This window comes from Bradyrhizobium sp. Arg237L (assembly GCF_029990105.1).
GTDB lineage: Bacteria > Pseudomonadota > Alphaproteobacteria > Rhizobiales > Xanthobacteraceae > Bradyrhizobium.
On sequence record NZ_JAQMIL010000081.1, the window covers coordinates 1 to 47,012 of the forward strand.

General features: G+C 61.6%; 40 protein-coding genes. 21 read left to right on the top strand and 19 right to left on the bottom strand.

Annotated features, from left to right (window positions below; all coding sequences use genetic code 11):
- Positions 1-506: 506 nt before the first annotated feature.
- From OZ411_RS35445 to OZ411_RS35455, 3 genes are all read right to left on the bottom strand, one after another.
- Positions 507-1,931, bottom strand: coding sequence for a hypothetical protein (locus OZ411_RS35445; RefSeq protein WP_282531648.1), 1,425 nt, complete (start codon positions 1,929-1,931; stop codon positions 507-509).
- 478 nt (positions 1,932-2,409) lie between these two features.
- On the bottom strand, positions 2,410-3,453 hold the full coding sequence (locus OZ411_RS35450; RefSeq protein WP_282531649.1) for a TIGR01620 family protein: 1,044 nt from the start codon (positions 3,451-3,453) through the stop codon (positions 2,410-2,412).
- Positions 3,450-4,913, bottom strand: a complete 1,464-nt coding sequence (locus OZ411_RS35455; RefSeq protein ID WP_282531650.1) for a YcjX family protein — start codon at positions 4,911-4,913, stop codon at positions 3,450-3,452. The genes OZ411_RS35450 and OZ411_RS35455 overlap by 4 nt, the downstream gene beginning before the upstream one ends.
- A 215-nt stretch (positions 4,914-5,128) precedes the next feature.
- Here OZ411_RS35455 and OZ411_RS35460 point away from each other — a divergent pair, with 215 nt between their 5' ends.
- The 3 genes from OZ411_RS35460 to OZ411_RS35470 all read left to right on the top strand — a co-directional run bounded on the left by OZ411_RS35460 (position 5,129) and on the right by OZ411_RS35470 (position 7,855).
- The gene (locus tag OZ411_RS35460; protein WP_130582441.1) at positions 5,129-5,824 is read left to right on the top strand and encodes a hemolysin III family protein; all 696 of its coding nucleotides are present in this window, start codon (positions 5,129-5,131) and stop codon (positions 5,822-5,824) included.
- A gap of 31 nt (positions 5,825-5,855) precedes the next feature.
- Positions 5,856-6,650, top strand: a complete 795-nt coding sequence (locus OZ411_RS35465; protein WP_282531651.1) for an SDR family oxidoreductase — start codon at positions 5,856-5,858, stop codon at positions 6,648-6,650.
- 251 nt (positions 6,651-6,901) lie between these two features.
- Positions 6,902-7,855: an alpha/beta hydrolase gene (locus OZ411_RS35470; RefSeq protein ID WP_282531652.1), complete on the top strand. Its 954-nt coding sequence runs from the start codon at positions 6,902-6,904 to the stop codon at positions 7,853-7,855.
- Positions 7,856-7,931: 76 nt separating this feature from the next.
- On the opposite strand, the gene OZ411_RS35475 is transcribed toward OZ411_RS35470, so the two are convergent.
- A complete protein-coding gene (locus tag OZ411_RS35475) occupies positions 7,932-8,585 on the bottom strand; it encodes a helix-turn-helix domain-containing protein (protein ID WP_282531653.1) in 654 nt (217 codons plus the stop codon).
- A 311-nt stretch (positions 8,586-8,896) separates the two neighbouring features.
- Here OZ411_RS35475 and OZ411_RS35480 point away from each other — a divergent pair, with 311 nt between their 5' ends.
- The 4 genes from OZ411_RS35480 to OZ411_RS35495 all read left to right on the top strand — a co-directional run bounded on the left by OZ411_RS35480 (position 8,897) and on the right by OZ411_RS35495 (position 12,657).
- Positions 8,897-9,991: an NmrA family NAD(P)-binding protein gene (locus OZ411_RS35480; protein WP_282531654.1), complete on the top strand. Its 1,095-nt coding sequence runs from the start codon at positions 8,897-8,899 to the stop codon at positions 9,989-9,991.
- Between the two features lie 9 nt (positions 9,992-10,000).
- A complete protein-coding gene (locus OZ411_RS35485) occupies positions 10,001-10,438 on the top strand; it encodes a MarR family winged helix-turn-helix transcriptional regulator (protein ID WP_282531655.1) in 438 nt (145 codons plus the stop codon).
- A gap of 69 nt (positions 10,439-10,507) precedes the next feature.
- Positions 10,508-11,128, top strand: coding sequence for a permease (locus tag OZ411_RS35490; protein ID WP_282531656.1), 621 nt, complete (start codon positions 10,508-10,510; stop codon positions 11,126-11,128).
- Positions 11,129-11,469: 341 nt separating this feature from the next.
- Complete coding sequence (locus OZ411_RS35495) at positions 11,470-12,657, top strand: alpha/beta fold hydrolase (RefSeq protein WP_282531657.1); 1,188 nt, start codon at positions 11,470-11,472, stop codon at positions 12,655-12,657.
- Here the strand turns inward: OZ411_RS35495 and OZ411_RS35500 are convergent.
- The 6 genes from OZ411_RS35500 to OZ411_RS35525 form a co-directional block, all read right to left on the bottom strand.
- Positions 12,654-12,944, bottom strand: coding sequence for a DUF3325 domain-containing protein (locus OZ411_RS35500; RefSeq protein WP_282531658.1), 291 nt, complete (start codon positions 12,942-12,944; stop codon positions 12,654-12,656). The two genes, OZ411_RS35495 and OZ411_RS35500, sit on opposite strands and share 4 nt — an antisense overlap.
- The gene (locus OZ411_RS35505) at positions 12,941-14,518 is read right to left on the bottom strand and encodes a PepSY-associated TM helix domain-containing protein (protein WP_282531683.1); all 1,578 of its coding nucleotides are present in this window, start codon (positions 14,516-14,518) and stop codon (positions 12,941-12,943) included. Before OZ411_RS35505 ends, OZ411_RS35500 begins: the two co-directional genes overlap by 4 nt.
- A gap of 65 nt (positions 14,519-14,583) precedes the next feature.
- Positions 14,584-14,865, bottom strand: a complete 282-nt coding sequence (locus tag OZ411_RS35510; RefSeq protein ID WP_282531659.1) for a DUF3649 domain-containing protein — start codon at positions 14,863-14,865, stop codon at positions 14,584-14,586.
- Positions 14,862-15,590, bottom strand: coding sequence for a cobalt ABC transporter substrate-binding protein (locus OZ411_RS35515; protein ID WP_282531660.1), 729 nt, complete (start codon positions 15,588-15,590; stop codon positions 14,862-14,864). The genes OZ411_RS35510 and OZ411_RS35515 overlap by 4 nt, the downstream gene beginning before the upstream one ends.
- Positions 15,591-15,600: 10 nt before the next feature.
- A complete protein-coding gene (locus OZ411_RS35520; protein WP_282531661.1) occupies positions 15,601-17,907 on the bottom strand; it encodes a TonB-dependent siderophore receptor in 2,307 nt (768 codons plus the stop codon).
- Between the two features lie 411 nt (positions 17,908-18,318).
- Positions 18,319-20,670, bottom strand: a complete 2,352-nt coding sequence (locus OZ411_RS35525; protein WP_282531662.1) for a phospholipase C, phosphocholine-specific — start codon at positions 20,668-20,670, stop codon at positions 18,319-18,321.
- Positions 20,671-21,043: 373 nt separating this feature from the next.
- Here OZ411_RS35525 and OZ411_RS35530 point away from each other — a divergent pair, with 373 nt between their 5' ends.
- Positions 21,044-21,886, top strand: a complete 843-nt coding sequence (locus OZ411_RS35530; protein ID WP_282531663.1) for a MurR/RpiR family transcriptional regulator — start codon at positions 21,044-21,046, stop codon at positions 21,884-21,886.
- Positions 21,887-22,101: 215 nt separating this feature from the next.
- Here OZ411_RS35530 and OZ411_RS35535 read toward each other — a convergent pair whose 3' ends face one another.
- Both OZ411_RS35535 and OZ411_RS35540 read right to left on the bottom strand, forming a co-directional pair.
- Positions 22,102-22,491, bottom strand: a complete 390-nt coding sequence (locus OZ411_RS35535) for a cupin domain-containing protein (protein ID WP_165421134.1) — start codon at positions 22,489-22,491, stop codon at positions 22,102-22,104.
- A gap of 228 nt (positions 22,492-22,719) precedes the next feature.
- Positions 22,720-23,208 carry a MarR family winged helix-turn-helix transcriptional regulator gene (locus tag OZ411_RS35540; protein ID WP_282531664.1) on the bottom strand — a complete coding sequence of 163 codons (489 nt, stop codon included), beginning with the start codon at positions 23,206-23,208 and terminating at the stop codon, positions 22,720-22,722.
- 63 nt (positions 23,209-23,271) lie between these two features.
- Here OZ411_RS35540 and OZ411_RS35545 point away from each other — a divergent pair, with 63 nt between their 5' ends.
- From OZ411_RS35545 to OZ411_RS35580, 8 genes are all read left to right on the top strand, one after another.
- Complete coding sequence (locus OZ411_RS35545) at positions 23,272-24,063, top strand: SDR family oxidoreductase (RefSeq protein ID WP_282531665.1); 792 nt, start codon at positions 23,272-23,274, stop codon at positions 24,061-24,063.
- Between the two features lie 394 nt (positions 24,064-24,457).
- Positions 24,458-25,759 carry an ABC transporter substrate-binding protein gene (locus OZ411_RS35550; RefSeq protein ID WP_282531666.1) on the top strand — a complete coding sequence of 434 codons (1,302 nt, stop codon included), beginning with the start codon at positions 24,458-24,460 and terminating at the stop codon, positions 25,757-25,759.
- Positions 25,760-25,813: 54 nt separating this feature from the next.
- Positions 25,814-26,713 (top strand): branched-chain amino acid ABC transporter permease, encoded by a 900-nt coding sequence (locus OZ411_RS35555; RefSeq protein ID WP_130579285.1) that lies wholly within the window; start codon positions 25,814-25,816, stop codon positions 26,711-26,713.
- Positions 26,713-27,669 carry a branched-chain amino acid ABC transporter permease gene (locus OZ411_RS35560; RefSeq protein ID WP_282531667.1) on the top strand — a complete coding sequence of 319 codons (957 nt, stop codon included), beginning with the start codon at positions 26,713-26,715 and terminating at the stop codon, positions 27,667-27,669. The genes OZ411_RS35555 and OZ411_RS35560 overlap by 1 nt, the downstream gene beginning before the upstream one ends.
- Positions 27,669-28,412, top strand: a complete 744-nt coding sequence (locus OZ411_RS35565) for an ABC transporter ATP-binding protein (RefSeq protein ID WP_282531668.1) — start codon at positions 27,669-27,671, stop codon at positions 28,410-28,412. Before OZ411_RS35560 ends, OZ411_RS35565 begins: the two co-directional genes overlap by 1 nt.
- On the top strand, positions 28,409-29,089 hold the full coding sequence (locus OZ411_RS35570; protein WP_282531669.1) for an ATP-binding cassette domain-containing protein: 681 nt from the start codon (positions 28,409-28,411) through the stop codon (positions 29,087-29,089). The genes OZ411_RS35565 and OZ411_RS35570 overlap by 4 nt, the downstream gene beginning before the upstream one ends.
- Before the next feature lie 59 nt (positions 29,090-29,148).
- Positions 29,149-30,111 (top strand): dihydrodipicolinate synthase family protein, encoded by a 963-nt coding sequence (locus OZ411_RS35575; protein WP_282531670.1) that lies wholly within the window; start codon positions 29,149-29,151, stop codon positions 30,109-30,111.
- Positions 30,112-30,686: 575 nt separating this feature from the next.
- Positions 30,687-32,723: an alkyl sulfatase dimerization domain-containing protein gene (locus OZ411_RS35580; RefSeq protein ID WP_282531671.1), complete on the top strand. Its 2,037-nt coding sequence runs from the start codon at positions 30,687-30,689 to the stop codon at positions 32,721-32,723.
- Between the two features lie 145 nt (positions 32,724-32,868).
- Here the strand turns inward: OZ411_RS35580 and OZ411_RS35585 are convergent, their stop codons facing one another.
- Entirely contained in the window at positions 32,869-33,387 is a 519-nt protein-coding gene (locus OZ411_RS35585) for a hypothetical protein (protein WP_282531672.1), read from the bottom strand.
- A 197-nt stretch (positions 33,388-33,584) separates the two neighbouring features.
- Here OZ411_RS35585 and OZ411_RS35590 point away from each other — a divergent pair, with 197 nt between their 5' ends.
- The gene (locus OZ411_RS35590) at positions 33,585-33,926 is read left to right on the top strand and encodes a hypothetical protein (protein ID WP_282531673.1); all 342 of its coding nucleotides are present in this window, start codon (positions 33,585-33,587) and stop codon (positions 33,924-33,926) included.
- 69 nt (positions 33,927-33,995) lie between these two features.
- Here OZ411_RS35590 and mdlC read toward each other — a convergent pair whose 3' ends face one another.
- The 4 genes from mdlC to OZ411_RS35610 all read right to left on the bottom strand — a co-directional run bounded on the left by mdlC (position 33,996) and on the right by OZ411_RS35610 (position 38,933).
- Complete coding sequence (mdlC, locus tag OZ411_RS35595; RefSeq protein WP_282531674.1) at positions 33,996-35,624, bottom strand: benzoylformate decarboxylase; 1,629 nt, start codon at positions 35,622-35,624, stop codon at positions 33,996-33,998.
- A gap of 150 nt (positions 35,625-35,774) precedes the next feature.
- The gene (locus tag OZ411_RS35600; RefSeq protein WP_282531675.1) at positions 35,775-36,629 is read right to left on the bottom strand and encodes a MaoC family dehydratase N-terminal domain-containing protein; all 855 of its coding nucleotides are present in this window, start codon (positions 36,627-36,629) and stop codon (positions 35,775-35,777) included.
- Positions 36,626-37,756, bottom strand: coding sequence for a CaiB/BaiF CoA-transferase family protein (locus OZ411_RS35605; protein WP_282531676.1), 1,131 nt, complete (start codon positions 37,754-37,756; stop codon positions 36,626-36,628). The genes OZ411_RS35600 and OZ411_RS35605 overlap by 4 nt, the downstream gene beginning before the upstream one ends.
- A 10-nt stretch (positions 37,757-37,766) precedes the next feature.
- The gene (locus OZ411_RS35610; RefSeq protein WP_282531677.1) at positions 37,767-38,933 is read right to left on the bottom strand and encodes an acyl-CoA dehydrogenase family protein; all 1,167 of its coding nucleotides are present in this window, start codon (positions 38,931-38,933) and stop codon (positions 37,767-37,769) included.
- Positions 38,934-39,063: 130 nt separating this feature from the next.
- On the opposite strand from OZ411_RS35610, the gene OZ411_RS35615 reads away from it, so the two are divergent.
- Positions 39,064-39,984, top strand: a complete 921-nt coding sequence (locus OZ411_RS35615) for a LysR substrate-binding domain-containing protein (RefSeq protein ID WP_282531678.1) — start codon at positions 39,064-39,066, stop codon at positions 39,982-39,984.
- A gap of 185 nt (positions 39,985-40,169) precedes the next feature.
- Here the strand turns inward: OZ411_RS35615 and OZ411_RS35620 are convergent, their stop codons facing one another.
- Both OZ411_RS35620 and OZ411_RS35625 read right to left on the bottom strand, forming a co-directional pair.
- On the bottom strand, positions 40,170-41,444 hold the full coding sequence (locus OZ411_RS35620; RefSeq protein WP_282531679.1) for a cytochrome P450: 1,275 nt from the start codon (positions 41,442-41,444) through the stop codon (positions 40,170-40,172).
- A 20-nt stretch (positions 41,445-41,464) separates the two neighbouring features.
- A complete protein-coding gene (locus OZ411_RS35625) occupies positions 41,465-42,736 on the bottom strand; it encodes a cytochrome P450 (RefSeq protein ID WP_282531680.1) in 1,272 nt (423 codons plus the stop codon).
- 216 nt (positions 42,737-42,952) lie between these two features.
- On the opposite strand from OZ411_RS35625, the gene OZ411_RS35630 reads away from it, so the two are divergent.
- The 3 genes from OZ411_RS35630 (at position 42,953) to OZ411_RS35640 (ending at position 46,732) form a co-directional block, all read left to right on the top strand.
- A complete protein-coding gene (locus tag OZ411_RS35630; protein WP_282531681.1) occupies positions 42,953-44,125 on the top strand; it encodes an isovaleryl-CoA dehydrogenase in 1,173 nt (390 codons plus the stop codon).
- A 354-nt stretch (positions 44,126-44,479) separates the two neighbouring features.
- A complete protein-coding gene (locus OZ411_RS35635; RefSeq protein WP_282531684.1) occupies positions 44,480-45,631 on the top strand; it encodes a DUF898 family protein in 1,152 nt (383 codons plus the stop codon).
- Positions 45,632-45,634: 3 nt separating this feature from the next.
- Complete coding sequence (locus tag OZ411_RS35640) at positions 45,635-46,732, top strand: M48 family metallopeptidase (protein ID WP_282531682.1); 1,098 nt, start codon at positions 45,635-45,637, stop codon at positions 46,730-46,732.
- Positions 46,733-47,012 lie beyond the last annotated feature (280 nt).

Here is a 47,012-nt window from a genome sequence, read left to right on the forward strand (position 1 = left end):
CAAAGCTTCGCAGCCATGATCCATCTGACCGCTGCCGTGATAAACTCCCGATGAATCCCAACAGACCCTAGGCGACCAGTGACCGCGCAGCCGACCTATCTGCACATAAACCCTTCCGCGCGCCCAGCAAAAACATCAGCGGTGTCTTTTACGAAGCCCGGCCAGCTTCACGCTGACCGGGCTGCCAAATCGGAAAACTTTTCCGATCTTCGCTCGATTAGGCAACGAGCCGAAGCTGATCCGGTTCGACGGCCTTCGGTGCAGGCTTGCCGATGATCCGCCGTAGCTCCGCCGCGACGCCGTCGAGCACCGCGCGATTCACTTTCATCCGCTTGCTATGACTTACTCGCGGCGTGATCGCGGGCGCGATCGACGTCCAGAGAATTCTCAATCCCTCGCGGGTCGGAACGCCGCAGATGTGGAAATGTCCGCTTTCGAGATTGGGCGTTGAACCGTGGCGCGCCTCCGCGCTCGGCTAGAGGCGCGAGCCGTCTTAATTCGGGACACTATTCTGGCTTGGCGGGCTCGGCACAGTTATCCGCAAGCCACCTACCTAATGCGCGGCCCTCATGGCGCGGCAAAAGAAATGAAACCCACCCAAGGCCGAGATGTCGCAGGCGCATTACAACTCCATCGACTTCTGCATGTGGAGATTGCACGGTGCGCCAAGCCGGATCGACAATCAGAAGTTCCTGCGCGCCGCCGCTTTGGTCAGGCTCTGGACGAACCTGCTGGTTTAGTGCAGCGCGAAATTGTCCGAGCCCGGCAATTGCGGCATCCATTTCATCCGCACTTAGTGCCGACTCCCCGACGACCTTGCCATCGTTCAGCAATTGCAGCTTGACGTGGTTTCTGTCGTCAGCGAGCGTCAAAGTTAGGTTTTGTACAGTCACCGGTCTTGGTCCCTTTTTCTCGCCGCTCAAGTCGAGCTTCGCCCTCGTTCTGAACGCTGTTGCAATGTTTAGGACCGAGAACGACAGGTTGTTGCCCCGTTTTGCAATCGCAGCAGCCGGTTGACCATCGTCATCACGGAGGATGGCAATGCTCTCAGGTAGTCCATCCGGGACATCCTCGCCGAAGAAAATGTCAACCGGCTTCCCAAGCAAATCGGAAGCCTTGGCGCGAAATTCGTTGGGCGCACCATCAATTCGAACTGTTCTGTAGCCGCGCTCTTCACGGACCAAAACTAATCCGCCCGGTGTTTGGCGGCGGTAGATGACCATGCCCTCAAGGTCTGAAAGCTCCGTCACGGACAAGCCGTAACCCCCGGCTTCCGCAGTCCCGTGAGGGACAACTGCGCCTGGCAGAACCTTGTCCAAGATTGGATCAGAAACTGCGTGCGCGTACCCACACATGTAGGCGCCTTCGGGAATGAGGACGTAGGGCACTGCCCATCCTCCAACATCACGTTCCGTTCGTTGTAGAAACATCCGGAGCATCGAAACTGTGGCGGTGGACATGACGTCCGGAAGCTCGCTCGGCGCTCTGCTGCCAAACATGAAATGCTCGAAAGACTTTGGAACCGGGTCGATTTCAGTCGCGTGGCGAATGTGTTGAAATTGTTCGAACGCGCTCTTCTCGCCTATGTATGTTGCGGGCGCCTCCTGAGCGCTGCCGTTGGATATCTTGAAAAGCCGCGCAGTGCCCTCTTCCAAGAACATATAAAGGAAATCGATCTCCGGATTTTCGGCTTGTGCCTCACACAAGACGCTGATTGTACTCTGGCCGCTTGGCATGGCCGCAGCTTGTTCTATCAGCTCGGCGCCATTGTGCGCGTCGCCTGAAAAGGCAACAAGTGACCGCCGATCCTTCGCCGGAAGGCACTTTATTTGATATTCTCGATCTCGCAGTTGGATGGTGCCGCCCGTTATCAGGGTGTCCGATACAATCCACCCCTTTCCGGCGGTCACGCCTGCTACAATGAGTGTCACCTATCGTGTCCCCATGGAAAGCATTCTAAAGACACAACCATCCCTACGCTTTTTCGCCAGAACGTCCATCAGGTCCGCGCGACCTGCTCCGGCTTTCTGGTGACGTGCTCGGGGGCTTCTTCGCGATCCACGCGACATCAAGGCCGATGTCGGAGATGCGCGTCGGGCTCCTATCCCGGCTCAAACGCAACAAGCCAATGACCAAGGGATCGGGCCGCTTTTTGCGGATGGCCCGTCCCGGAAAATACAGTATCGGTTTACAGTATCGCCCGGAGGCCGAAAGCGGAAAGAAGCTATCTTCTCAATGCCTTCGGCCATTTCCCCCTTTTTCCCTTGTGGGGGAAGGTGGCGCGCATGCAATGCGCGCCGGATGAGGGGATTCTCTCCACGGGCGATGATGCTTGTGAAGCGAACCCCTCACCCAAGCGAGTTTGTTGCTGGCGCCGGTGTCGCCCTCTCCCACAAGGGGCGAGGCACATTAACTGGCGCCTCGCTCTTCCTCGTCGCGCTTGCGCAATAAGTCCTTTGCAAGATCAGTCAGCGCGGGACGCGGCAGTGCCGTGAACGGCAGCGGCCGGATTACCTCGATCGCCGCCAGCCCCAGGCGGGCGGTGAGGAGGCCGTTGAGGACGCCTTCGCCGAGGCGCTGCGAGAGCTTGGCGGCGATGCCGTGGCCGAGCATCTGCTGGATCAGGCTGTCGCTGGCGGCCATGCCGCCGGTGATCGCCAGATGCGCGATGACATGGCGCATCAGGCTGAACATGCCGAGCGCGCCGGGCCGGCCGCCATAGAGGTAGGCCAATTGCCGGATCATGCGCAGCGCCGCCACGAACACGAACAGCACGTCGATCGCCGCGCGCGGGCTCACCGCGGTGACGACCGAGACCCGCTGCGCCGCTGACGACACCATGCGACGCGCCTCCTCATCGAGCGGCGTCATCAATTCGCGCTCGGCGAGCTTGATCATGTCGGCGCCGTCGATGATGTCGTCGGCATGACCCTGCAGCGTGGCGCGGGCGCGGGCGAGTTGCGGGTTCTCGTGTGCGAGCTTGAGCAGGTCGTTCACGATCACGCGGCTCGCGGCGCGGTCGTCGCTGAGCAGCACGTCAGCGGCACGCGAATGGAGCTTCTCGATCGTCGCCAGCCGCGCCAATCCAAAGGCCTCGCGGCCGATGACGACGAACAGCGCGACCGTCGCGACCACGGCCAATGCGAGGCCGACGAAGCCGAGCCCTTGGTTGCGCGCAAACAGGTCCTCGATCAGGTTGATGACGCCGAGGCCTGCGCCGAGCAGCATCAATCCACCGGCCGCCGCCCAGAACAGCGTGCCCCAGCGGAAGCCGCGGCGCGCCGGTACACGCGGCGCATCGACCGGCACCGGCAGCAGCGCCGGATCGGGCTCCGGCGTGATCTGGATGGTGCCGCGGGCGGGCCGGCCCTTCTCGTCGGCGTCGATCACGATCACGGAGGGGTCGTCGAGCTTGAAGGTCGCCGGCCGCCGGTGGGACGTTTTCTCGCTCATTGCAGTCGGTCTCCGATCAGGAACTGGAGCGCGCGGTCAAGACGGATATGGGGCAGGGCGGGTTCCTCGTCACCCTCCCGCACCAGCTTCGGCGGCCGAAATCGCAGGAAGCGGTAATCGGCCTTGTCGGCGGTCGCGCTGGACAGGCCGCGGAAGGTGCCCCTGAACAGTTCCTCGGGATCGGCCGGCAGGTCGCCCGGAAACGTCGCCACTTCAGTCTCGCCGTCGAAGGTCTCGCCATCGGCGGTTTCGCCCGGCGCCGGCGTGCCGAGGATCGACGGCAGCTTTTCCCGGCCGCGCGCCACCTGCGCTTCGCGGGTCGCGCGCACCGCGGCGAGCGCCACCACGTCGATCGCGGCCCCGGCAAATTCGGCGCGGGCGGCGGCCTTCGCCACCGTCCGCCGCAGGATCGCTTCCAGCCGGTCATGGCTCTGGTGATGCAGATGATCGGCCTTGGTCGCTGCAAACAGGATACGGTCGATCCGCGGCCGGAACAGCGCACTCAGGATCGTGCTGCGGCCGATGCGGAAGCAATCCAGGATGCCGGCGAGCGCGGCTTCGAGATCGTGCAGCGCCTCTGGCCCCGCATTGAAGGCGGCGAGCGCATCGACCAGCACGATCTGGCGATCGAGCCGCGCGAAATGATCGCGGAAGAACGGGCGGACCACGACGTCCTTGTAGGCCTCATAGCGCCGCCGCATCATCGCCCATAGCGAGCCGTCGGGCGCGGTGCCGTCAATGGGAACTTCCAGCGGCGCAAAGGTCAGCGCCGGTGAGCCGGCGAGGCCGCCCGGCATCAGGAAGCGGCCGGGCGGCAACAGGCTCATGGCAAAGCGTTCGTCGCGGCAGGCGCGCAAATAGTCGGTGAAGAGCTTTGCTCCTTTCAGCGCCGCCTGCTCGTCCTCGCGGCCTTCGCCATCGAGCGTCTTCAGATGCTCATGCCAGGGCGCGGCGAGTTCGGCGCGAAGCGGCTCGCGCGAAAGCGCAAGGCTCTCCGCCGACCATTGCTCGAAACTCTTGCTGAGCAGCGGCAGGTCGAGCAGCCACTCGCCGGGATAGTCGACGATATCGAGGGTGAGCGTGCGGTCCGCGCCATTTTGCCGCTGGTAGTCAATGACGAGGCGGAGTTCGCTGATGTCGGTGGTCGAGTTCGGCCAGCGCCGTTCCTCGACGAGGGTGCGGACATGGTTCTCGTAGTCGAAGCGCGGCACCGCATCGTCCGGCTGCGGCTCCAGACGCGCCCGGGCGATCCGTCCCGAGGCATAGGCCTCGAACACCGGGAAGCGGCCGCCGCGGGTCAATCCATGGATCAGCGCCGTGATGAACACCGTCTTGCCGGCGCGCGACAGTCCGGTGACGCCGAGCCGAACGGTCGGGTTGAAGAAGCTATCGCCATAATCCCAGAGCGCCCGCGCCGACAGACGCGCTTCCTCGACGATATCGGTGAGATTGAGGGCCATGCAGGCGAGGAGCAACCCGGGCGGGAGGAGGGCAATGGGCGAACAATTATCCGCAAAATGGCAATTGATGGGCCAAAATCAAGCACTTCGTCAGGCAGGTCAGGGCGGCGCCGTTCATCGCCGGTTCAAAAAACAGCCACGACGATGGGATAGTAGATCGGCTAACCTCCCAACGCCGATGTCCCCTCGCTTCTACCGATGCGCGCCAACTGGTCATGACGATATTCCGACTGAAACAACTCGCCTCCAATTCGTTCCATGCGGCCGGTGCCGTGATCTGGAACTACGACCGCGCCGAACTGATTGCCGACGGCATCGTCCATGTCGTCGGCATCTGTTTCGGCCTGATCGCCGCCACCGTGCTGATCGTGCTGACGGCTATCTACGCCACGCCGGGCGACGTCGCGGTGGTCTCGGTCTATGTCGCGGGCCTGCTCGCCATGCTGGTGCTGTCAGCGACCTATAATCTCTGGCCGGTGTCGCGCGCCAAATGGGTGCTGCGCCGCTTCGACCATTCGGCGATCTATGTCCTGATCGCCGCGACCTATACGCCCTTCATCATGGAATTGAGGGAGAGCTACTTTGCGCTAGCGCTCCTGATCGGCGTCTGGTGCGTCGCGATCGTCGGCATCGTGCTGAAACTGACGCTGCCGGGCCGCTTCGACCGCCTGTCGGTCGGGCTCTATCTTGCCATGGGCTGGAGCGGGGCGATGCTCTATGATGCGGTGGTGAAGGTGCTGCCGGCGATGGCGCTGTGGTTCGTGGTCGCGGGCGGCGTATTGTATAGTCTCGGCGTGGTATTCCACGCGTGGCAGCGGCTGCGCTTCCAGAACGCGATCTGGCACTGTTTTGTCTTGCTTGGCGCGGCCTGCCATTATACGGCGATCCTCGACCTCGTGCTCGCGAGCTGAGGCGCTGACAAACACACATCGGGAGGGGGCCATGCAGGTGGCAGAAAAAGTCGTGGTCGTCACCGGTGGCGGCAATGGCATCGGCAAGGCGCTGTGTGAGGCGTTCCATCGCGCGGGTGCGGCAAAGGTGGTGGTGGTCGATCTCGACCATGCGGCGGCCGAGAAGGTCGCGGCCTCAGTGGGCGGCGCGGCGTTCAAATGCGATGTCGGGCAGGAGAAGAATGTCCTGCATGTGATCGAGGCGACCGAGCGAATGTTCGGCCCGATCGCGCTGTTCTGCTCCAATGCCGGCATTGGCGGCGGCTTCGATCCGCTCTCCGTGAATGCGGGCGGCACCTCGGACGAGCCCTGGGCACGAAGCTGGGCGATCCATGTGATGGCCCATGTCTATGCCGCGCGGCATCTGATCCCGCGCATGAAGGCGCGCGGCGACGGCTATTTCCTCAACACGATTTCCGCGGCCGGTCTGTTGTCGCAGGTCGGCAGCCCCGCTTATTCCACCACCAAGCATGCGGCGGTCGGCTTCGCCGAAAACCTCGCGATCTCCCATCGCGCTGACGGCATCAAGGTCTCGATTCTCTGCCCGCAGGGCGTCGACACCAACATGCTGCGCTCGATCCCGAAGGGCCCGCAATCCGGCGACGGCGACCTCACGGCAGAACAGGTTGCGCAGGACGCATTGCGTGGCATCGAGCAGGAAACCTTCCTGATCCTACCGCACGCGCAGGTGCTCGGCTACATGCGCAAGAAGACCGAGAACTACGACCGCTGGATCGGCGGCATGGCCAAGATCCAGGCCAAGATGCGCGAAGAGCACGGGAAATAGGCGCAGGCGGTGCAATCCCCACCGTCATTGCGAGGAGCGAAGCGACGAAGCAATCCACGCCTCCACAAGCGGTGAAATGGATTGCTTCGTCGCTTCGCTCCTCGCAATGACGTGGAAAGAACGGCGCACTCCGCACGATCCTTCTGTGTGGATGAGGTCTTTCCACGGTTACAGATGTAGCCACGCCCGGCTTGACCCGAGCATCCACGCGGGAGTTGAGTAGAGCGAAAACGGAAATCTGCGAGGACGTCATGGATTTCGTCACGGTGCGGAACGGATCGATCAACCTCAATGTGGCCGTCGCCGGCCGCGGCCCCCTGATCGTCTGCGTTCATGGGTTTCCCGAGCTTTGGTACTCCTGGCGTCACCAGATCGATCATTTCTCGAAGCGCGGCTACAAGGTTGCGGCGCTCGAAGTGCGCGGCTACGGGCAGAGCTCCAAGCCGCAGGAGATTGCCGCCTACAGCATTCGCAATCTGGCGTCCGATATCGCCGCCGTGATCGATCAATTGGGTGACGGCAAGGCGATCCTGTTCGGTCACGATTGGGGCGCGCCGATGGTCTGGAATACGGCGCTGATCTACCCGGACAAGGTGAAGGCGGTCGCCGGGTTGAGCGTCCCCTATATCCCAAGACGACCTGTCGCCCTCCTCGACATGTTCAAGGCTGCCTACAAGGACCGCTTCTTCTATCAGCTCTATTTCCAGGACGAAGGCGTGGCTGAGAAAGAGCTCGAGGCCGACATCCCTGTCGCCCTGCGAAAACTCTATTTCGCCATCTCAGGTAACGCCCCGCTCAACAAGTGGCTCGACCATAAGCCGGTGAATGCGAAACTGCTCGACGGGATGATCGATCCGCAGCAGTTTCCGGATTGGATGAGCGAGAAGGACTTGCAGGTCTATGTCGACGCATTTCGCGCCGGCGGCTTGCGCGGGCCGCTCAACCGCTACCGCGCGCAGGGCATCGATTTTCAGGACCTGGCGGAGTTCGCCGAAAAGCCCGTGACGCAGCCATCGTATTTTGTGGCCGGCGAGCGCGACGCGGTTCGCGCGTTCATCCCCGGCATGGATCTCTATGCGAACCCCGGGATTGGCTGCACCGACTTTCGCGGATCGGTCATCCTCCCAGGCATCGGCCACTGGGTGCAGCAGGAAGCGCCGGCCGAAACCAACGCAGCATTGGAGCGGTTCCTCGACGGGCCTTAAGGGTACGGAGAGTAAGTGAGGTCCATGGGACCCGCGTGGGCGGAGATTTTCGGTTAAGGGCCAATATGCGTGCCCTCTATCGTCGCGCCTTCGTCTGCGTGGGCTTCTTCTTCACCCTCCGAGTGAGCTTTTCTTCTTCAATACCTTTACGAGCCGCGCGCGCCCTGAGCTTCGCCTCTTGTAGAGGCGGCGTGCCGCTTGGCGAGACGACGCCGTCGTCGACCTTATGCTTGTGACGGCCGCGCTCGGCGTGGGACAGCCGCCAGCGAACCAAATCGTCTGCACCGGGGCCTTCTTTGATTGCGAGATCCAGGGCGCTTAGCTGCTCGCCAGTGTTCTTGTCGATGAAACTCCACCCGACGTCGGCCCCGGTTTTTCGATTCACAAACTTCAGCGGCGGCGCTGAAGCGCCGGAGACGTCGCAGCGATCCCCGATCTGCGCGAGCACCGGCATCACGGAAGCGATTTGCCAGCCCTTTTGGGTCAACAGGTATTCAAATCGTTCTGGATTTACCTGATAGCGCCGCCGCTCGATCAGGCCATTGGCCTCCAGGTGTTTCAGCCGGTCGCTGAGCGTCGCATTGGTCACGCCAGACGAATGGCGAAAGTCCTCGTATCGGTTGAGACCGAAGACGAGGTCGCGCAGGATCAGCAGACCCCAACGATCGCCGATCACCGCCATCACGCCGGCGATCGAGCACACCATTCCGTCGAAACCCTTCGAGCGCATTTGCCATTTCCACGAGTTGCGCGAGGATAATCGTCGCGCAGCTCTCATCATAAGAGCCAACTTAGGTCGGTAACGCGACAAATTCAACGAAGCGTGAGACGAGCCGAACTTTCTTGCTTTTCGCAGTCACTCTTATTACAAGAGTTAATGTGTAGTGATGAGTGCCGCCGTTTCGAATGACGGCGAAACCGCGCGATCACCGGGCGAGGCACCCGTTGGCCGGCCGCGACGCCGCTGCCAATCGGCGCAAAAGGACAGGGTCATCCGCGAGCATCCGGACGACCCGTTCATGCAAACCTGTGGAGATAACCATGCCCACGCACAGCACCTCCAAGATCTTCGTCATCGGCGGCACGGGCGCTCAGGGCTTGCCCGTCATCGGCGCCCTGGTCGCTGACAAGAAATATTCCGTCCGAGCCCTTAGCCGCGACCCTGCCTCCCGACGGGCAAATGCCGTTCTCGCACTCGGCAACGTGTCCATCCTCGAGGGAACGTTCGCGGACGAAGCCACGCTGCGGGAAGGATTCCGCGGTTGCGACGGGGCATACGTCAATATCGATGGGTTCAACACCGGCGAGAAGGCCGAGACCTATTGGGCAATCCGCAGCTACGAGATAGCCGTGGAAGAAGGGATCAAGTTCTTCGTCTATGGAAATCTGGACTACGCGCTCAAGAAGTCTGGTTATGATTCCAAATTCCGCACGGGTCACTATGACGGCAAGGGCCGCATGGGCGAATGGATTTTGTTTCAAAACCAAGTGAACAAAGACAGGATGGGCGCGGCGGTGTTCACCACTGGTCCATACATGGAGATGGCGATCTCGGCGATGACGCCCATGACTCCTTCTGTGGAGGATGGTGTCGTGACGTGGCGAGTTCCGCTTGGCAACGGAGCCGTGCCGCACGTTGCTCTTGATGATTGTGGCTATTATGCCCGCTGGCTTTTTGACAACCCGGAGCGTGCGAACGGCATGAATCTCGAAGTCGCCATCGAGCATGTTGAGTATCAGAAACTTGCTGCGGCGTTCGAGAAGGTGACGGGGCATCCGGCTCAATACATAGACACGGACTTGAACGCGTACTGGAATGGTCCGCTCAAGATGGCCGCTGACCTGCCTGCCGGATACAACGCAGATCCCAATGACAAAAGCACCATGAGTTTCCGGGATAACTTCACCGGGTTCTGGAATGTCTGGAAATACGGAGTCGTTCAGAGGGACTACGGGTTGTTGGATGAAATTCACCCCAATCGAATCAGGAGTGTCGAACAGTGGCTTCGGCGGGAAGATCAGTTGGGACGAGAGCTTGGGAAGGGAAGCCTTTGGGAAAGAGTTCAACCGGAAAACCTGTACAAGTCACCGCCGCTTCTGAAGCTGACTGAGGATAAGAGGAAGGGGATGCTGTAGGGTGAACAGATGAAACAGGACGATCTTACAGCGACGGATTTCTACGGGGCTTGCGTGTGCCTCGGCCTGAACCGGGCCGCTCGCGCCACATCGCGAAGATACGACGCGATGTTCAAGCCCATCGGCATCACGTCCGGACAGTTCACAATCCTGTCCGCGTTAAGGCGCAACGAGCCGGTGCCGATCAGCGACATGGCCGATCTGCTCGGCATGGATCGCACGACGCTCACTCGCAACTTGAAGCCGATCGAAACCCTGAAGCTCGTTGCGATCCAGCCAGACGCGCGAGATCGTCGTATCCGTAGTCTGACGCTGACGGCCAAAGGCCGGGTACTCCTGAAACAAGCGGTGCCTCTTTGGCGAAAGGCCCAGAAAGAAAGCAACCGCCGCATAGGCCCCAATCGTTGGGACGAGCTCAGGCCGGCTCTGGATGTCTTGTCGGCCTGAGGAGCGGGAAAAAGCGTCACGCGTTCTTGTAGTTAAATACGTGTAACTACACCTAAATGGAGATAGGTCATGGATCGAGAACTTGAGCTCCGCAAACGCCGCGGGACGCGCGTCTTGCTGGTGGTGCTGGCCATCTGGGGATTGGCGGTTGCCTTTGCCTCCGAGGCAGGCTTCTATCGTGCCATTCCCACGCTGTTTCTGGGCGCCATCATCGCCTTGGGGATTGTGGTGCCTGTTATCATCTACGCAATGTCCGATGGCTTCCGTGCATACATCGAAGCCATCGGTCTACGGTCGATAACGGCATTTCATATCTGGCGCATCGCCGCCGCGCTGGTTTTTTTCTCGTATGGGGCGCACAACCTTCTCCCGGAAACCTTTGTTCGAAACGCGGGGTGGGGCGACCTCGTCACGGGGTTCTTGGCCCTCGGTGTTTTACTGCTGCCCGAGAGTCGCAACCGGTACTTGGCCTTCCACATCTTTGGCTTCGCTGATTTTGTCGTGGCGGTCGGTACGGGGCTGATCTTCTTCCTCCTCAACGACCCCCGCATTTCCGGCATCCAGACGCTGCCGATGGCGCTGATCCCGCTCTACGGCGTCGGCATTTCGGGTGCGAGCCACATCATGGCATTTGACCTGCTGCGTCGTGGCTCAGGGAGCGAAGTGAAGCGCGCCGCTATCCAGACATGACAGAGACAACACATTGACCGCGCGAAAATACCGCGGGCAAACAATCCACGAAGTCGTGAAAGGAAAAGAGATGAGCAACTCAAATGTGAAGGTTCGAGCAACGCAGGATCCGACTGCTAAGACGAGCCTCTTTAGACGGCTATGGCAAGGCATTCTGCGGTTTGATGAAGCACTGAACTTTGACCCATGCAGCGACGTTGCGCGTCGGGTAACGGACATGGAAAGGCAAATCGAAGCTTCGAAGATCCCGAACAGAACATCTTCGCCATCGCAATAGCGCGCGCGGTTCACACGATACTACACAAGGCAGTCCAAGCATCGCCAACAACAGGGAATTCATCATGAAGTCTCAACGTGCTCGCTCAGCAGCCAGCCTGCTGCTCGGTTTCCTGCTTTCTGGAACGATGCTTTCAGGTTTGGGATTTGCAGGTGTGGGATTTGCTCAATCGAGTTCGCGATCTGCCGCGGCCGCCAGCGAGCCGGCTTCACCTTGGGACCAGCGTGTGAATCCCGCCGCCGTGCAAGCTGACGCCTGGTTTGATAACTATCGGTTCCGTGACGGCGAGACGCTGGCGCGGCTCAAAATCCATTATTCGACTCTGGGCACACCGCACCGCAACGCCAAGGGCGAGATCGACAATGCGGTCCTTGTCCTGCATTGGACCGGGGCGGACAGCCGCGCGCTGCTGAGTCCGACCTACACGAAGGCACTCTTCGATCCTGGTCGCCCGCTCGACGCGCAACGTTACTATCTGATCTTTCCGGACAGTGTCGGTCACGGCCAGTCCAGCAAGCCGAGCGACGGCTTGAAAACGAAATTCCCGAACTACGATTATAGCGACATTGTCGACTTCCAGCATAAGGTGGTGACGGAAACACTGGGCATCAAACATCTTCACGCCATTCTCGGCATGTCCATGGGCGGAATGAATGCTTGGCAATGGGCCGAGGCCTATCCCGACATGATGGACGGCGTGATGCCGGTGGTCTCGCTGCCGATCTCAGTTTCGGGCCGCAACCTCCTCTGGAGGCGCATGGTGATCGACGCGATCCGTGCCGATCCAGAATGGAGGAACGGGGACTATACCGAGACACCGCGCAGTTGGATCGTGGGGTACAACATTCTGCGACTGATGATCGACAGCGCTTCCGCGCTTCAGCACGAAGCGCCTGACGGCCCCGCGGTCGATAAACTCCTGAGCACCAACCGTCTCACAGCGGAGCATGTCGACGCAAACGATATTCTTTACTCGCTCAAATCATCATTCAGCTACGATCCGGAGCCTGAGCTTTCCAAAATCAAGACGAAGCTCTTCGCACTCAATTTTTCCGACGACGAGTTCAATCCTGACGAACTGCGAGTTCTCGAAAAATTGGTCCCGAAGCTCGAACGAGGCCGTTACGCAGTTCAAGCAGGAACCCCCTTATCACCCGGCCATTTCACCATGACGCGGCCCGACCTTTGGGCCCAGCATGTCGCCGAGTTCGTGCAGTGGCTTGGCGATACGCCTTCTCGGGCGAGCAACTAGAGCAATTTGCGGCCAAACGTCCTCGCACGTCCGATCAGCGCACAAAACACGATACCGGCAGCCAGACTGGTGTGACCGCTGAACATCACGAGGCCGAGGCTCCAGCCCTGCCGAGTGACGAGAATGCCGAGCGCAAAAACCAGGGCGCATGCGCCGGCAATGCGATGGACATATGTCGTGCTTGGCCGCAGGCGCCTGCCGAAGATATCGCGCTGCTGGCGATTCGTGGCGAACGCCAGCGCGGTGAACCCTGTGAGGCACAGCGCAAAGGAAAGGAGATGGCTCATCCTGCCGCCTCGCCGGACGCAACGGCGGTCGGAGCCTCACGACTTGTCTTGCGCCTGAACTGAGATCTGGTCTGCTGCCGAGCCGTGCGTATCGCCAGGACGGCATGGAGCGCAGCGAGCGCCCAGCACATGATATCCACACCGGCGAAGACCCAGTCGCCTTCGGCCAGGCTGTGCCACAGCGGACGCTGCGTCGTCACGGCGTTGAGGACCGGCAAGAGAAACAGCAGTGTCGATGCCGCCCATAATTGCTCGACCCAGGCTGACTTGGCGGGACGCACCAAGGCATGCAGCAGTGTCAGGGCCCAGACGATGAAGAACAGGTCAATCTCCCAGTTGGCGCGGCCTTCCAACGGGTGTGGCAGCAGGCGATTGGCCCACAAGAATGCAGTCATTGCCATCGACAAGCCGGCGATGCTCGCGATGTTCAGCCGCTCCACAAGGCGGAAGCCAAAATGGGGGCGACTCGGATCTGGCAGCTTCTCTCGCCGCTTCACGGTCCACATCAGGAGGCCAGTACCGACCATGGCCGTGCCCATGAAGCTCACAAGAAAATACAGCCATCGCGTGACGGTGTCGCTGAAGCGTCCCAAGTGGAGCGCATAAAGGACGCCTCGGGTTTCGGCCGCAGCCCCCACATGCTCGCGGACCGCCAGCAGTTTGCCGGTGGTGCCTTCGAACTCCATATATTGCGGACCCATGGAAACGCGGCCCGCTTCGCCTCGCGTCACAGCCACACGTGCCGCCGCATCTCCGGGATGAACCGCATTGACGCGCCCCACATTATCTCGACCCCAGCGTTCTTGTGCCTGCCGCACCATGTCCTCGACCGATGCCAGTGGCACTGTCTGCCCGCTGGGTTTGCCCGGCTGGATGAAGGCACTGAGTTCGGCGTTAAGTTGCTGCTGCTCCGCCGGGCTCTTGAACGCCACGCGCTCGCCCCAGGGCATGTACAGCGCCATCAAGGTCACCAATCCAGTGTAAGTGATCATGAAATGGAACGGCAGCCCGAACACCGAAAAGGCGTTGTGAGCGTCCAGCCAGGAGCGCTGTCTTTTGCCCCAGCGGAAGGTGAAGAAATCGACGAAAATCTTCTTATGGGTGATGACGCCACTCACAATGGCCACGAGCATGAACATTGCGGCCGCGCCCGCAAGCCACCTGCCCCACACCACAGGCATGTAGTGGAATTGGAAGTGGAAACGGTAGAAGAACTCACCGCCCAGCGTGCCGCGTGAGGTGACTCTTTGGCCGGTCGCGGGATCGAAGTTGGCCTCGCCGAAGCCGCGCTCGCCCGGATTGCGTGTGGATGTGCGCCAGAAGGCATAGACACTGTTATTACGCGCGTCGGGCAGGCGCATGCTCCACTGCGAGGTCCCGGCCGCGATGTTGCCGAGTTCGTCTGCGATTCGCTGCGCCACCACGGCTTGATCGGGTACTTGGACCAGACGCGGCAGCTCCGGTCGCATCCATTGCGACAACTCGTCCTTGAAATAGGACACCGTCCCAGTGAGGAACATGGCATAGAGAATCCAGCCGAGGAGAAGGCCAGCCCACGTATGCAGGCTGGACATGCTTTGCCGGATGCCGCGGCCAGCAACTCGCACATCGTTGTCCGTCTTCACGCGTCGGCCCTTCGTCAGGAAGCAGACCATGCCGCCAGCGACAGCGGCACGGCCACGACGATCAGGCCGGCCCAGGCCTTCAGCGCGCTTCGCACGGCAAAAACCCAGATCACGGCACCAGCGTAGATGGCAAAGCTCGCCAGCATGCCGGTGAGCACGGCCTGCGGCTTGCTCATGGGCAAAGCGAGCACGGCGACGCTGCTGAGCGCGGCCAGTGCATAGCCGCCGAACAGAGCGGCGACGATGCGCGAGATGAGCGGGCCCGTGGAGCGAGCCCGATGTATCAGGGCGTTCATTTGCCCGGAGTAGCCGGCGGGCCCGCAGGAATTGGTGTCAAGCCGTTGGCATTCACATAGGTCACGGTGGTGGCATAGCTCACGGCATCATACTTCTCAGCGCCCTTCGTCCCCGTGCGCTCGCCTGCGCTGCGGTCGTTGAAGCTGACTTCAGCGACGTAAGTGCCTTTCCAAGGCATATCGAACTTCACGTGGCCCTGCTCGTCGGTGTGACCTTCCTTGGACCAGCCAGATTCCGTTACCAGCGTTACCTTGGTCTTGGCCTTAGGCTGATTTTTGAAGAAGAGCTTGAATTGGCCTTCCTGACCGGTAGGCACGAGGTCCAGTACGAGCTTGGGCTGCTGCGCGGCAAAGCTGGTGATGAAGCGTGCGGCAGGATAGAACCAGTTCGTGACCTCTTTGTCTTGTTGCTTCCAAATATAGAGCGGGTAGCTCGCATCTTCCGCGACAATGCCGTCGCCGGAAGCCGCGGAAAATGGCAGCGTGAAGCCGTTTGCGGTCTTTGTGGCGTCGGACTTCTGCTCGCCCTTGGTGGAGATGAGCGTACCGGTCACCTTGGCGAACTTGTCGAGCAACCCCGGTGATACTTCACGAAGGTTCTCGCCGAACTCGCCAAAGCGAACGACGGCATTCTGCCCTTCGGGCTGTTCAATCCAGATCTGGTGCGCCTGAACGGGCGTTATCACGCCAAGCAGGGCAACTACGGCGATGAAGAGCTTTGTCATGACAAGCACCCTAGAAGTCGAATGAAGCGGATACGATGTAGGTTCGAGGCGACGCAACCGTCACGAATGTACCGGTGGTGAGCCAGTAGTTCTCGCCGGTCACGTTTTCGATGTTGGCGCGTATCGTGACGGGCCGGCCGTCGATCGAAGTCGCGTAACGCGCGCCGATGTCGACACGAGTCCAATCGGGGAACCGCAGGAGATTGGCGCTGGTGAGATAGGCGCCCGACGTATAGATCACCCGCCCGTTGAGCGAGAGGCCCGGGATCCAGGGAGTATCCCAGTCGAGGCTGGCGGAGAATGTCTTGTCCGGCACGCCTTGGGCGTCGTTGCCGCGCTCCAAAGGATTGGTCGGGTTGGTCAGCTCCGGACGCAGGAAGGTTGCGCTGGCCATACCGCGCAGGCGAGGCAGCAACAGGCCATAAGCGGACAGCTCCACGCCGCGGTTGCGCTGTTCGCCGTCATAGGCCAATGCGTTGGATGCGGTCCGGATCTGGCTGGGTCGCGTAATCTGGAACACCGCCGCAGTCGTCGTGATGGTACCCCAGTCCACCTTGATGCCAGCTTCCTGCTGCTTCGACTTGAATGGGGCGAGCACAGTACCGGTGTTGCTGTAGCCGGGACCGACGATGGTGCCCTGACTCAGTCCTTCAGCGTAGTTCGCGTAGAGCGAAACATTATGCCAAGGCTTGACCACCACGCCGGCAAGTGGCGTCAGCGCTTCTGCTCCGTAGTTACTTGTCGGGAGACCGGTGGTGGTGCTGAAGGCGTCCTGTTCCACTCTCTGGTGACGAGTACCGACGGTCACCAGGACCGCATCATTCAGGAATGACATTGTGTCGGCGATCGCAACGCTCCTGAGCGTTATCTCGTTGGCTAACCGCGGCGGTGTGCGCGCGCCAGTGATCACAGGAAGGGGGGATGGATTGTAGATATTCGATGGGACTGACTGAGCCGGCGTATTGGAAACGTAAGCGTTGCCGTTCTCCTGGTAATAGCCGGTGAAAGCGAAATTGATCGCATGACCGACGGGTCCTACTTCGAAACGCGACCGTATGCCTGCGTTGCCGCTCGTCGTCTTACTGTAGGAGTCATAATACGCGTTGATGAGCCTGAAATTGCCGAGAGCGTCTATACCGCCGGGAAATCCCGTGACACGGGAATCAGGGAACGTCTGGTAGTTCTCGCCCTCGCGATAGCCGATTCCTGCATAGGCCGTCAGCGATTCGGTCAGATCGTATTCGATGCCCGAGGCGATGGTGTTGTCGCGCTGACGGAGCATTGTGTCCGGGTACCAGTTGCTGCGCGCGTCGGGCGGGGCAGGAATGAAGGGCACGTTGCCCTGAATGGTCATCTGCGGACGGAAGTTCTTGGTGTCGTCGTTCTGTGAAATGGCATCGAGCGTCCAACGCAGGCGCTCCCCGCGATAGTCGAGCGACAACGCACCGAGACCGGTCCGCCAGTTTCCGCCGTCGATCGAGGCTTCGCCATTGCGCCCCACCCCGTTGAACCGAACGCCCCACTCCTTGTTTTCACCGAAGCGGCGGCTGGTCTCCAGGTGGAGACCGTAGTTGCCGGCGCTCATGAAGATCGGCGTCAAACGTGTGAAAGGTACCTCAAGCGCGCGTTTGCTGACGATGTTGACGCCGCCGCCGACGCTGCCGCCAGGGGCCATGCCGTTGATGAGCGCTCCAGGCCCCTTGAGCAGCTCTATCCGCTCGATGATCTCGGCGGGCACGCGACTGGAAGACACCAGGCCGTAGAGACCGTTGAAACCGACGTCACCTGAAGGAACGGAGAAGCCGCGGATCTGGAACGTGTCGTCGAATCCGTTACTGCCCGTGGTAAGTCGGACCGAAGAGTCGTTGATCAGCGTATCCGCCGCCGTTCGCGCCTGCTGATTCTCGATCAGTTGAGAGGTATAATTGACCGTGCTGAACGGTACATTCATGACGTTCGTGCTTCCGAGCAGGCCGAGCGTTCCACCCTGCGCCAACTGGCCGCCAGCATAGGCTGGCGCCGGAGCTCCGATCGTGCGGGTCGATCCCATCGTGCTGGCCGGCGCTGCCGGCGCAGGAGGCTGTTCGGTCCGCTGCCGGGATGCGACGCGGGCAGAGTGCTGAGCCGAGCCGCGAGTCCGAACGGTGCGCGTCACTCGCGCTCTTTGAGGCTGATCGATGGACACCGGAGGCAACACGTGCGGCTGCGCGCTCTGCGCCCTGCTCTGAGAAGAGCTCACACCGCTCAGGCATAACGTAACAACGCCCGTCGCCACGCCAACATACAAGCGGTTCTTATAATTCTCGAAATTGCTCAACAAAGGCCCCCAATTCACTTAGTCGATGTCCGACTAGGAAATCGGAGGTGCGAAGGCAACGAAGGCGATTTAGAATCTATTGATGCATGCGCGTAAGAGTTTGTGAGTCCAATCTCTGACCACTCTGGTAAGCCAACACTGAAATCTCTCTAATCAGCGGACACTGACAACTCATCGTCCAGCATTGCGACGCTTTGACGCTGTGAGGAGTGGAGGTTGTGCTAGCTAACACGTGACGCCGCTTGATAGTCCGCTTTGATGTTTCGACGCATGCTCGGCACCACGCCTGCGGTCCTTCGTTCGGTCTCGCTGAGACGCTCAAGGCCAGTGAAGCTTGATACAAGGTGAGGATGAAATTGAAGAGGCGCCCGAAGGCGCCTCCAAACCGCTGTGGTGATTGCGTCACCTTTTTCAGAACCGGTCGGCCGCGCCCATGCCTGGATCGCTCACCGAACCGCGGCCGGTTTCCACATGGCCGGCGACGCGCCGATAGAAGCCGCTGCCCGAGTCGCTGGTGATGATGAAGTCATACCACAGGCCGGTGGTGCGCAGATTCCAGTACAGTTCACCGGGGTGGCCAGAAGCGGACACTTTGACATCCCACGACGTGCGCGGACCGCCGCCGAAGTCGGGTCCGGGGAAGAAGACCGGTGGATTGAAGCCGAAGCCGGGCGCACAGAAGTCGGGAGCCTGCCGGAAACCAGGCACCGGGCCGAAGCCCACAGGACGGAAGCTGGGACGCGGACCGAAGCCCGGAGGCTCCGGCTGCATCGCGGCGGCAACCGAGGCGCTGACGGCCAACAGCGGTCCATAGATCTTGTTGGACTTCACCGTGAAGCGCAGGTGGCCGTTGCCGTCGTTGCGGAACTGCAGGTGCACACCGCCGTCGTGGACGTTGTAGCCAACGAAGATTTCCGGATTCGGCTCATTCTTGTGCCGCATCGTAGAGATGTCGCCCTTGAAGTGGCGGTGGAAGCCATTGGGGGCGAGCACCCACAGATCATAAAGGCCGTCGTCTCCGACTGCCCATTCGTCGTCCAGCATCTGGCCCGCCTCGACGGTGTAGCGCCGCGGAATGCGATCGAGGTGCATCTTGTCGTAGACGTGGAACACGGCGCCGGCAAAGCCGGTGTTGGCGAACAGGAGCCTGACCTTGCTCTTGCCAGCATCGACCTGCGCGCTGGCGTGCAGAATGTAGGGAAGCGCGCGCGAGAAGCGCACGCCGGTCTCCTGAAACAGCGGCTGCGGCGTCGTCGGCGCGGTGGGGGCCGGCAATGTCTTCTGGTGCGCATCCGATGCTTGCCAATTGCTCTGGTCGGGCAGCTCCGGGAAGCGGGGATCGTTGGGGCTCGCGAAGTCGAAGGCCGTGGTGAGGTCGCCCGAAATGGCGCGATGCCACGGGCTGATGGAGTCCACCTTGATGCCGAAGCGCTTCTCGAGGAATCGGCCCACCGAGGTGTGGTCGAAGACCTGCGAATCGACCCAGCCGCCCTTGCTCCACGGCGACACGACGTACATCGGCACGCGCGCACTGAGACCCCAGGGACGGATGTTGCCGCTGATCTTGTCGTCGCTGCTCAGCACATTGCCGACCGTGTTGGAGAAATATTCACCCGCGAGCGGCATCGTGGCCTTGCCCATCAGGTTGCCGTCGTTGTCATAAGACGGCACCGCCGGTGCCGGCAGGTGATCGAAGAAGCCGTCGTTCTCGTCGAAAGTCAGGAAGAAGACGGTCTGGCTCCAGACCTCGGGGTTGGCGGTCAGTGCTTCCAGCACCTGGTCGGTGAAATTGCCGGCGCGGGTCGGGCTCCCGCCGCCGGGATGCTCGGAATTGCTCTGCGTCGGCAAGATCCACGATACCTGCGGCAGGTTGCCGCTCATCACATCGGCCTTCAACCTGTCCAGATAATCCGGACCACCGGTCAGGCCGTGCACATAGTTGGGATCACCCGGCTGGGCGTGGCGGAAGCTGGCGAACGCCAGACAGCCGTGCATCGCCCCGGTCCAGTTGTCGTTCATGTCCTGGTAGACATGCCAGCTTACGCCAGCGCGCTGCAGCAGGTCGGGGAGGGTAGGCCAGCCGAAGTCGCTGCCGACATAGCGATAGTTCGGCTGCGGTTGAGGCAGGCCGTCCACCCATTTGGAAGGGTTGGGCCAGCAGCGGTTGTTGTTGGGCTCGGAATCGTTCGTCGTGCAGTTGATACCCTGCGCGCGCAGCGCGGGATTGAAGTTGGAGCCCGACCAGAACACGATCCGGTTGGGGTCGGTGCCGGTGGTGATGGAGGCGTGGTAGGCGTCGCACAGCGTGAAGGCCTCGGCTAGCGCGAACTGGAAAGGGATGTCCTCGCGGCCGAAATAGCCCATCGCGTACGGGGTTTTGTACTTGGCCCAGAAGCCCATCTTGCCCTGGTTCCACGCTGCCTGACTGTCGCCAAACGAATGCGGCGTGCCGTACCCGACCAGCGCGTTGCTGGTCGCGGAGTCGCGATGGTAGGGCGGGACCTCACGTGTGCCGTCGGACTGGAACCACACCGGCTTGCCGCTTTCGAGCGGAATAGGGAAGCGGTCGCCGAAGCCGCGCGCGCCGCGCAGCGTACCGAAATAGTGGTCGAACGAGCGGTTCTCCTGCATCAGGATCACGATGTGCTTGACGTCCATGATGGTGCCGGTCCGGCGCCGCGCCGGAATGGCCAGCGCCCGGTTGATGCTGGTAAAGGCAGCCGCCGCCGTGGCGCCCGCCAGAAAGTCGCGACGTGTTGTCATTTCTTATCTACCTTTGGTTGAACAGTTGAAGAAACGAACGACGGCCTGCAGCGCAGGCTTGGCTCACTGCGCAAGCAAGCCGGTCGGCAATAGCAGTGCGACTTGACGTCGCTGTGAATAATTTATTTCCAATAGAATTTTTTGTGAGCTTTTCTCAGTATACGTGATTGAGCACCGAGAGACGGGAGAACGGGCCGGAAATGACACAAATGACACATGGGCCATCATCGTCGCCGGCTTATCCCGGCGGCCCACGAGAATTGAAGCTCTGCGCAAAGGGAATCGCGGTAACCTTCCGCGATCCACCAAATGAATTCCCACGTTGTTCGCGAGGACGCGGGTGACACGCTCGAACTTCAATGCAGGGCCGTCCGTGAGCGGTATTCTATCTCGCGTTCGTGAATTGCAGTCTGATCTTCCTCCGAAAGCCAAACAAATCGCCGAGCTGATTATCGCGCAGCCGGAGTCTTTCATTCACATGTCGATCACCGAAGTTGCCGAGACATGTGGCGTGAGCGAAGGCACGATCGTTTCCTTTTGCGGCCGGGTGGGCGTTCGCGGGTTCCAGGAGCTCAAGATTCTTCTGGCGCGGGATCTGATCGAGCCGGTTCGTCTGATTCAGGAGGATCTGCATCGGGGCGATGATCCGGCGACCGTCACGGATCACATCTTTGCCGCTCACGCCGCTTCGCTCCACGAGACACGCCGCCTGCTCTCGATGGAATCGCTGGCGAAGGCGGCAAGCTTGTTGAGAGAAGCGCAGCGGATCGAGATTTACGGCATAGGAAGTTCGGCGCCGATTGCGCAGGACCTCTCCTATCGCTTGCTGCAACTGGGGCTCGCAGCGAGCGCAGTCGTCGATTCTCATGTCCAGGCCGTCAGCGCTGGCATGACCGGCCCGACAGTCACGACCGTCACGGTGTCTCACTCCGGCAGCACGGTCGAGACGGTGCTCGCGACCCGATTGGCGCGGGAAGCCGGCGCCCGGACAATCGGCATTACGCGGCTCGGCAAGTCGCCTCTCGCGGCCCATTGCGACGTGCTGCTCTATACTGTCGCAAATGAAACCAGATATCGGCCCGAGGCTATGAGCAGCCGCGTAGCTCAGCTCGCTATTATCGACACCTTGGTGAGCTGTTGCGCCCTGACCGACACCGAGCGCTCCGTTGACAGGCTTCAACACGCCGCGCGTATTCTCGCCGAGAAACGCTTTTGACCGCACGGCTTCGGGCGGAGAGCCGTTCACCGCCACGGGATGGATTTCCCTGCGAGTCACAAGAGGCGATCGAGACACGCGTCTGGCATTGTGCGGTCTAACGCAGACAACAGACGTAACGACGGTCTACGTGGTGTTCGGCTTGGGGCCAGGACCGGACCACCATCGACGAATTGACACAGCAGTCGTGCTCGTGACCCTGACAAGGACAAACACTAATGATCATCGACCTGTAGAGGTTGCCCCTTTCCAGCATACTGGATTCCAATAGCTTTGGCCGGCTCCGTCGTGCTCGCATTCCTGAAGTTATGTACGACGTCAGGCGGTTCTTGGAATGCTTGACCGGCCTTGAAGATCTGTGGCGGCTTACCTTCCATCTCCACCACCACGGAACCTTCGAGCACAACTACGAACCGGGGTGTCGGGTGGTGGTGTTTTCCAGTTTGCGCTCCCGGCGTGAGGGCAGCCGTCCAAATATTCATTTCCTTGCCTTCCATACCAGCTAGGTCTGTCTTGAGAAGATCAGTGCGCTTTATGGTTGGCTGCTGAGCTTTAGCAAACTTGTCGCTGGTTACGCTCAGCGCGATAACAGCGATCAAGGTCAAGGCCGGCACCCGTCCTAATAGTCCCATAGAACCCTCCAGCTGTTCGCTCGCTAGTACGTCGACGCCTAGTGAGGGGAGATCGAACCTAGCATTTCCAGAATGCCTTTCGGAGTCCGGAATGGGTCATTTGCGTCGATTTCGGCATGTGCGCGTCGTCTGCTTGGAGAGCAATCTCGGAACTGCCGGTTATCCGATTTGCCTTATTGAACGCATCGGGTTGGATATGATTCAAATGTCCTGGCTCTGTCCGTTGCGCAGCTTCAATTCAGCGTCGTCGTCGCGGCTGGCCTTAAGCGCGCGTGCGTAGATCATAAGCCCATCGCGCACGACCCTTCGCTCGGCCTCGCTGAGACGCGCGAGTGCGCCGGAAACTTGCCGCCGGCCGAAATCATGCAGGGCAGAGAGCGTGCGCCGTCCCTTCGCCGTTAGTGATAGCGGCTTGATGCGCGCATCGTCGGCGTCGACGGTTTCCTTCAGCTCGCCGCACTCGATCAGCTTGCGCACCATGCGGCTGACGCTCGATTTCTCCAGATGGAGGATGTCGGACAGTTCGGCCGAGGTCAGGGGACCGCTTGTGCCGATCTCCAGGATCGTGTGGACGGCCGACGGTGGATAGTCGGTCGCGGCCACCGTCTGCTCCATGAAGCCAAGCTCGCGCACCATCAGCCGCGAGGCCGCGCGGATATCATCGATGAGGGACAGGTCTTGGAAAGGCATGGCTTGACTCCGGCTAGATAGTTGTATCATACAACTATTAGCGAGACAACGGAGTCCGGCCCGATGAGCGAGGCAGCAACCGGCGGTTTGAATGCCGTCGCGAACCGAATGAAGGACAAGGTCTGCCTGGTCACAGGCGGCGGCACCGGCATTGGTCGGGCCACCGCGCTAAAAATGGCCGAAGAAGGAGCGGCAGCGATCCTGATCGCCGGCAGGCGCGAAGCCGAAATCGAATCCGCAGCGGCCGAATGCCAAGCGCTCGGCGCACAGGCTCTGGCGGTCAGGACGGACGTGACGCAGGAGCAGGAGGTCGAGCGACTGGTCCGGACTGCGGTCGACCAATACGGCAGGCTGGATGCGGCGTTCAACAATGCTGGTTTCCAGGAGCGTCGCGCGGGCATCGAGGAACAGCGCAGCGCCGTCTACAACGAGGTATTCGACGCCAATGTCCGCTCGGTCTTCTTATGCCTGCGCCACCAGATCCCGGTCATGTTCGCGCAAGGCGCGGGCCGGATCGTCGTCAACACGTCGGTGAGCGGCATCCGCAATCCAAATGCAGGGCTTTCGCTCTATTGTGCTTCGAAGGCGGCGGCGATCTCGCTGATGCGCTCGGCGGCGATGGAGGCCGCGCCACGCGGCGTCACGATCAATGCGATTGCGCCCGGCCGCGTGGTGACCGACATGATGCTCCGCTCGGGCGTTGGCGATATGTCTGCTGTCGCGGCAGGATTGCCGCTTCGGCGGATGGGAAAACCTGAGGAGGTTGCCGAAGCCGTGGTCTGGCTGCTCTCCGACGCCGCGTCTTACGTGGTCGGCCACGTGCTGGCGGCCGATGGAGGGTTTTTGGCGTCCTGAGACAGCGTAGCCCGGATGGAGCGAAGCGAAATCCGGGAAGAACGTACGCGCTGTCGGCTCCGGATTGCGCTTCGCTCCATCCGGGCTACGGGCCGCTATCCCTTCTGCGTGTAGAGCAGCGGCACCGCGGAATCCACGATCACCTCGACCAGGCTCGTGCCATCATGCGTGAGGCCATGCTTCAGCGCGGACCTCGACGCTCGCTTAGGTCGCGTCCGCTGTGCCTCCAGGAACGGTGCAACCGCGGACCCGCGGGGGTCCGCCTCGGTCAAAAGCGCTGCTGAGGTCAGCCAGTAAATGCTGGCAAAGGACGCGAATTATAGTAGCGTTACGGCAAGAAAAATGGCCACCAGGCCAGACATAAAGTCGAGAAAAAGACCAGGGAGGGCTTCCAATGCAATATTTCAAGACCGCACTTGCGGCGGCTGCAGCGACTGCAATGTTTGCAGGTGCCGCTCTTGCGCAGGGCAAACCCCAGGAAATCAAGATCGGTATTGCAACATTCCTGTCGGGGCCGGCGTCCGTTTTCGGCGTGCCGGCAAAGGCCGCGGCGGAGATGATCGCGGAGGATCTCAATAAGAAAGGTGGAATCGGCGGAGTGCCGGTCAAACTTTCCTTCATCGACGAAGGTGCCGGCGGCGAAGCATTGGTCTCGAACTACCGGCGCATCGTGCAGGACGACAAGGTTGACGCGACGTTCGCCGCAATCTCCTCGGGCAGTTGCAATCAGCTTGTCCCGGTTGCCGAAGACCTCAAGGTCATGAACTTCATGTGGGATTGCGGCGCTGCCTCCATTCTCGAGGTGAAGAAGTACCGCTACAATTTCCGGACCCAGGCGAACGGCACTCCCGAGATGCTGGCGGTGCTCATCTATCTCCTCAAGACAAAGCCCGACTTCAAGACGATCGCTGTCGTCAATCAGGACTATGCCTGGGGCCGCGAAAGCTGGGAGATATTCTCCGCCGCGTTGAAGGCGATGAAGCCTGACGTCCAGGTGGTTGCCGAGCTGTTCCCGAAGTTCGGTGCGCCTGACTATTCCACCGAGGTTTCCCGCCTGCTGGCGCTCCGACCGGACGTCGTGCTCACGACCGCCTGGGGCGGTGACCTCGACACTCTGGTTCGCCAGGCGGGGCAACGCGGCCTGTTGCAGCAGTCGACATTCGTGCTGGGCATCGGAGAATCGTCAATCCAGCGATTGGGCAAGGATCTACCGGAGGGCCTGATCGTCGGTGCACGCGGGGATCACTGGTTCTTGCATCCGGAAAAGAAGAACGATCCGGCCTTCAAAGCCTTTAACGAAGCGTTCAAGGCGAAGACCGGCGCGTGGCCGATCTACCCGGTCTATCACATGGCGCAGGCGTTCAAGGCGTTGCAAACGGCCTATGATAAGGCCATCAAGGCGAACGGCGGCAACTGGCCGACGCGGGAGCAAGTCGTGGATGCGACCGCCGGCACAGAGTTCGCAACCGGCTTCGGCAGGCCGGTCACGCTGAGGCCCGAGGACAATCAGGGTCTGGAGGCCCAGCTTGTCGGTGTCACCAAGTCCTTTCCAGGCTACGACTTCAAACTGCTCGATAACATGATGATCTTCGACCCCAGGGTGATCACCAACCCGGCGGGTGTGCGGTCGGTCGAGTGGCTCAAGACGCTCAAGCCGGAGTTCGCCAAGATGGATGTGCCGACCTTCAAACAATAGTGCTCCATGACCCGTCCTCCGGCTCTCCGGGGACGGGCTTCCCTGAAGGTCTCCATGAACTCGACTCTCGCCATACTGGCCGTCCTCGACGGGATCAGCTACGCCGCCCTGGTGTTTTTGGTCTCCGTCGGGCTCAGCCTGATCTTCGGCGTGCTTCGCGTAGTGAACGTGGCGCACGGCTCCCTGTATGCCTTTGGCGCTTATCTCGCCGCGACGTTCAGCATCAAGGTTGCGCCGCTGTCGCCATGGCTCACCTATCCCGCGCTGCTGGCTGCTTCCGTCGTGATCGGCGTCGTTTGCGGCGGCTTCATTGAGCGCTTTCTGCTGCGGCCGCTGTACGGACGGGACGATGTGCTGCAGCTCCTGATCACGTTTGCTGCCTTCATGATCATGGACAATCTGCAGCGTTTGATCTGGGGCGTGCAGCCGATCTTCGCGGCCGAGCCTTTGAAGCTGCTGCCGAACGTGACCGTGTTCGGCGTGAACTATACGTCCTACCAGGTCATCCTGCTGCCGGGCGTGGCGCTGATGACACTGTTCGGCCTGCGCTACTTCCTGCGCCACACCCTTGCCGGTGCAGTGATCATGGCGGTTACGGAGGATCGCGAGGCGTCCACGTCGATCGGTATCGACGCCAGGCGCGTCTATTTCGTTACGTTCATCATTGGCGCGAGCTTGGCGGCGCTCGGCGGGGCGCTTGCCTCGCCGACGACATCACTCGTGCCCGGGATGGGCGCCGACATGATCGTGCTCTCTTTCGCGGTCGCAGCAACTGCGGGCCTCGGGCAGATCGAGGGCACCGCTCTCACCGCGCTCATGATCGGCCTGACGCGCGCCTTTGTCATCTACCTCCAGCCGGAGTTTGAAGTCCTCGTGCCTTATCTGTTGATGGTGCTGGTGCTTCTGGTGCGTCCGTACGGACTGTTCGGCGCAACCCAAGTGAGAAAGATCTGATGACGCGCCGCATCAAGCCGATCACGACGGCCGCAGTCATCTTCTTTCTGGTCAGCGCGGTCGCACCGCTGTTCGTGTCGAGCTGGGCGACGCTGTTCGCGCTTATTCTCGCGAAAGGCATCGTCGTGCTCGGAATCGTCCTGTTGCTGCAGGCGGGACAGGTATCTTTCGGACACGCGATGTTCTTCGCCATTGGCGCCTACACGTCCGCCTTCTGGGGCAAATATATCGGCGGCGGCGATATCCTGCTTTATCTCGTGCTCGGAGGCATATCTTCCACCGTCTTCGGCCTGATTGTCGGTCTGTTCGTGGTCCGCTACCGGGAAATCTTCTTCGGAATGCTCAATCTGGCGTTCTCGATGGTGTTGTGGTCACTTCTTGAGAAGATGTTCCCCTACACCAATGGTGCTGATGGCATCAGGGTGGCGCGTCCCGGCTTGCTGGGGTTTGTCTTCACGCCGGAAACCTTCCAGTACGTCATTCTTTACGTGAGCCTTTTGATAGCTGCTGCGGCATTCTATGGTGTGCAACGCTACCTCGAGAGCCCGCTCGGGCACATGCTGCGGGCGATCAAATCGAACGAGACCCGGCTCGAGTATCTGGGAATGTCGGCCCGCCGCGTGCTGCTCATTGGGTACGTGATCTCTGCATTCCTCGGCGGAATCGGCGGCACGCTGGTGGCAATCATCCAGCAGATCGCCACGCCGGAGTTTGGTTTCTGGACCAAGTCGGGCGAGTTCGTGTTCATCGCGATCCTCGGCGGCGGAGCCCATGCTTTCGGTGCGTTTGCGGGAGCCGCGATGTTCGAGTGGGTTCGGTTCTATGCGGCTGCTCACCTCGCGGATTCCTGGCAGCTCATTCTCGGCGTCGTGCTGATCGTCATCATCCTCTACGCACCAAACGGGCTGATCGGTCTCAGGCAACGGTATCGTCAGTCCGGGAAGGGGGGACGCTGATGGCCGACGTTTTGCTCTCTGCCAAGGACATCAAGATTCGGTTCGGCGGGGTTATCGCCGCTGATGGGATCAACCTTGAGGTCCATGAGGGCGAGAATCTTGCCATCATTGGACCGAACGGCGCCGGCAAGACGACGTTCCTCAATATATCGACGGGCTATCTCCGGCCGCAGGCCGGTACGGTAACTTTTCTCGGCCAGGACATTACTGCGCATCTTCCACGGACCATCACCAAGCTTGGCATTGCTCGCGCCTTCCAGATTCCGCAGCTTTTCCTTGATCAGACGGTTATGGAAAACATGCTGATCGCGGCCGCCTCGCGGCAGGGATACCCGTCAGGCTTCAAAGCTCTCTCGCGACTGCCGGAGGCGTCCGAAATGGAGCGGCTGCTGGAGCTCGTCGGCGTCAGGACTTATGCTGAACGAAAGGCGCGAGAGCTACCCGAAGGGCAGCGCAAGCTGGTCGATATCGCGCTTGCGCTCGCGCTGAAGCCCAGGCTCTTGCTCATGGACGAGCCAACCTCGGGCGTCGCCTCATCCGAGAAGCTCGAAATCATGGATATCCTCACCGCCGCGCTCGCAAAGGAGAAGGTCACGTCGGTCTTCGTCGAGCACGACATGGACATGGTGGAGCGTTACGCCCACCGCGTCGCCGTGTGGAACGTGGGCAAGATCCAGAAGGTCGGCACGCCGGCGGAGGTTCTGGCGGACCCGAAGGTCCAGCAGCAGGTGATCGGAATATGACGGCGATGCTGAGTTTCGAGAATGTCAACGTCGCGATAGCCGATGCGCCGGTGCTGCGCAATGTCACATTCGCGCTGAGGCCCGGAGCGAGCGCCGCGCTCATCGGGCGCAACGGTGCCGGCAAGACCACGACCGTTCGCACCATCATGGGCTTCACCAAAGCGATCGGCGCCATCCGGCTCGGAGGCGAGGACCTCGGGCCGATTCCGCCGCACCGCCGGCCATCGCTCGGCGTCGGCTACGCGCCTGAGGACCGCCGCCTGTTTTCAGCCTTTACCGTGGAGGAAAACATCCTTCTGCCCGGTCGCGTTGCGAAGCTCTCCCTGCAAGAGACACGACGAAGGCTGGAGCGGGCCTACTCCGTGTTGCCGGAACTGCAAGAGCTTGCCAGGCGTCCGGCGGGATCGGTCTCGGGTGGACAAGGCAAGATGGTCGCGCTCGGTCGGGCGCTTATGCTGGGTACCCGGCTCCTTATTCTCGACGAGCCATTTCAGGGACTTGCACCTGTTCTCGCGCAGCGATACGCCGAAGCGCTTCGTCGGCTTCGTTCGCAGGATAAAGACATTACGATGCTGATTACGGAGTCAAATCCGAAGCTGCTTGAGACGTTTGCCGACGTGACCCTCACCATCGAAAGGGGCGAGATAGAAGGCGATTCAAGCCAATCGATTGGGTGACTCGCTGATCCAGCGGGGAAAGCGCTAGGCTTGCGGTTGGAACCTGAAGGAGACGACAGATGGGCCGGTATCCGGATTTCGTGCCCCAAGGTGTGATCCCCGCGGTGCTGTTGCCGTTCCACGAGGATCTGTCGATCGACGAGCAGAGCTTCCGAGCTCACTTGCGCGATGTCGCGGCGGTGGACGGATTGTCAGCGATCACGATCAATGCGCACTCCACGGAGGTTGCCTCCTGCACGAGGGACGAGCAGCGTCGCGTTATGGAGATCACGGGCGAGGAAGTCGGCAGCATTTTGCCGATCATCCATGGGGTCTGGGCAGACGGCAGCCTGGAGGCGGCGCGGATCGCGCGGCAGGCACAGGCCGGCGGAGCTTCGGCGCTGCTGGTGTTTCCGCCGGCGCCGTTCACGCTTGGCCAATCGGCCGAGATGGTGCTGGCCCATTTCAAGACCATCCGCGATGCGTCCGACCTGCCATTGATCGTGTTTCAATATCCCCTGGCTACGGGGCAAGGCTATCCGGCGTCGACGCTGGAGCGACTGTTTGATGAGGTGCCTACGATCCGCGCAATCAAGGACTGGACGCCACTGGTGCCGCAGCACGAGAGCCAGATTCGCGCCTTGCAGGGCCGCAAGCACTCCATCAACGTGCTGTCGACCAACAGTGCATGGCTCTTGAGTTCCCTGGTGCTGGGCTGCAATGGCTTGCTGTCCGGCAGCGGCAGCGTCATCGCCGATCTTCAAGCCAGGCTCTATCGCGCGGTGCAGACCAACGATCTTGCAGAAGCCCGCCGGCTCAACGACCGGATTTATCCATTGGCGCGCGTGTTCTACGCCGATCCTTTCGTCGATATGCATAACCGCATGAAGGAAGCTTTGGTGCTGCTTGGAAAACTGCCTCGTGCCGTGGTGCGCCCGCCTTTGGTCAAGATAACGGATGCGGAAATCGCGCGTATTCGGGCAGCGCTCGTGGAAGCAGGGCTACTCGGCCAAAGGGCGGCGCTCGGGGCCAACGCTGCGTAGCGGTCTACGTGCCGGACTCCCGGCGGGCGGGGGAGTTCGAGCCGCGCACTTTCATCCTGGAGTGAGACCGGCTCGGCATTTTGACATCCAGCCGTCGGCTGAGATGCGATCGCAGGACAAACTGCATAGTAATATTCGGCTAGAGCGCGATGAGATCAGGTCGAGTTGCATCCGCGATCGCTGCTGGGCTCCCTCTCCCGCTTGCGGGAGAGGGTCGGGGTGAGAGGGTCTGGGTGAGGGTGTCTTCGCGAAAAGAACAGAGATTATCTTTGCGCGGAAAGAGCCCTCACCCGGCGCTACGCGCCGACCTCTCCCGCAGGCGGGAGAGGTGAACGCGTGGACGGGCCGATTCAACCAATCACGCGCTAGGCTTGCAGATTACAGGCTATGGCCCGTCGGAGGCCAAGATCCGAATCGTTGGCCGATTGCCGAAGTTGCATAGGATCGCTTCCCTGCTCCCGATAGAAGAGCACACGAAGACTGCCGAAAATTCGGAGAAGCGCGCCTGCGTTGCCCATTGACTGACGACCTTGGTGATAATGGCAATCGATGCAGGAGGACGAAGGAGAGCGACATTGACGCAAACGATCATCTCAAGCTGCCGGTCGTTGCCGGGCTCCTACACCCAGTACGCCTTCCGTGTCATGGCCGCAGGATTGATCTTGGCGCTAGCGGCTACGATTGCGCAGGCGCAGACTTCCAGCGATTCCAAGCCGGCGTCGCCATCCACGCTGGAGTTCAACAAGAAATCCACGGCCTCATTGCCATGGTCAGACAACGCGGATTTCGCAAATGCCAAGCGTGGCCTGATCGCGCGATTGCCCGATAGCGGTGTCATCAAGGACAGGAATGGCAGGATTGTTTGGGATCTCTCGAGGTTCACTGGTTTCATCAAGGATGGCGCGGCCGCGCCCGACACCGTCAATCCGAGCCTTTGGCGCATGTCGCAGCTTCTGATGGAAGCTGGCCTCTATGAAGTGGTTCCGGGTGTCTATCAGGTGCGTGGCGCGGACCTGTCGAACCTGACCATCATCGAGGGTGAGCAGGGCATTACGATATACGATCCCTTGATATCGGCCGAAACTGCGCGCGCTGCACTCGACCTTTACTACCAAAATCGGCCGAGAAAGCCGGTCGTGGCCGTGATCTATTCGCATTCCCACGTCGATCACGCCGGCGGCGTGCGGGGCATCGTCGACGAAGCCGACGTGAAGTCGGGCAAGGTCAGGATTTTCGCGCCCGAAGGTTTTCTCGAGAACTTCGTCGCCGAGAACCTGTTTGCAGGCCAGGCCATGGGACGCCGTGCGTCCTATATGTACGGAAACCTGGTTGCGCCCGGACCGCAGGGCTCAGTGACGGCAGGGCTTGGCGTCACGACATCGAGCGGCAGAGTCACGCTGATCGCGCCGACAGATCTGATCACGAAGACCGGCGAGAAGCGGGTCATCGATGGCATTGAGTACGAGTTCCTATTGGCGCCGGGCTCGGAGGCTCCGGCTGAGATGATGTGGTATCTGCCGAAGTTCAAGTTGATCAATACGGCCGAGGATGCCACGCGCACGATGCACAATCTCTATACGCTGCGCGGCGCCAAGACACGGGACGCGCGGCTGTGGCCGATGTACCTGAACCAGGCCCTTCAGATGTGGGGTGATCAGTATGACGTGCAGATCACGATGCATCATTGGCCCACCTGGGGGAATAACGAAATTACGCAGCTGCTAAAGGTGCAGCGCGACACCTACAAATTCATGCACGACCAGACCCTGCACTACGCGAACATGGGTTACACCATGAGGGAGTTGCCGGGCCTCGTGACGTTGCCTCAATCGCTCGCCAATCACTGGGCGAGCCAAGGTTACTACGGCACCCAAAGCCATAACGTGCGTGCCGTCTACAATTTTTATCTGGGATATTTCGACGGCAACCCCGCGACCTTGAACCCGCTGCCACCGGTCGAAGTCGCAGGCAAGTATGTCGCGGCGATGGGTGGACCCGACGCTGTCATGAAGCTCGGACGCGAGGCCTTCGAGAAGGGCGACTATCGATGGGGCGCCGAACTGGTGAACCACCTGGTGTTTGCCCAGCCTGACAATCAGGAGGCGAAGAATCTGCAAGCCGATATCCTGGAACAGATGGGTTATCAGGCGGAATCCGGTCCCTGGCGGGGCTTCTATCTGACAGGCGCCGATGAGCTTCGGCATGGCGTCAAGAAACGGGCGACAGGTAATCCAGCCAGCGCCGACATCGTTGCCAGCATGTCGCCTGAGCTATTGTTCGGTTACATGGGCGTGCAGCTGGATGCCAGGAAGGCGGACGGCAAGACGCTTGCGATCGACTGGATATTCCCTGACATCAATGAGAAGCACGCGCTCTTCCTGGAGAACTCCGTGCTCAACCATTGGCCCGATTACACCAATCCCAAGGCCGATGTCACCGTAACCGTGGATCGTACCACTTTGACCAAGGTATTGACCAAGCAGGTGTCGTTCGAGGACGCGGTCAAGACCGGGCAGGTCAAGTTTGCCGGTAACCAGGCGAAGTTCGGTGAGTTCATGGGCTATCTTGTCGATCTCAACCAATATTTTTGGTTCAACATCGTGACGCCATAACTCGAAAGCGGCTCCGGGAAAGCGCTGGGGTCGCCATCTCCCAGGACAGATTTTCCGATTAGTGCGCGACGCCATCTGGTTTGCGCGACACCCGCCCGCAGAGTCGGATAGAGGGAGAAAATGCAGGGCAACTAACCAGCGCAACTCAAGGCCTTCTGCTGGGTGCAACGAACGGGTTGGATTCCGGACTTTGTCGAAGATTCTTATCGAAACACACATCAAGACGTTCAAGCGCTGCCGCGCTTCCATCTAGCGGCAGACGAAAAGTCATCCCTTCGCCTCGAACTTCGAGAACGTTGGCGATTCGCAATCGTTCGTTAAACGGTGCGTCGGCTAGCGCGATCGTCACTGATTTCGATTCCGCCAGGGCCTTTGCGTCGACCGAGCGCGAACCAGCAGACAGACGAACGGAATAAGCTTTACCCCGTTCAAGCCTCCATTTGGGCGAATCGAGAGATAGCAGAAGGCCTTCCTGGTTGCGTACGAACATGATGCCTAGACCCTCGCTGGATCGCGTCATGGTGCAGTTCTCAAACTTATCGGCTTTATATGTTGTCGCTATCGTCCAAGGGCCGACGGCAAGCGTCTGGATGTCGAGCGGCTGTTGGGCGAGTGCTGGCTTTGCGAGGATTGCAAGACAGGCAAACGCAATGATCGCTCGCATCGTCACCTCCATGAACGGTTGTGAAAATCTGAGACAAAATGCAGCCCGCGGGAAAGATTAACGCGATCCGGGTTCAACAGTTCCGGATTGCAGTTTCTCTTCATTTTTGACAAGTTCCCCCGCTTGCGCGCTGGGAGATCGTCTGCTTTGTGAAAATCTGATAGATTCGTGATCTCTGGATTAAGATCTTGAGTTCGATGACTGAAGACGAGCCCATCGACGAGATTTCAATGATCGAAGCTCGGCTTGAGCAGCTTGCCGAAGTCGCCGAGCGATGCAGAAAGATCATTTTGGTTTCGAAGGTTGCAATCGCAGGCGGTATCGCATTGCTGATCGCCATGGTGGTCGGCCTGTTCGGGCTTAATCAAGTCGCTGCCATTGGATCGATAGCCCAGGTATTGGGCGGAATCGTATCGCTCGGATCGAATGTCAGTACGTTGCAACAGACGTCGGCCGCCATCAGCGCCGCGGAGTTGGCCCGTTCTGAGCTGATCGACAGGATCGATCTCAAACTGATCGGTGAGAGCACACCAAGCTGACTTGTGCGACCGCACGAGATGGGTCGGCAGGCCGTGCTGTGGGGGACGCAGAATTCGTGCTGAGAAACGTTAGCTCTTCTGCGTATAGAGCAGCGGCACCGCGGAATCCACGACCACCTCGACCAGGCTCGTGCCGTCATGCGAAAGCCCGAGTTTCAGCGCAGCCGGAAGCTCCGCGGCTTTCGTCACGCGCACCGCGTGGCAGCCCATGCCTTCGGCGATCCTGACGAAATCGATATCGGGCAATTCAAGCCCCGGCACGTTGCGCACCTGCATCACCTGGCTGAACGAGCGCATCGCGCCGTAGCCTGAATTGTTGATCACCACCACAGTCATCGGCAGCTTGCGCTGCGCCGCGGTCCATAGTGCCTGGATCGAATACATCGCCGAGCCGTCGCCGATCAGGCAGACGACGCGACAATTGGTGCGGCCGAGCGCCATGCCGACCGCGGCCGGCAGGCTGTAGCCGAGGCCGCCGCTCGCCATGGTGTAGAAACTGTCCTGCCCGCGCATCGGCATGAACTTCTGCATCGCTAGGCGATGCGACGGAGCCTCTTCCACCAGCACGTCATTCGGTCCCATCGTGGCGACAAGCGAATGCATCAGGTACTCGGCGGCAATCGGATCGCTCGCCGCGGGCACGGGCGGCAGCGTGCGGCCCGTGGGCACGGCGCGCCCGGTCTCGGGCAACAGTTCGAGCAGCATCGCGAGCGACGGCTTCACCGTGCCGATGATGCTGTTGCCGGCCGGCGTGAACGAAGCCGCGTTTGCATCGTCGGTGATCTGGAACAGCGTGGTCGCGCCATCGAAGATCGCGGCGTGGCCCTCGACATGGAAGGTGAACACCGGCGCGCCGATCACGACCACGAGGTCGTGCCCGCGCAGCGCCTCCGACAACTGACCGGGGGAAGCGTGCAGGAAGCCGGCGAATTGCGGATGCCGCTCAGGGAACGAGCAGCGCGCCGAGAACGGGCTCGCCCATACCAGGGCCTTCGTCTTCTCCGCGACCTCAACCATGAGATCGACGGCCTGCGCGCGGTCGACGGCGGGGCCGACCACGAGGGCAGGGCGCTTGCTCTCGGCGAGCGCCGCGACCAGCGCTTTCATCGCCGCCAGATCGGGCCCGATCTCGCGGCTGATCTGGCGCGCCTCGACCGGCTGCGTCGGCCGGTTCCAGTCGTCGACCGGCACCGAGACAAAAGTCGGCCCGCAGGGCGGCTGCATCGCGATGTAGTAGGCGCGCGCGATCGCGCCGGGCACGTCCTCGGGCCGCGCCGGCTCGACCGCCCATTTCACATAAGGCTGCGGGAATTCGGTGGCGCGCTCGGCATAGAGGAACGGCTGCAGCGGCAGGATCGAGCGCGCCTGCTGGCCGGCTGTGATCACCAGCGGCGTCTGGTTGCGGTAGGCGTTGAAGACATTGCCGAGCGCGTGCCCGACGCCGGCTGCCGAATGCAGATTGACGAAGCCGGCGTTGCGCGTCGCCTGGGCATAGCCGTCAGCCATGCCGACGACGGAGGATTCCTGCAGTCCCAGCACATAGTCGATGTCGTCGGGCCAGTCGCTCAGGAACGGCAATTCGGTCGAGCCGGGATTGCCGAACACCTTCCTGATCCCAAAGGCACGCAGCAGTCCGAACGTTGCGTCCTTGACCGTGACAGATTTGCTGTTCGTGGCGGCTGGCTTGCGGGACGACATCAGGCGATTCTCCCATCAGTAAATGCTCCGTCTGGCGCGGAGCTGTGTCCGATACTCCGTCATTCCGGGATGGTGCGCTAGCACCAGACCCGGAATCTCGAGATTCCGGGTTCGCGTCTTTGACGCGCCCCGGAATGACGCGCTAGCGCGTCACCACGTTGCCGTGCCCTTCATCGTCGGCTGCCCTTGTGAATTCGCCGTCCACAGGTCGAGGCCTTCGCCGTTCTCATTGGCATTGACCGAAAACTCGCTGCCTTCGAACAGCGGCTGCACGCCGCGATAGACGAACTTCTTCGGCGGCTTTCCGCCATGAAGCTTTGCCGCCAGCTCGATGATGAACGCGGCCTGCAGCGGCCCGTGGAAGATCAGGCCCGGATAGCCTTCCACCTTGGTGACGTAGTCGCGATCGTAATGGATGCGGTGGCCGTTGAAGGTCAGCGCCGAATAGCGGAACAGGAGCACCGGATCGGCCATGTGGCTCTCGCGGTGCTTTGCGACCGGCGGCGGAGGCGGCGCCTTCGCGGGCGCAGCCGCTTGTGTGCTCGTCATCTCGCGATAGACGATGTCCTGCCGCTCGCGGATCGCGAGCCCACGCGGCGTCGTCACGTCGTGTTGGACCGAGACGAAGCACAGCGTGCCGGTCGAGCCGCTCTTCAAGCTCACGTCGGAGATGCGCGAGGTGCGCTTCGGCTCGTCGCCGACCCGCAGCGTGTCGAGGAATTCGATCTCGCCGCCGGCCCACATCCGGCGCGGCAGCGGCACCGGCGGCAGGAAGCCGCCGCGGGTCGGGTGGCCGTCGGGGCCGAGCTGCGACATCGGAAACACCGACTGCGCCAGGCACCAATGCACCGTGAACGGCGCGGCATCGCCCGCTTTCGGCTCGCCGATTTCCTGGAACAGCGTCGCGCGCAGGCCCTTCACGAGCTGCGCGGTGACGATGTCGGAAGCCTCAGTGGTGCGGCCGATCCATTGCCTGAGATGATCGAGGTCGAGTTGTTCGCTCATGATGATTTGGCCCGGGCAGGAGAGGACTTTGCGGCGCTGGTCTGCTCGCCGATCGCCGGCACCGCGCCGTAATGGCGCGGTTCGCCGACGACAATCGCAGCCGGTGCCGGATAGGCGACGCGGCCGTTCGGCGTGTCGACCTCGATCCGGCGCAGATGCGGATGGTGCGCGAGATCGGCCATGGTGTTGACCTCGGCGAAGGCGATGTCGGCGTCAGCCAATTTCTGCAACAACTCGTCGCGCGTCAGTGTCGCGAAGGCATCGCCGACGGTCTTGTCGGTCTGCGCACGGTTGCGCACCCGCTCGACCATGTTGGCGAAGCGCGGATCATTTGCCAGCTCCGGCTGGCCCAGCACCTCGGCGCACAGCTTCTTCCATTCCCGCTCGCTCTGGATCGAGATCAGGATCTCCTTGCCATCCCTGGAGCGGAAAACGCCGTAGGGCGCGATCGAGGGATGGGCGAGGCCCATGCGCTTCGGCGGCTTGCCGTCTTCGGCATTGAGCAGCGGCACTGTCAGCCAGTCCGCCATCACGTCGAACATGGAGATGCGGATGTCGGCGCCCTTGCCGGTGCGTCCGCGCGCGATCAGCGCTTCCAGGATCGCTGCATGCGCGGTCGCGCCGGTCGCGACGTCCACGATCGACATGCCAACGCGCGAGGCGCCCTCCGGCCCGCCGGTGATCGAGGCCAATCCACTTTCGGCCTGGATCAGGAGATCATAGGCTTTGCGATCGGCGTACGGCCCTTCGTCGCCATAACCGGTGATCGTGCAGCAGATCAGCTTCGGATAATCCTTGCGCAGCCGCTCGAGCGAGAAGCCGAGCTTGTCCATCGAGCCCGGCTTCAAATTCTGTAATAGCACGTCAGCGCCCGCGATCAGCTCTTCCAGCGCTCTGCGGCCTTCCCTGGTCGCAAGATCGACCACGGCCGAATCCTTGCCGCGGTTGAGCCAGACGAAATAGCTGCTCTGGCCCTTGGCTGCGGCGTCATAGCCGCGGGCGAAATCGCCCTCGGGGCGTTCGATCTTGATCACATGCGCGCCGGCATCGGCCAGACGCGACGAGCAGAACGGCGCGGCAACCGCCTGTTCGACGGCGATGACGGTCAGTCCCTCGAGCGGCAGCATGCGTCTCACCTCAGTAGGAGCGGGGCATGCCGAGCACGTGCTCGGCGACGAAGGACAGGATCAGGTTGGTCGAGATCGGCGCCACCTGGTACAGCCGCGTCTCGCGGAACTTGCGCTCGACGTCATATTCCTCTGCAAAGCCGAAGCCGCCATGTGTCTGCACGCAGGCATTCGCCGCTTCCCAGGACGCATCCGCCGCCAGCATCTTGGCCATGTTGGCTTCCGCGCCGCAATCGAGCCCGGCCTCGTATTTGCGGGTGGCTTCCTTCACCATCAACTCAGCCGCGCGCATCGAGGCGTAGGCCTTCGCGATCGGGAACTGGATGCCCTGGTTCTGGCCGATCGGTCGGCCGAACACGGCGCGTTCCTTGGCGTAGTTCGTCGCCTTGGCGATAAACCATTTGGCATCGCCGATGCATTCGGCCGCGATCAGGATGCGCTCGGCATTCATGCCGGAGAGGATGTAGCGAAAACCCTTGCCTTCGTCGCCGATCAGGTTTTCCGCCGGCACCCGCATGTCCGTGAAGAACACTTCCGTCGTCGCATGGTTCATCATGGTTCTGATCGGGCGGATCTCCAGCCCCTTGCCCTTGACCTCGCGCATGTCGACGATGAACACCGACAGCCCGTCGGTGCGCTTCTTCGCCTGCTCCTTCGGCGTGGTGCGCGCGAGCAGGATCATCAGGTCGGAATGCTCGGCGCGGCTGGTCCAGATCTTCTGGCCGTTGACCACGTAGTGGTCGCCATCCTTGCGCGCAAACGTCTTCAGCGACGACGTATCGGTGCCGCTGGTCGGCTCGGTCACGCCAAAGGCCTGCAGGCGCAATTCGCCGCTCGCGACCTTCGGCAGATACTTCGCCTTCTGCTCGGCATTGCCGTGCCGCAACACCGTGCCCATTGTGTACATCTGCGCGTGGCAGCCGCCGCCATTGCACCCCGCGCGCTGGATCTCCTCCAGGATCGCCGCTGCCGCCGAAAGCTTGAGCCCCGCGCCGCCGTATTCTTCGGGGATCAAGACCGAGAGGTAGCCGGCCTCGGTCAGCGCATCGACGAATTCCTTCGGATAGGCCATCTGTCGATCGAGCTTGCGCCAGTATTCGCCGGGAAACTGCGCGCAGAGTTTTGCCACCGCGTCGCGGATGTCGGAATAGTCGTCATGCTGTTCTTGTGCGGTCATCGGAAATCACCGGCGCGTTCGTTTAAGGGATGGCGGATGTGAAAGGCTCGGCGGACCATTGTGGCGCCGGCGTAAACTCCCTATGCTCTTTTGTTATAGCGTATGAAGTAGCATTCCAAGATTGGCAAGCATGGATTTCCGCCAGCTTAGGACGTTTACCTGCGTCGCGGAACTCGGGAGCCTGAGCAAGGCCTCCGACACGCTGCGCATAGCTCAGCCGGCGCTGAGCCGGCAGATCAAGCTGCTCGAGCACGAGCTGCGCACTGAGCTGTTCACGCGGAACGGCCGCGGCATGGTGCTGACCGATGCCGGGCGCCTTTTGCTCGCGCGCACCTCCGGCATCGTCCGCCAGGTCGATCAGATCCGTGACGACATCCAGTCCGCGCAAGGCCCGCCATCGGGCCGCGTGGTGCTCGGCCTGGTGCCGACGGTGAGTTGCGTGCTCTCGGCACGCTTCGCCCGCCGCTGCGTGGAGAAATTCCCTGATATCTCGCTGCGGATCGTCGAGAGCTATAGCGGCCACCTGATCGAATGGCTGCACCGCGGCGAGATGGATATCTCGATCATCTACGGCCGCACCGCGGACCTGCATCTTGCGGCGCAGCCGCTCGGCCGCGACCAGATTATCGCGGTCGGCCCTCGCGGCTGCGGCCTGTCGCGCAAGAAGCAGGTCGAGATCGGCTGGCTCTTGCGCCAGCGCCTGGTGCTGCCCAGTCACTCGCATGGGCTCCGCGCGCTGATCGAGCACGCCGCGGCGTTGAAGAAGATCAAGCTCGACGTCCAGCTCGAGGCGGATTCCTTCCGCGTGCTCACCAGCCTGGTCGAGGAGGGGCTTGGCTTTGCGCTGCTCCCGCCCTCGTCGGTGCGGAGCGAAGTCGCCGACGGCCGGCTGGAAACCGCGGCGATCGCAAAGCCGCTGTCGCGCGAGCTGATCATTGCCTCTCCGATCGATCGTCCCACCTCGATCGCGACCACCGCCGTCACCGCGCTGCTGCGCGAGGAGGTCGCCGCCTGCCGCAAGGAAGGCCTCTGGGACATCAAGCTGGCGTAACGCCATTGCGGCGCGCGCCAACAGAGGGAGATTTAGGACAAGCGCGCGCGGCCTTCCCTTCGCATCTGGTGCAGGCTGTCATGCCGGGTTTTTATATCTCCGTCATTGCGAGCGAAGCGAAGCAATCCATCTCGCCACTTGTGGAAGCATGGATTGCTTCGTCGCTTCGCTCCTCGCAATGACGATCACCCCGGAATCCGCACCGGCAGGGTCTCATATCCCTTGATGAAGCTGGAATAGATCCGCCTGACATCGCCGACCACCTCGATGCGGTCGAATCGCTTCAGCATCTCCTGCCAGACGATCTTCAATTGCAGTTCGGCGAGCCGCATGCCGACGCAGCGGTGGATGCCGAAGCCGAACGACAGATGCGTACGCGGCCGCGGACGGTCGATGATGAACTCGTTGGGGCGGTCGATCACCTCTTCGTCGCGATTGCCCGAGACGTACCACATCACGACGCGATCGCCCTTCTTGATCGTCTTGCCGCCGAGCTCGGTATCTTCAAGAGCGGTGCGCCGCATATGGGCGAGCGGCGTCTGCCAGCGGATCACTTCCGGCACCATGGAATCGATCAATTCAGGGTTTGCCCGGAGTTTCTCGTACTGCTCCGGATTCTCGTTCAGCGCCAGCACCGAGCCGGTCATGGTGTTGCGCGTGGTGTCGTTGCCGCCGACGATGAGCAGGATGAGATTGCCCATGAGGTTGTCGGGGTCCATGTGCCGAGTCGCATCGCTATGCGCCATCATCGACAGCAGATCGTTGCGCGGCGCCGCGTTGACGCGCTCGTTCCAGAGTTTTGCGAAATAGGCGTAGCATTCGTCCATCTCTTTGCGCCGCTGCTCCGGCGAGTCGACGATGCCGCTCTTGGGCAGCGCGGTGGCAACGTCGGACCAGCGTGTCAGCTTGCGCCGCTCTTCCCAGGGGAAGTCGAACAGCGTCGCCAGCATCTGCGTGGTCAGTTCGATCGAGACGCGGTCGACGAAGTTGAAGGTCTCGTTGCGCGGCAGGCCGTCCAGCACCTTTTGCGACCGCTCGCGGATCAGCTTGGCAAGCTCGTCCAGATGCGTCGGCGTGAACATCGGCGACACCGTCTTGCGCTGCGCCGAGTGCTTCGGCTGGTCCATCGCGATGAAGCTTGGCCAGTCATAGCCGACCGGCATGTCGCGGATGCCGATGCCGCCCAGGCTCGCATCGGAGGAGAAGATGCCGTGGCTGGTGTCGACATGCATGATGTCGTTGTATTTGGTCACCGACCAATAGGGCTCGATCGGCGCGTTGGTGCAGTAATGCACCGGCTCTTCCTTGCGCAGCCGCTCGAACCACGGCTGCCACGTGTCGTTCTGGAACAGCCTTGGCGCGCCGGGGTGGAAATTCTTCAGCGGCGTCGAATAGGCCTCCTCGCGCGCCAGGCGCATCAGCTCGTTCTTGTCGACCCTGACTGAAGTCTGCACGTTCATTGTCTCAACTCCCAAAAGCGCTAGCTCGCGATGCGGACCGGCAGCGTCTCATATCCCTTGATGAAGCTCGAATACACGCGCTTCGGCTCCTCCACCACCTCGATCGTGTCGAAGCGCTTCAGGATCTCTTCCCAGATGATCTTCAACTGCAATTCGGCAAGTCTGAGGCCGACGCAGCGATGGATGCCGAAGCCAAACGAAATGTGAGTGCGGGGACGGGCGCGATCAATGATGAACTCATAGGGACGCTCGATCACTTCTTCGTCGCGGTTGCCCGAGACGTACCACATCACGACCTTGTCACCCTTCCGGATCTGCTTGCCATGGAACTCGATGTCGGCAAGCGCGGTGCGCCGCATATGCGCCAGCGGAGTCTGCCAGCGGATCACCTCCGGCACGAAACTGTCGATCAGATCAGGATTTTGCTTCAGCTTGCGATACTGGTCCGGATTCTGGTTCAGCGCATAGATGCTGCCGGAGAGCGTGTTGCGCGTGGTGTCGTTGCCGCCGACGATCAAGAGGATCAGATTGCCGAGGAAGTTCTTTGGGTCCATGTCGCGGGTCGCCGGGCTGTGCGCCATCATCGAGAGCAGGTCGCTCTTCGGCGGCTGGTCGATCCGTTCCTTCCACAGCCGCGAGAAATAGCTGGCGCATTCCATCAGCTCGGCCTGCCGCTCGTCCTCGGTCGCGACCAGCCCGCCGGCGCCCGGGAGCGTGGTGGCGACGTCGGACCAGCGCGTCAGCTTGCGGCGGTCCTCCCAGGGGAAATCGAACAGCACGGCCAGCATCTGGGTGGTCAATTCGATCGAGACCTTGTCGACCCAGTCGAACACGTCGCCGCGCGGCAGATTGTCGAGGCATTCGGTCGAGCGCTTGCGGATGTTGATCGCGAGCTCGTCGAGATGGGTCGGCGTGAACATCGGCGCCACGGTCCGCCGTTGCGCCGAGTGCCGCGGCTGGTCCATCGCGATGAAGCTCTCGCGGCGCAAATCGGGGGCAATGTCGCGGATGGTGATGCCGCCGAGCGAGGCGGCTGAGGAGAACACCGAATGGTTGGTCTCGATCTCCATGATGTCGTTATATTTGGTCACCGACCAATAGGGCCCGAACAGGCTGTCCTGGCAGTAGTGCACCGGCTCCTCCCGGCGCAGCCGGTCGAAATACGGCCAGAACGAATCGGTGCGGAACAATTCGGGGGCGCTGGGGTCGAATTGATCCAGCGGGATCGCATAGGCCCGCTCGCGGGCGGCCTCCTGGGTTTCGTTCTTGAGGCGATCGACCGTCCCGTGCATGGCGTATCTCCTTGGATCGTCCCGGTCCGGTTGTTCCGCCGGGCGCATTTTTGGCGGATTACAACCCGTCACGCCGCGCAGGGCAAGGGCGAGTTTGGCACATTTGGCCGCATCGGATTCGACCTCTCCCCGTAAGAACGGGGAGAGGGAGAAGGTGACAAGCTCTTCGGCAGCGAATAAGCCTAGGGCAACAAGCCATTCTGGAGGCCGCCCGCCATGATTCCCAACGCGCAACGGATGTTCAATTTCGACCTGGGCGAGACCGCGGATGCGATCCGCGAGACCGTGCACGATTTCGCGAGCAACGAGATCGCCCCACGCGCGGCCGAGATCGACCGCACCAACCAGTTCCCGCGCGACCTCTGGCCGAAGATCGGCGCGCTCGGGCTGCACGGCGTCACCGTCGAGGAGGAGTATGGCGGCTCCGGCCTCGGCTATCTCGAGCACTGCATCGCGCTGGAGGAGATCTCGCGCGCGTCCGCTTCCGTCGGCCTGTCCTACGGCGCCCATTCCAACCTCTGCGTCAACCAGATCCGCCGCAACGGCAACGAGGCGCAGAAGCGGAAATATCTGCCCAAGCTGATCTCGGGCGAGCATGTCGGCTCGCTCGCGATGTCGGAGCCGAGTGCCGGAAGCGATGTGGTCTCGATGAAGACCCGCGCCGAGAAGAAGGGCGACCGCTTTGTGCTCAACGGCAACAAGATGTGGATCACCAATGGCCCGGTCGCCGACACGCTGGTGGTCTATGCCAAGACCGATCCGAGCGGCGGCCCGCGCGGCATCACCGCCTTCATCATCGAGAAGGGCATGAAGGGCTTCTCCACCGCGCAGAAGCTCGACAAGCTCGGCATGCGCGGCTCCGACACCTGCGAGCTGGTGTTCGAGGATTGCGAGGTGCCGGAGGAGAATGTGCTCAGCGAGGTCGGCCGCGGGGTGAGCGTGCTGATGAGCGGCCTCGACTATGAGCGCGCGGTGCTGGCGGCGGGCCCGATCGGCATCATGCAGGCCTGCATGGACGTGGTGATGCCCTATGTGCACGAACGCAAGCAGTTCGGCCAGCCGATCGGCACCTTCCAGCTCGTGCAGGGCAAGGTCGCCGACATCTACACCACGATGAATGCCTCGCGCGCCTATGTCTATGCGGTGGCGAAAGCCTGCGACCGCGGCGAGACCACGCGTGAGGACGCCGCCGGCGCGATCCTCTACGCCGCCGAGAAGGCGACGCAATGCGCGCTCGACGCCATCCAGCTCCTCGGCGGCAATGGCTACATCAACGACTATCCGACCGGCCGCCTGCTGCGCGACGCCAAGCTCTACGAAATCGGCGCCGGCACCAGCGAAATCCGCCGCATGCTGATCGGCCGCGAACTGTTCGAAAAGACCGCGTAGCAGGCACTCTTTCCCCTCGTCATTCCGGGGCGCGCCTCTTGGCGCGAACCCGGAATCCATTTCGCCATTTGTGTAGACGGAGAAATGGATTCCGGGTTCGACGCTTCGCGTCGCCCCGGAATGACAGGGTAGTGTGTGGCGAAATGGATTCTCTGATGTGCAATTGCACATCATAGCTCGTCCTTCGGACGCCCCGGAGTGACAGGCACGGGATACCTCTGTCATCTGCGCGGCAGCTAATTCGCTTTGCACTCGACTCCTGCGCGAAAATCTGGATCACACTTCCTTTGATAAATTTGTGGTTCTGTACGCGCCGCAGAGACCCCCCGCCTGGAGTTGATCCCCGTGCACGACATGAGCTGGACCCCGATTGGGCCGCCGCAGCCGCCGCCCCTGCCTGTCCCGCCGCCGATACCGGTGGCCTTCACGGGCAGTCGCCGCGAATTCTTCGACCTGGTCAAGCGCGGCGCCGGACTCGAATTCGTCACGCTCGGCTTCTACCGGTTCTGGCTGGCGACCGACATGCGCCGTCATCTCTGGTCCAACACCGAGATCGACGGCGATGCCGCCGAATATACCGGCCGCGGCAAGGAGCTCCTGATCGGCTTCCTGGTCGCGCTCGCGATCCTGGTGCCGGTTTACCTCGCTTATTTCCTGGTCGGCCTCGAGGCCGAGCGCGCCCAGGCTTTCTCCAGCATTCCGCTGGTGGCGTTCTTCTATCTGTTCGGACAGTTCGCGATCTTTCGTGCGCGCCGCTACCGCCTGACGCGGACGGTGTGGCGCGGTGTGCGCTTTTGGATGAGCGGCTCCGGCTGGGCCTATGCCGGCCTGGCCGCGCTCTGGGGACTCCTGGTCGTCATCTCCCTCGGCCTGTTGCTGCCGTGGCGCGCAGCGGCTCTCGAGCGCTACAAGATGCGCCATTCCTATTATGGCGACCTGCAGGGCAGTTTCGAGGGGCGCGGCTGGGAATTCTTCAAGCGCGGCTGGTGGCTCTGGCTGCTGGTGCCGGTGGCAGTCTACATGGTGCCGGTCGCGCCCTTCATCTATGGCGCCTACAAAGCGGTCGAATGGCAATGGTGGCTGTCCGGTATCCGCTTCGGTGGCGTGCGGCTGGAATCGACCTTGAAGCGCAGCGCCCTGATCGGGCTCTATTGGAAAGTGATCGGCTGGATCGTCGTGCTCGGCCTCGTCTTCGCGGCTTGGCTCGCGCTGTCGGCGGTGCTGGTCGCCAGCATGAGCGCAACGCCGCTCAAGGAATTCTTCGCGAGCCAGGAATTTACCGGGAGCATTCCGTTCCTGGTGTTCCTCGGCCTTGGCTATCTCCTGTTCGCGCTGGCCATCAATGTCGTGATTCGTGTCTATCTGATGCGCGATCTCTGGGTGAAGGTGCTGGGGTCGACGATCGTTCATGGGATCGAGGCGACGGCCAATGTCTCGGCCCGAGGTGAGCTCGCCAACGCGCTCGGCGAGGGCTTCGCCGACGGTCTCGACGTCGGGGGCTTTTGACCCATGAGCGGGGCGATCGACAGTGGACTGAGCGGCGCCTTCTATTTCGACGGCACGTCGAGCAAGCGGCATGCGGTCACGCTGCGTTTCGCCGAGGCGCTCGAGATCGAGGAGGACGGACAGCGGCTCGCCGCCTGGCCCTATGCCGATATCCGCCGCGCCGACGGTCCATCCGGCAAGCTGCGGCTTTCCTGCGTGTCGGCGCCCGCGCTGGCGCGGCTCGAAATCCGCGACGCCGCGCTCGCGGCCGAACTCGTCGCGCGCTGCGAAAAGCTTGACGAGCATGCGCTCGGCGGCCGCGGTGTTGCGACCATCGTCGGCTGGTCGCTGGCGGCGACCGTGTCGATCATCCTGGTCGTGCTGTTCGGCGTGCCGCTTGCCGCCGACCGGCTGGCGACGCTGGTGCCGGCTTCGTTCGAGCGGCGGCTCGGCGAAGTCGCCGACAGCCAGGTGAAGATCGTGTTCGACGGCAAGCCATGCGACAACCCGGCCGGCCAGCGCGCGTTTGAAAAACTCGTCAACACGCTGCGCGAATCCGCCGGCATGGATACTTCGGTGCAATCGGGCGTATTCTCGACTTCGATCCCGAACGCCTTCGCGCTGCCGGGCGGCAGGGTCTATGTCCTGGATGGGCTGCTCGCGAAAGCCGAGAATGTCGACGAACTCGCGGGCATCCTCGCCCACGAGCTCGGCCATCTCCGGCATCGCGACGGCCTGCGTGGCATGATCCACAATGGCGGCACCTCGTTCCTGATCGGCCTGTTGTTTGGCGACATCACCGGCTCCGGCGCCGTGATCTTCGCTTCGCGGACGCTGGTGAACGCATCGCATTCTCGCGAAGCTGAACAGAACGCCGACAGCTTCGCGATCGAGACCATGCATCGGCTCGGCCGGCCGACCAAGCCGATGGGCGAATTGATGTTCCGCATCACCGGCAAGGAAGGCGACAAGGCCCTGTCGCTGATCGCAAGCCACCCCATGACCGAAGACCGCCTCGCCCGCATGACCCGCGAAAACCGCCCCGCCAGCGGCCCGCCCTTGTTGACCGCAGAAGAGTGGCGCTCCCTGAAGTCGATCTGCAGCGCCGGCACCAGGCTGTAGACGGCGTTCGCCAACCACGACCACCGCCGTCATTGCGAGCGGAGCGAAGCAATCCACGCGTGGCGCTATGGACTGCTTCGCTTCGCTCGCAATGACGATGTGGCGACTTTCGGTGCGACAAATCAACCCGACGGGCAAATCACTAAAAGTCTGTCCAGCCCTCGCACGAAAAACATTCCGCTTTCGCCGTCGGGCAAATCAGCACTATGACTCCGCGCGTCTCACCCGAATGAGGGGCGGATCGCGATCGTCACGAACGTTGCGGTGAGATGCGGTGGAC

Excerpts from the sequence above, each read along its gene's own strand:
- OZ411_RS35450 (WP_282531649.1), bottom strand. The coding sequence starts at position 3,453 with ATGAGCGAGAAAACGTCCCACCGGCGGCCGGCGACCTTCAAGCTCGAC.
- OZ411_RS35455 (WP_282531650.1), bottom strand. The coding sequence starts at position 4,913 with ATGGCCCTCAATCTCACCGATATCGTCGAGGAAGCGCGTCTGTCGGCG.
- OZ411_RS35460 (WP_130582441.1), top strand. The coding sequence starts at position 5,129 with ATGACGATATTCCGACTGAAACAACTCGCCTCCAATTCGTTCCATGCG.
- OZ411_RS35465 (WP_282531651.1), top strand. The coding sequence starts at position 5,856 with ATGCAGGTGGCAGAAAAAGTCGTGGTCGTCACCGGTGGCGGCAATGGC.
- OZ411_RS35470 (WP_282531652.1), top strand. The coding sequence starts at position 6,902 with ATGGATTTCGTCACGGTGCGGAACGGATCGATCAACCTCAATGTGGCC.
- OZ411_RS35475 (WP_282531653.1), bottom strand. The coding sequence starts at position 8,585 with ATGCGCTCGAAGGGTTTCGACGGAATGGTGTGCTCGATCGCCGGCGTG.
- OZ411_RS35480 (WP_282531654.1), top strand. The coding sequence starts at position 8,897 with ATGCCCACGCACAGCACCTCCAAGATCTTCGTCATCGGCGGCACGGGC.
- OZ411_RS35485 (WP_282531655.1), top strand. The coding sequence starts at position 10,001 with ATGAAACAGGACGATCTTACAGCGACGGATTTCTACGGGGCTTGCGTG.
- OZ411_RS35490 (WP_282531656.1), top strand. The coding sequence starts at position 10,508 with ATGGATCGAGAACTTGAGCTCCGCAAACGCCGCGGGACGCGCGTCTTG.
- OZ411_RS35495 (WP_282531657.1), top strand. The coding sequence starts at position 11,470 with ATGAAGTCTCAACGTGCTCGCTCAGCAGCCAGCCTGCTGCTCGGTTTC.
- OZ411_RS35500 (WP_282531658.1), bottom strand. The coding sequence starts at position 12,944 with ATGAGCCATCTCCTTTCCTTTGCGCTGTGCCTCACAGGGTTCACCGCG.
- OZ411_RS35505 (WP_282531683.1), bottom strand. The coding sequence starts at position 14,518 with ATGTCCAGCCTGCATACGTGGGCTGGCCTTCTCCTCGGCTGGATTCTC.
- OZ411_RS35510 (WP_282531659.1), bottom strand. The coding sequence starts at position 14,865 with ATGAACGCCCTGATACATCGGGCTCGCTCCACGGGCCCGCTCATCTCG.
- OZ411_RS35515 (WP_282531660.1), bottom strand. The coding sequence starts at position 15,590 with ATGACAAAGCTCTTCATCGCCGTAGTTGCCCTGCTTGGCGTGATAACG.
- OZ411_RS35525 (WP_282531662.1), bottom strand. The coding sequence starts at position 20,670 with ATGACAACACGTCGCGACTTTCTGGCGGGCGCCACGGCGGCGGCTGCC.
- OZ411_RS35540 (WP_282531664.1), bottom strand. The coding sequence starts at position 23,208 with ATGCCTTTCCAAGACCTGTCCCTCATCGATGATATCCGCGCGGCCTCG.
- OZ411_RS35545 (WP_282531665.1), top strand. The coding sequence starts at position 23,272 with ATGAGCGAGGCAGCAACCGGCGGTTTGAATGCCGTCGCGAACCGAATG.
- OZ411_RS35550 (WP_282531666.1), top strand. The coding sequence starts at position 24,458 with ATGCAATATTTCAAGACCGCACTTGCGGCGGCTGCAGCGACTGCAATG.
- OZ411_RS35555 (WP_130579285.1), top strand. The coding sequence starts at position 25,814 with ATGAACTCGACTCTCGCCATACTGGCCGTCCTCGACGGGATCAGCTAC.
- OZ411_RS35560 (WP_282531667.1), top strand. The coding sequence starts at position 26,713 with ATGACGCGCCGCATCAAGCCGATCACGACGGCCGCAGTCATCTTCTTT.
- OZ411_RS35565 (WP_282531668.1), top strand. The coding sequence starts at position 27,669 with ATGGCCGACGTTTTGCTCTCTGCCAAGGACATCAAGATTCGGTTCGGC.
- OZ411_RS35570 (WP_282531669.1), top strand. The coding sequence starts at position 28,409 with ATGACGGCGATGCTGAGTTTCGAGAATGTCAACGTCGCGATAGCCGAT.
- OZ411_RS35575 (WP_282531670.1), top strand. The coding sequence starts at position 29,149 with ATGGGCCGGTATCCGGATTTCGTGCCCCAAGGTGTGATCCCCGCGGTG.
- OZ411_RS35585 (WP_282531672.1), bottom strand. The coding sequence starts at position 33,387 with ATGCGAGCGATCATTGCGTTTGCCTGTCTTGCAATCCTCGCAAAGCCA.
- OZ411_RS35590 (WP_282531673.1), top strand. The coding sequence starts at position 33,585 with ATGACTGAAGACGAGCCCATCGACGAGATTTCAATGATCGAAGCTCGG.
- mdlC (WP_282531674.1), bottom strand. The coding sequence starts at position 35,624 with ATGTCGTCCCGCAAGCCAGCCGCCACGAACAGCAAATCTGTCACGGTC.
- OZ411_RS35600 (WP_282531675.1), bottom strand. The coding sequence starts at position 36,629 with ATGAGCGAACAACTCGACCTCGATCATCTCAGGCAATGGATCGGCCGC.
- OZ411_RS35605 (WP_282531676.1), bottom strand. The coding sequence starts at position 37,756 with ATGCTGCCGCTCGAGGGACTGACCGTCATCGCCGTCGAACAGGCGGTT.
- OZ411_RS35610 (WP_282531677.1), bottom strand. The coding sequence starts at position 38,933 with ATGACCGCACAAGAACAGCATGACGACTATTCCGACATCCGCGACGCG.
- OZ411_RS35615 (WP_282531678.1), top strand. The coding sequence starts at position 39,064 with ATGGATTTCCGCCAGCTTAGGACGTTTACCTGCGTCGCGGAACTCGGG.
- OZ411_RS35620 (WP_282531679.1), bottom strand. The coding sequence starts at position 41,444 with ATGAACGTGCAGACTTCAGTCAGGGTCGACAAGAACGAGCTGATGCGC.
- OZ411_RS35625 (WP_282531680.1), bottom strand. The coding sequence starts at position 42,736 with ATGCACGGGACGGTCGATCGCCTCAAGAACGAAACCCAGGAGGCCGCC.
- OZ411_RS35630 (WP_282531681.1), top strand. The coding sequence starts at position 42,953 with ATGATTCCCAACGCGCAACGGATGTTCAATTTCGACCTGGGCGAGACC.
- OZ411_RS35635 (WP_282531684.1), top strand. The coding sequence starts at position 44,480 with ATGAGCTGGACCCCGATTGGGCCGCCGCAGCCGCCGCCCCTGCCTGTC.
- OZ411_RS35640 (WP_282531682.1), top strand. The coding sequence starts at position 45,635 with ATGAGCGGGGCGATCGACAGTGGACTGAGCGGCGCCTTCTATTTCGAC.